We start from the raw sequence: 57,671 nt of genomic DNA on the forward strand, positions 1-57,671 counted from the left end.
GATGTTGGTCTGCCAGTTAAAAATGGACAAGCAACAGACACCTTGCTTTTCAAACCTTTATATGATGTGGATGAGACAATGGCACAGGCTTTTGCAAAACGCGGCATCGCTGTCGACGGCCTAAATCATATTTATGATGCCGATGGTACGCCGAAGCCTGCTGCCAGAAGTTGGTATCATACCATGACGAAACATTTGGATCCTTCCAGAAAGGTACCCAAAGAAGAAGCATCCCATAAAGACGTGATTATGCTACGCTTGGGTGAGATTTATTTAAATGCTGCCGAAGCGGCTTTCAACCTCAATGATAAAACCGCCGCTGCAGATTATATCGATAGACTTCGCGTACGAGCGCGCAAAACTCCTGGAGCCCTAGCCGTAAAATCGGCCGATATCAGTCTTGACTTTCTACTGGATGAGCGCGCGCGTGAACTAGGAGGGGAGCTATACCGATGGTTTGATTTAAAGCGAACACATAAATTAGTAGAACGCAGCAAAGCGTATAATCCTGACGCCAAGGGCGTACTCGCTATACATGAATTGCGACCAGTGCCGCAATCCGAACTCGATAAAGTAACCAATAGAAACGACTTTGTACAAAACCCTGGATATCCTACAAAATAGGGTAAACAGCAGCAATAATTTTTAAGCACAAAACTTTTAATTATGGAAAACATGCATCAAAATTCTCGTAGAGAATTTATTAAAAAGGCCTCCTTGGGTGTCGTAGGACTCTCTACAATGGGCTTCAGCGCGAAGAGCTATGCTCGGATTATAGGCTCGAACGATCGCGTTCGTGTTGGTATTGTAGGCTTCTCCAATCGCTTTAAAGGATCGCTCTTTCCTTGTTTTATGGAACATGCCAAAGCCCAGAACTTTGAACTCGTCGCCGTATCCGATTTATGGAACCGACGTCGCGATGAAGCGTACGCCTTTGTGAAGCAGAAAGCTGGAATAGAGATCGGTAAGTATAGGAATAACGATGAGTTATTCCCGCGCAATGATGTCGATGCAGTAATTATTAGTACTGCGGACTTTCAACATGCACTGATTGCAGCTGATGCTGTACGTCATGGAATGGACGTATATGTCGAGAAGCCATTAGCGGAAACGCTAGAAGATGCCAAAATTGTACGCAAGGCAGTCGAAGAAACCGGTAAAATTCTACAGGTGGGATCGCAGCGGCGTAGTGCCCCGAACTATATTGCCGCCAATGAATTTATCCGTTCCGGGAAATTTGGCGATATCAAAATGGTTGATATGACATGGAATGTAAATCAACCCGGCCGCTGGCGATTACCACAGTTAACCAAAGAAATCAGACAACAAGACACCGACTGGAACCGCTTTCTAATGAATCGTCCGAAGGTCGATTGGAATCCACGCTATTACCTCGAATATCGCTTGTTCTGGCCTTATTCTTCTGGGATATTCGGACAATGGATGGCGCATCAGATTGATACAGTACACTGGTTTACCGGATTAAATCACCCTCGTAGTGTTGTCGCTAGTGGCGGTATCTACCAATGGAATGACGGACGTACAAATCCGGATACACTAACCGCGGTCATGGATTATGGTCCTGCCAACGATATGAACAAGGGTTTCCAAGTACTCTATTCTTCCCGCTTTACCAACTCGGCGGGTGATGTTAAGGAATTATACTTCTCCAATTCCGGATCTCTAAATCTGGATACCAACGAGGTAAATTCACTTGGCGGATTAACACAGAAAGCAGCAGCAGAAATGGGATTAAAAGAAAACCTACTGCAGCCATTTACTTTGCCGAATGCGACGCGTTTGGAAACTTCCGCCAACACCGGTGGGGATCCGATGACCTCATTACACATGTTAAACTGGATGGAATGTGTTCGAAATCGCAAGACGCCAAATGCAGATGTCGTTGCAGGTTATAATCATTCGGTGGCCAATATCATGGGCAGAACAGCGTATGAAACCGGAAAACGTGTAACGTTTGATGATGTAAAACAAGTAGTGGTCACCTCCTAAAATTTGCTAAAAATGAAAAATAAAATAACAGGGATAATGTCAGCATGCCTTCTCGCAAGTATAGCGGTCGGATGTGCGCAGTCGGCAGATAAGAAAGCGATCACTGCGACCGGCGATCGATTTGCTTTTGTTGAAGATGCTGCAAACCATAAAATCGATATTCTACTAGACGGAAAACCATATACATCCTATTTATATGCAGACAGTTTAAAGAAAGCGGTTTTATATCCACTGCGGACAAAAGGTGATCACTTTATTACCCGTGGATGGCCAGTGGTGCCTCGCGCCAATGAGCGGACGGATCATCCTCATCATATCGGTCTATGGTTTAACTATGGCGATGTGAATGGGCTCGATTTCTGGAATAACTCCACCGCCATTTCTCCAGAGAAACGTATGCACTATGGCAGCATTCAGCACGCCAAGGTCAATGCCTTAGAAAGCCATGACAACGAAGGAACATTGGATGTCAGCAAGTATTGGCTCGGACCAGAAGGGGATAGCCTAATGCTAGAAGAAACCAAGTACATCTTTCAAGTACTGCCTGATAGTTCCACAAGCATCGTCTTAGACGTCAAATTAAAAGCCTTAAAGGATCTATCCTTTAAAGATAATAAGGAAGGTTTAATCGGAATTCGCCTAGCCCGAGAACTAGAGCATCCTTCCGATAAACCTGCTACCTTTACCGATGCAAATGGCGTTGCTACGACCGTGGAGAAAGCCGATAATACCGGCGTCACAGGACGATATATCAGTAGTGAAGGAAAAGAGGGAGACGATGTTTGGGGAACCCGCGGAAATTGGGTAAACCTGAATGGGACCATTGAAGGTGAAAAAGTATCGCTGCTAATTATTGATCATCCGAAGAACCCGGGATATCCAACCTATTGGCATGCTCGCGGATATGGACTATTTGCCGCAAATCCGCTCGGCCAAAAGGAATTTAGCAAGGGCAAGGAGGAGCTGAACTTTAAACTCGCAAAAGGGGAGTCAACGGAGTTTAGGTATGAAGTTGTTATCCATTCTGGAAGCAATTTAGATGCAATTGCCGCAGGTAAGCTCGCGGAGTCCTTTTCGAAATAAAAAAAATATAAAAAGGAATTTCTAAAAAGAGCGCTTCGGTATCCATCCGGAGCGCTCTTTATTTATCGTCTTAATCACCGAAAAAGTGATATTTCTACCTAGAAAACGCAATAGGTACAGCGATTAGGGTTAAAAATGCAGTGTAAAAGAACAATCATGTCTGCTGTTCAATCATTTTTCCGATCGAATTATCCATTAATTTTCTCTGATTATCATTTAATTATCGCTACCTTATAACATAGGATTGCCTACACGAAAAGACATTGGGCAATCTGATCGAAATAAATTACGAATGGCGTTCCGCTGGCGTCCGAATAGACGAGGGAAAGACAGGAATAAATAAGTTTTGGATTAAGGGCTTGAAGAATTTAGGGCAAAAGAATATTAATACATATGGGAACTAAAATTATTGCATCCGGTCGGTGCAAATCAACCCATCCGGTTGAAAACTTTGAATTTCGAAGCAGCACCTTTTTTGATGATGCGGGACAGGAGTTACATGGGAATGCGAAAATAATCGAAAAGCTTGCAGCCATTACGGGAATCCAAAGTCGTCATTATGCCCATCCGCAAGCTGTGGCAAGTAACCTTGCTGCCGAAGCGGCACAAGCAGCACTCAGCGAAGCCGGCTTACAGGTTGAACAGCTAGATTATATTATTGTCGCACATAACTATGGGGATATTCCCTACGGTTCAAGTCAATCGGATATGGTGCCGAGTTTGGCAGCGCGCGTTAAACATCAACTGGGCTCAAAATCATCACATGGCATTGCCTACGACATGATATTTGGTTGCGCAGGTTGGGTCGAAGCATTGATTCAGGCGGATGCCTTTATTCGTGCCGGGCTCGCCAAGCATTGTATGGTGATCGGGGCAGAGACCCTCTCACGTGTTGTCGATAAACATGATCGCGACTCCATGATTTTTGCCGATGGCGCTGGCGCCGTAATTCTATCCGCATCGGAACAATCCGCAGGATTCTTAGCCAGTCATACGGCGACTTTTTCAGATATCGAGTTAGATTATATCTATTTCGGAACTTCCAATGCTGACCGCGATAATACCCGAAAGCGATTTATAAAAATGAATGGTAGGAAGATTTATGAATTCGCACTCAATGAGGTACCAACGGCAATGAAAGTCTGCCTGGATAAGGCTGGAATACCGATTGAAAAACTAGGTGCTATCTTTATGCATCAGGCTAATGAAAAGATGAATATGGCAATCCTAGAGCGTTTTTATAAGCTATACGATCTGCCAGTGCCGGAGGGGATTATGCCGATGAATGTTAGTGAGTATGGAAATTCGAGCGTTGCGACGGTTCCAACTTTGTTTGATTTGGTACGCCGCGGAGAGTTGGAAAACGCCCAATTGCAAGCAGGTCAATTTATTCTCTTTGCTGCCGTCGGGGCGGGTATGAATATCAGTGCCGTAGCTTATCAATATGCATAAGGTCAGAAGCCTGTAGTTTTAAGGTTATTTAAAAATATAAATATGCAAGAACTGAAGCTCGCCGTCTTAATCGACGCGGATAACATTCCTCATACACATATTAAAGTGATGTTGGAGGAAGTCTCGAAAATCGGAACACCAACGATAAAACGGATCTACGGTGATTGGACAAAACCTCATTTAGGCGGATGGAAGGGCGTACTCCTCGATAATGCAATTATCCCCATACAGCAGTACAGCTATACCACGGGAAAGAACTCATCCGACAGTGCGCTGATTATCGATGCCATGGATATCCTATATTCCGATCGTGTTTCCGGATTTTGTATTGTCTCTAGTGACAGTGATTTTACGCGTTTGTCAACTCGGCTGCGCGAAGCGGGCATGATGGTCATTGGTATTGGCGAGAAGAAAACGCCGCAGCCTTTCATTGCCTCTTGTAATAAGTTTATCTACTTGGAAATCCTAAAACGCCAACAGGCTGATGAAACCCCAGAGGCGACCGAACCGTCTACTTCAAAGGAGATTCCGAAAACTGCGACTAAAGCATTGACAAGGTTGGACAAGGGCACAAAAAGGTTTTTAATAGAAAGTACGGAGGAGCTGTCTGATGAGTCGGGGTGGACCTTCTTAGGTTCGCTGGGCAATTATATCTCTAAAAATAGACCCGATTTTGACCCTCGAAATTACGGATTCAATAAATTCTTTGACTTGATTAAATCGACCAATCAATTTGAAATTGATGAACGTGATTCCGGAGCGCATAAGCATGTCAAGCATATTTATATACGCAGCAAATCTTAATATACGCTATTGTATAAATCAGCCATGACTTCTACAAATATGTTAATCTCGCCTTGTTTTCTATTGAAAAATAGCGCGGACAGGTTGCTAAAGTAGTTATAAACTATCGACCCACAAATACAGGTCTTGATCCGGTTCTATAGCAAAGGATTTGCGTAGACGGTGCTTCTTTGTCTGTACGCTGCGCACCGTGATGTTTGTACATCTTGCAATATCTTTTGTGGTAAAACCGAGCTTGATATAGGCAATCAATTTAAATTCATCTTGGGTGAAGTCAGGCTTCTGTTCACAAAGGCGGTCATATAAATGCGGAAATACCTGTTTAAATGTCGGGATAAACAGAAGATTATCATCCATGGCCTGTTTTACTAAATTCTCCAAATGCTGATGCGGCGAATCCTGATTGATTTTCTGATGCAGCTGATTAATCAGCAGACTTTTCCTTTCATTTTGATCTAGAAGCGTTAGAATCGCATTGTTCTTCCTATATAAGAAAGAGGCATTAAATCCCATAAAGAGCACCACCTGCACGAAGGTATACAACCGCATGTTTTTATCTATTTGCTCCCCATGTGCAATTTCAAAACTAAACAGATTAAATTCATGGCAATGACCAATCGTAAAAAAGAAAACAATAAAAAGAAATACGGCCAGCCCATAATGATAGTTCTTTCGCTCATTGAACAGGAAAACTGAGGACAGCAATACCGCGAAGTAATAAAAAGAGAGCCCATTCTCGAATCCCTTCGAAGAGGAGAAAATAAAAATTAGTAGGATACAGATGATGATCGAGATAAAAACTAAGAACGATGTAATCGGTATTTTAGTAAATATGAAAAGTGCTAAGATAGTAATAGCAATGAGAAACAGTACGGTACCAATGGCATAAAAACCTTCATAGAAGTCTCGGAAGCTATCAAACAGAAAAAACAGCGATAGAATAAAAGCATATTGATTTAATATTTTTGCTTTAATCCGATCCAGTCCACTCATATCATCCTTTAGGAGTCTATTGGATATGAAATCCCAAAAACCTTGCATAGTAATTATAATTTTTGTGTACGTCTTGCCACGCAACATACAACCTACGCCCAAAGCCATAATTCATAAGCAGGTATGCGGAAGGAGTCTGCACATACCGATGCATGAACCTTGAAAAAACTATACCTTTTAAAAACGGTGTTCTTTGGGCTGCAAAATTTCAATTTTAAAGGATGTGCCCTATAATCACTATGATCAGAAATACTAGATCTTATGATTAAAATCATAATTCTTTATCCATACATATCCGATGCGAAACAGAAATTCAAAGACAATAAAGCTGCCAAATCAGTAGCCTGAAGTGCTATATTTTATCCAGTATGAATCAATATTTAACGGGCCTTTTTTTGCTTAAATAACCAGGCGGGTATTTCATCCGTTAGCAGGAAAGGAATTGTAATAGTATCATGATCTAGGTTTGTATAGCTGTTAAACGTCAGATGCTTATTTCCCTGCAAGTGCTGGAACAAGGCTACACTACCTGCATAAGGATTATCGACATCCTGTTGACCATGAATCAGGAGGATGTTTTGCTTTTTCAAGGCTTCAATATGGCTAAGATCTGGAACAGCCGCGAGGGAAACCAATGCGGTAAATTTATCTGGCGCTATACTCATTAAATTCTGTGCAGTCGATGCGCCCATCGAGTAGCCCACTAAATAGATTCTAGAAGCATCAACTTGATGGCTATCCTCAAATTGCTTAATCAAGTCTAGTACCAACTGAATGTCTGTAAATGGCTTCGAAATATAGTTTCCCTCTACATCATAAACATAGTTAGAAGATCGCTCATTGAACTGCGGAACGATGACAAACGCTTCGTACTTGCTTCGGATCTCAGGCCTTTGCCAAACCTTAGCCATGTGTTCCAGCTGCTTCTCATTGTCATCTCCAATTCTAGACGAGTTATGAAGACTTATAACCAAAGGGTATTTTTTATGCGAACTATAATTTATTGGCAATAATTGGCGATAGTGCAGCTTCTTACCCTGTTTTTCAAAAACATGCTTTTCAAAAGCTCCATTTGGCAGTTCAACGATCTTTGCCCGCGTCTGGCTAAAAGTAATGCTGTCTATGATAATATCGTTGCTTGATTGTTTTTGCGCAGATAGGGGAAGGGTTCCTATCAGGCCGAAGAACATGATTGTCAATCTACTATATATTGGTTTCATTTTGGATGTAAAAATTGTAATGTGAAACGGTTTTCAAGGGAAATAAAAGGAGGGGAGTGGACCGAAATAGATTCTACCTCTCGACGTTCTTTCGACGCTGTTTTAGCATCCAACGGAAAATTTCAGGTTTGTTTTCGTAGAGGTATTGAATACCGTGTCCTTCATCCTTCAAGCGGGTAAACGTCATTTGGCCTCGACAGGCGTTTAATAGACGAGCAATTCTTTCAGTTTCGCTGATCGGAATTTGGTCATCCGCAGTGCCATGAAATGTCCAGATTGGCATATTTTTAAGCGTACAGATGCGTGTGGTATCGCTATCGTTGATACCTCCACAGAGCGGCACAATCGCTGCAAATTTATCCGGGAAATCCATTGCGGTAATATAAGTGCCATATCCACCCATGCTGATTCCCGTAAGGTAAATTCTATTGATATCGATTCGATGATCTTTTGTTAGGGATTCATACAGTGATTCAAACCAGTTTTCACTAGACCAATATTTGCCTTCAGGACATTGCGGGGATGCAATGATAAAATCAAAATCTTGGCCCTTATCAACGAGGTAAGGTAGACCATAAGCTTTCAATTTATTTAAATCATGGCCTTTATGCGATCCTCCATGAAGATAGATGACAAGCGGATATTTTTTGCTGCTCTTTGCATAGTCTTTCGGTAGATATAACAGATAATCGTATTTCACTTTCGTCTTTTGCTGGGCGTAGCTGCGGGACGAAATTAGAAAAGCAAGACTTAGAAAAAGAAGCTGTCTAAAGTTCATAGCATGTAATCGTTAGTGTTGTAGCGATCGATATTCAAATATATAATTTCTGAGAGATTGTTTTTTGAAAGTTCTGAGGTTTTCGTCGGAAATATTGAATTGTGATAATTTTCGAAATAATCATATAAATGATAGGCTTAAATAAAGTCTGCTTTTCTGGGTGGTGAATAGATTGTATATAATGATGCAGATCTCTGAAACTTTGCGAGAACCAACAAAGAGAGGAGTCTCTCTTAATAATTACTTAACATAATATAAATTATGATATCAAATACGATGTAAATAGGAGGCTTTAGGATTAAACTGACGGATAGATATTTATATATCTAAATTTAACCTAGTTATCTCATACTTCCAACATTAAATTTCTTTTTGTCGAGACTGATCCGTACGCATATTTGCAGCGATCATTTGTACATTAGAATCTTTGCTATTTGATAAAGTATCGATGATTTTATTTTTCTCTGTTTCAGATCTATTTTGGCTAAGCTTTTTCTTTGCTTGTAAATCCGTTATTAATATTTCGAATGCAACAATTCCTTTAGACATTCGCAATTTATAATCCGCAGGAAAACTGTCCCATTGCTGTTGATACGAGTTTCATAAAACTGAATCGTCTTTTCAAGGACATCGAATGTTTCGTCCTGGTCGGTAATTAAACGCGCTTTCCCATAAGCATGTACTGCAATGTAGTTCCAGGTTGGTACATTCAACTCCTTGTCATAGTTGTTCGTAGAAATATAAGCGTGAGGTTCTGAAAATATCACTAGAACCGGATTTTCTTCAATGTCTTTCCACTGATCATTAGCTTTGGCAAAATGCGAGGTTAACATAATATTTTCACCATTATGACTTACAACAAATGGTAAATGAGTTGCAGTTGGTAAATTGTCTTTCGACGTAATAATTGTTGCAAAACTAAATCGCTTCATAAAATCGACGATTTCTGCCTTATCAGTTGCTATGTTTGTTGTTGGAATATACATGAATGAAGATTGCTATTATTCTGCTATGTTAATAAAATCATCACTTAATTTCAGTAAAAAACCTTTAATTCCTAACTGTTTTAACAAGAATAAACTGGTTAAGCAACAAAACTAGTCTCAAAAATCCAATCTGGAATTAGTTATAAACACGTTAATTTTAGTGACTTACCTCCCCTATCTAAAATATCACTTGAATATTGGAGCATATCCTTTAAAAAGAAGTTGATCTTACTTCTAATATCTAAAATCTAATATCTAAATTCCGTACAAAGTTTACTGCTACCAAAAAGAGAAAAGGTCTAAGGGAAACTAATCCTTTAGACCTTTTCTAGTAAATTCACTATCGAATTCGGCACTTTAAGCCATTTATTCCTCTAGCATCTAAAATTTCTAAGCTAATATCTAGCCTCTCTTGCCAATTGCTTTAATAATGCCTTCTAGGTTTTCATTAAACTCCAGCAATTGAGCGAACATTTTGTCATCTTTCCCCAATCCGCCGTGCTTATTATTCTTGCGGAAAATAGCTTTAATATCCTCCCAGCGTGCCTTCTCAGTATCGCTAATTAGGCCAGCGAGTTCTTTAAGCTTAAGCAGATTACTTTCGGTATCAGCGGTTAATGTTTGTGATTCATTCTCATAGTGCAGGAGAATCAGCTGTTGAATTTCCTGCTCATTCATCATCGGTACGACTTGCGCCACCAACTTATTCATATTCCTGTAAGATCCTTGAAGTTTAAATGCAGGTTCTGTACGGTAACTATCTTGAATTGCAGCACTTTGAATGTAGTTTTCATTCACCTTAACGACAACATCACGAATCTTTAAAATATGCTTTAAGACGGCGATAAAATCATCGATTTCCTGCTTTTGGTAATTGCCTTCCAAGTTTGGTAGCTGCTCTGATTGCAAAACAACAAAGTCGATTAGCGCATAGAAATCGGCAAAGGACTTGCTGGCGATTTTCTCCAAATGCACATTTTCGATTGCTGAATTTTCAATTAAACTCAGGTTAAAAAGATGCTCGGTATCCCCTATTACATCACCTAAATTATAGACATCTGCCCTATTCGTTAACATGTCAGGAATCTTAAACTTCGAACCACTCTCTGTATAAGGGTTTCCGGCCATGATAACACAGAAACGCTTTCCACGGAGGTCGTATGTTTTGCTCTCCCCATCGAAGATACCGTCAATTTTACGTTGTCCGTCGGCGAGGGAGATAAATTTCTGTAGAAACTCGGCGTTTAAATGTTGGATATCATCCAGATAAAGCATGACGTTGTCAGCCATCTCGAAGGCTAGATTAATCTTTTTAAGCTCCTCACGCTCTCCGGAAGTCTTGGCTTCGGATGGATCAATGGAATTAATCTGATGTCCAATAGTAGGTCCATTGATCTTAACAAAGTGAAAACCAATAGTCTTCGCCAAGTATTCCATTAAAGTCGTCTTTCCGTATCCTGGAGGCGATATCAATAAGAGCATCCCCATCCGTGCAGTACGCTTATTGTCGCCAGCCTCCCCTATTTGTTTAGCTAAATTACTGCCAATCAAAGGAAAATAAACCTCGTTAATCAGCTTATTTCGAACAAATGAGGTTAGCACTTTAGGTTCTAACTCATTAATCTTTAGTGATTTGTTGTATTTTTGATTAAGCTCTTCTTTAAGATAGCTAAAGGCTTGATAGCGTGGGATTTTATTCTGCACAAAATCATGCATCTTTCGCATAAAAGCATGGTATTGATTCGTATAAGACCCATCTACAATATTGCTATGATTTCCTTTCAGATCCGAAACAATCAGTTCATCGTTCGCGGAAACAAGGTGGTAAGCTTCTTTAGGAAATAAGAAGAAACTCGCTGTCTCTTCTAGATGTCGACGATATAGATCGCTCTTCTCCTCGCCTGCAATAAATGCTTCTAGCCAATTGATAATCAATAAATACCGATCTTCAGTAGCAAAATTAGCTTGATTTATATCCTGCTCAAAATCCTTGTGTGCCTTTTTCTTCTCTAAAGCCCTGAGGAATTCGTGACTAAGATGATCAGCTGTCTCACTGCGAGTAAATTTTCCATGCTGAGCAAAAGTCTGATACAGATAATCAGCGACATCATTAGCAAAGATTCCTTGTATATGCAAAGCCGACGGCCATGTTTCAAAAGACTTTAAGAGGTCATTCAATAGCGCTTGATTTCTTTGAGATTCTGGAAATATACGCATTACTGAAGCGCTGGCTTGAATTAAACCAAGATACTTATCGCGGGCCGTTGGAATCAGCTCATGCCAAAACAATTGGGCAATTGCTCGTGTCTTAGAATCAAATCGCAGCAGATCCAGCTTATCATGGATCTCGCGCAGCGACTGATAGATCGCAAGGGCATCCAAGTTATGTACTCCTTTGATGTAGTTTTCTGTATAGTTTTGCTCTACACTTTGATTTATAAATGCTTGTGCATCAAATGATTTATCACCTATAGAGGCGATTAAGGTTTTGTAAGCTAAGTACTCCGCACGGTAAACCTCTTTATTCTCCGAAATCAGCTCTTGCTCCCAGATATCCTGATAGTCAAGAATCTCTGATTCTTTCACGCGTTGGTAAAAGCTCGTGCCTGTTAAATGATAAAACAACTCATTATTCCGGCGTAATAAGGTCAAACTTAAGGGTTGCTTGTTGACAGCGAACTTATGTTTACCGAGGGCAATAATATTCTCTCCATCGACATAGAGCTCGCTTTTATCACGAAGCACGCGCAAGGCATCCTCTTGCGACTTTTTTAGTAAATTCTCTAGATTTTCTGCTTTAGAAACATCCGACAAAGTCTTCAATTCGGCCACCAACTGGCGAATCTTGTCGATCATTAAGTCGGATGCATAGAAGCTTAGGATATCTTCGCGAGAAGAAAAGGTATTCGATTTATTCTCGATATTCTTTAAAACACGAAGGCCAATCTGCTCCAATGCCGAGCTGCGCTTGTTTAACTGCTCGACCAGCTGCTCTCGACGCGCATTAAAGGCTTTAATAATCTCATCGCGCTTATCGGCGATCTTCAGTCCGAATTCCTCGAACTCTGAGAACTTGCTCTCTAATTCCTCGAGTTGAACGATAATCTTTGTATAATACTCATCGACCTTAGCTTCATTGGTTGAAAGCTCTAGGTAATTGGCCACAGACTGCTCTAACAAAGTTAGTTGTGCAGAAAACTCAGCAACGGCCTCTGTGCTTTTTAAGGAGCCTACCTTTCGCGTTAGGGATGCGCGAATCTCATTTAAGGAAGCAAAGATTAAGGATATCTTCTCGACGATTTTCGTCGTCTGTGTGGCATCAGCGATCTTTAAACTATTCAGAATATCGATCAGTAATTCCAATTCAGCTGAGATCTCTGTATTGCGTTCCTCAATAGGTTTAGAATCAAAGACCTTCTCAATTTTCTCGACAGCGGCTTTCTGCTCGACAACCTTTTGCTCATAAACACGAAGGGCATCATCCTGCAACAGGTAATTTACAGTCTTCTCAGACAGTTCCTTATTGATGATATCAATTTGTTGCAGCAACTTATCTAGGTCCTCCAAATGTATATATCGGACGTTTTTGAGATCAATCAACTCTCCTTGAAGACGACGCGTATCGGATAATTGATGAACCAACTGATCGAGATGCTCAATAACAGTACTCTGAATCTGGAACGTAAGCTGCGTCAAATTTGCTTGGCTCTTTTCTAGAAGCTCCACCGCGTGTTTACGCTGTGCCTGCACTTTGACAAACTCATCGATCGCTGTATTAGCAATTTGCTCAATCTGAGAGAGCGGTGTACCAAGGTCTTTTAAATGACTATCCTTAATCCAGAAATAGCTGTCCTGTAATGATCTAGATTTGCGAAGAATATCTTCATATAAGCCTTCGTAGCTATCCTCTTTACCAATTAGTTGTATAATCTCTTGTGCCTCAGCCATAGCTTGCACAATTTGTTTATTTCCAACCTTGAACAAAGGGTCTTCTTGCTTACCAGCGTTCTCTTCCAGGACCGCCATATAAGGGGTGTCCCAAATCTGCACCTGATGGTGGCGGGTAGCCTCTGCCTCAGTTCGGAAGTAAATTAAATTCCCATTCTTAAAGATTGTAAATCCATGGCAAATAATAGGTGTTTCTACTGTTTGCTGAATAATATTGTAGGACATCAAGATATAGGTATTCGACTCCGTCTGGGTATAGATATACAAGAAATCTTCCCCGTTAGGCGACTGTACCTTCTTTAAGAAAGAAACGTTGGAGAGTGAATTGTCAAACAGCTTCCATGTACCGTTCTGCAAATAGTAACCATTGGAGAAAATAATCCCCTGATTATCGGGAAGCAACACAGCGGATTCATTCAACGATTTCAGGTTGACAACCTCCTTCGTACGTTGATTGAAAATATAGGCCCTAAAGTCCTCTTGGTAAGGTTTTATACGTATCGCGACCAGATTTCCGAGATCGGCATAGTAGTACTCTGCATCGTCCAGCTGCTGATCCGTATTGGAAACCTTCTCTGAATAGATTCCTTGTCCTGAATCTGTATTGTTCTCAATCTTAAAGGTAATATCACCATGTAAAGCCTCGATAAAAACCTTATCAAGAATGGAGATATGTGGAAATTTCCCTAATCGTCGGTCTTCTAATCCTGTTTTTGTCCATTCGAACTCAAATTGCGGCGCCGATTTAACCTCATGGATGCTACGATCGTTTTCATAATGTAGCTTCCCATCTTTAATCAGCCATTTAAAGGCCTTGAGATCCTCAGGATTCTTACTTGTTTGAAAAATCATGTACAAGTAAGTCTCGGTTCTACGGAACTTCGAGAAAATCGAGTCCCGATAGTATTTATACAGATTTTGATAATCTGTAATAAAGTTCTGATCGGCTATTAAGTCCAGCGATTGAGGAATAAACTGACCATCCTCATATTGGAAGATGCTGAAAACATCTTCCAGTTTAATCTCCGTTCGCAAGCCGAAATGAACATTGTATCCAAAGATACAAATATGATCCAGCGCAATAATCCCTCTGGCAACGCAATTATTCTCGGTTGTAATGCGCTGGTTTGCTTTCAACACGAAGCTTGTTGAATTGAACACCTCCTTTCGAGCATTATTCAACTCTTGCAATCGCTTCGTTAAATCATCTTTCTGTGCCTGTAGGCGTTTCTGAATTATATCGTACGCTGCGGCGTCTAAAGACTCCTTGTTTTCTGCCATGCTGATTCCTTTTCCTGCTTAATCAATCCTTAGCCCAATTTCTTGTTGGACAATCCTAAGTTCTTCGCCATTCCCAATAAGGAGTTGATGAATCCCTTGTCGTCCTCATCTTCGGAAGCGGTGGCCGCCTGCTGCAATTTGATTAATGCAGCTGATACGGTCAGGTTTTTAATGTCATTGGATGAAATTCCATATTTATCTGCCAAACTACGAACCTTCGCTGCTAAGTCACCATTTCCATCGGGACTCAATAAAGCGTCTTTTATTGCCGTAGCATGAGTAGAATTATTGATTAAGTGGTCAAAACCTTTACTATTCGACACTTGACGAACAATATTCTCGAAGAACATTGTTTCGCCACCCACGATGTCGATCTTCGCCGATTTCAAGGCTTCAGATAATACCGCCGACTGTGCCGTTGCAATATCTTTTTGGATATTGATATGTGCTAAGTCAATATCACGTTCTTTTTGTAATTGAAGCTTAAACTCTTCGTGCTCTTTACCAACACCATCCAATTGTTTCATCGCTGCAGCCTTCTCCTCAATGCCCTTCGCTTCAGCCATTGCTTTCTCACGAACAACTTCCGCCTGCGCTAATCCTTCTTTGCGCATCGCTTCCGCTTTCTTTTCAATCACAGCAGCTTCTTTCGTGCCTTGGATTTCCAACGCTTCCGCCTTGGCAACCATTACCTCAGCTTCCGATAATCCAAATGCCGCCTCTTCTTTCGCTTGCGCTTCCGCAATAATCTTACGCGATTCTGCTTCTTTCGACGATGCCTCTTTCTTCGCTTCCGCTTCAATTAACAACTCTTGCGCTTTCTTCTCCGCAATTTTACGCGAAGCCTCTGCATCGATTACTTTCTTCTCTGCTTCTTGCTCTGCGGCAATTTTAGAAGCTTCAGCCGCTTTCACAGTCGCTATCAAGCGCTCTTCCGCTTCTTGTGATGCAGCTATCACGCCCGCTTGCTTCTTACGCTCTACGTCACGGAACACTTCAATATCTTTAACTGCTTGTTGCTCCTCAATTACGCCCTTCTCTAACTGAACACGTTCCTTGATTACACCTTGAATACTTTTTTGTTCCGATTCTATCGAACGTTGCTTATCAATCTGTGCTAAAGCAACAATACGCTCGCGCTCTGTCGCCTCTAAAGCTCTATCCTTCTCTACACGCTCAGTTTCTACAGCATCGGTACGTTGCTTGCTCTTTTCGGCAATAATGATCTGACGCAGCTTATTTTCCTCTTGAATCGCAAGAGATTCCTCCGTTGATATACGAACTGTTTCTGATTTCAAACGCTCCTCTTCGCGAACCTTCATAATTTCAGCTTCCTCACGAGCTTTGATGTTATCGACTTCACGACGTTGCTTTTCTTCCTTCTCCGCCAATTGACGTTCTAATTCCAAAATCGCTTCGCGCGCTTCAACATTTTGCTTCTTAATAACCTTCTCCTCTTCACGACGAATTAAGTTGGCATTCATATTCTGTTTCGCTGTCAATTCCGTAATCTTCTTGATACCTTCGGAATCCAAAATGTTTTCTGTGCTCAAGAACTTCAGTTCCGTTTGTTCTAAATAGTCAATGGCACAGTCATCCAAGATATAGCCGTTTAAGTCAGGTCCGATAATATTCAAGATCTCATCTCTAAATTCACGACGAGCCTCATACAGCTCGGTAAAATCAAATTTCTTACCAACAGTTTTCAAAGCTTCCGAGAACTTAGCCTCAAAGATGCTCTTTAGCGTTTCAGGATCGGATGCACGATCACAACCCAAGTTCTGAGCAACATTGATGACATCGTCAACAGATTTATTGACACGCACAAAGAATGCTACTTTAATATCTGCGCGGATATTATCCTTACAGATCAAGCCATCCCCTTGCATCCGATTAATCTCTATTTTCTTAACCGATATATCCATAATTTCCATTTTATGGAAAACCGGTATCACATACATTCCTTTGTTAAATGCCACTTTAGTACCACCAACGCCCGAACGAACAATCGCTTTCCCCTGGGGGATTTTTTTGTAAAACATGCTTAGTACGACAAAAAACGCGAAAATAATAAAGACTATTGCGCCCACAGCGAATAAAACGACCCCTGTGATTCCATCTAAAAATAATAGTGTGTTGCTCATATATAAGTATTGAATTGGTTAAATATTATTTAAGTTGATATCTTTTTGAACGATGTAAAATTTCCTTTCGGGATCCTGATTGGTGATTACCACATCATCCCCATAACTTAGCTGCAGCCCATCTTGGCTTTTAACATTTAATCGAATAACATCCCGATTGATGATCAGCTCGATTGCACCTAATTGATCGGAATGGATCGATGATCGCATTTTTCCGACGCGTCCGATGAAATCGTAGGCCTCTTCGCCCGTGTAGCCAACATTTTTGTACAGCTTAACGAAGGGAATCGCTACGTAATGCAAGAGGAAGAAACTCAGTATAAATACTGGAATTAGGATCCAAACCGACTTCCAGCCATAAGCCGATAGGTTTAGTACCAGGGAAGAAACGATAGTGACTACCCATCCGATAAATTTAAAGAGTGTGACAAGGACCATCATTGGCGCTTTGCCGACATATATAAAATCCATAGCTTTTGAGAAAAATGAGGGTTCAACATGCTGTTCCGTGTCAGTATCCGCCTGTGCATCCGCATCGCCATCTATATCAACATCCTGTACATCAGCACCTTCAAATTGGATATCTGCATCCGTACCGAAGTCGAATCCATCTCCCAAGAGCATACTAAACAACCAATAGACGAGTGAAATACCAGTCAACAGCGTCATGATCGCATTGGGCAGGGGATTAAATAATATGTTCCAGATCTCTGTCATAATTTCATATTAATTAGCACGTTTAAACGTATAATGGAAAGTCCATGAGGTGCCTTGGGCTGAAAGATCCTGCATAGAAACTAATTCCCAGCCTTGTTGTCCATACTCATTCAGAATTTTGTCAATCTCTTCCGGATCGAGTTTAGTTCCCCAAAACCCTTTCGGTTCTATTTTTACCGTCTTGTATTCAAATCTTTTCATTGTTTATATTGCTAGTTTACGTTATTATGCTTCTTATTTATTCGTCGACCCATCCGTCTACGCTAGTGTGTATTTCAATCTTATATACCTAGCTTACGTTTTAATGCTTCTAATTCATTTTTCACGCCATCATTCGATGCCAGTGTATAATCGATATCCAAATTAATTTTTAACCGCGCCAACTCATGCACCGCCTGTTCATAGGCTTCATCCTGCTGATCACGCGACTTGATGCGCTTTAACATGTCGACCGTACTGTTATGGTCAATATTTGCCATCTGTCGGTTAGCAAACTCGGAAGCGCTATTGATCTGCTTCTTGGCAACTAAAGAATCCAATTCTTTCTTCCACTTCGTGATATTGAATTTCAGAACATCGATCTTTTCATTGATTTCTTTCACCCGCTCGTTATGCGTGCCCACTTGTTCCGCTAATGAGTCACAGTCTGCCAACATTTGCTTCTTCAAGCCCAAGGCTTCAATTGCCAATTGCTCGGCTTTTTCAGGTTTTAACTCCCCTTGTTGCGCCATTAACAGAATCTTTGTGGCCTTCTCTTCGTATACAGTCGCTTCACGCTTCTTGTCCTCGATTGAATTTTCCAAACGGATAACAATAGCTCGGGCAGAAATATAGCCTTCATTCATGGCCATGAGCTGTCCTTTCATATCGTCGATACCTTGCTCTGTTAATGCAATAGGGTCTTCCATTTTCTCCACTAATGCGTGAATGTCTGACTGCCCTATTTTTAATAATCTCTTAAATATATTCATTTTCACTAGGGTTTAGAAAAATCAATTAACTGTTCGTAATATTCACTCATCAATAAAGAAAGTGAATTAATAGCCGCGTCGAATTCATTCTGATCTAGATTATGCGATTGTATTGTATATCGAAAGATTACACGTCGCCCATCCTCAGTCAGCGCAAAGGCGCCGTGAATGATATCCCTATTCTTTTTTAAGAGCGCTTTGAAAACCTCCAGCTTATCGTGCTGCAAAGAAAATAGGTATTGCTCGAAGATAATAAGCGGTGCGGTCACACCGATAATCAGATTCTTGATCCCTTCCATTTCGCTCTCGACGACAAAGAATCCCTCCTCTCTGTTTTTTGAGCTAATCGTAAATCCTAGGTCCAATAAGTATTTTTCAACTTTGTTAAATGGCATTGGCTAATATTTTTATATATTTGCTAATAATGTTTGCATAAAGATAATTAATGCAAAATTATTTTGCAATAAAAATTTAATATTTTTGACAATGACGCAAATCGGAACGAATATTAAAAAGCTACGAAGTGTAAAAGGTTTAAGCCAACAGGCATTTGCCGAGCTATTTAGTCTCACTAGAGGAAATATTTCTTCGTATGAGGAATTTCGTGCTGAACCTAAAATTTCGGTAATTCTACAAATTGCCAAATATTTTGGCATTCCCGTTGCGCATTTGCTGGAAAAGAAACTTACGGTCAATGAAATTCTCAATTTTGAGGATCATTTTGCCGAGGATAGCAATTCCGCAAACGTTAAAAATATGGACCCCATTCCCTTACTAAACCGTGCTGTCCTTCAGAAATCGGGGGAAAATACTATTGAGTTAGATCGACTTCCAATTTTTTACTTTCCCTTGGCAATTAAGAATGAAGTGCTCGCCGTTGAACATAATGGACTAATTCATCATCCCGCAGCTTTCCCTTTTGAAGAACATAGCATACTTTTTTTCGAAAAACTACAAATCGATATCCTCCATACCCTGGATAAGCACTACGGATTCTATATCAAGGAGAATGATTTCTTCTTTGGGAAATTTGAAGTGCATGGCAAAGACATCGATCTATGGTTAAACGACTGGAAAAAGGCGACCGTAACCGCCGAAGAAATGGGCTGTTTCTGGAAATTGCATGCCAAGTACGAGCGCGTGATCTAGGGAAAGTATCCCGAATCCCTCACATTGTTACTTAAAACTAAGTCTTACTTCTTTTTTGTTTTCTTACTATGCTGCGAAGAGATTACTATGCTTGTCTGCATAGGTCTAGACTTATGTAGCACTTCTTTCGAAATAAAGGGCTGAGGTACGACTCAGGTATATCGAGAGATGGTAGATTGTATTTAGATGTAAGACATTAGATTTTGGATATAAGAAATATACGTAGGTCGATAAAATAAGCGAGGAGAAAATATGTCTATTTTCTCCTCGCATTTTTTTTGCTTAATTGATTTGCTTATTTAGCTACAAACTCAGCTACTAATGGTAAATGGTCAGATGCATACTTCTCATCTACTGTATAATAGCGCTTAAATGTAAAGGCATCGTTAAACTGATTATTGAATAATATATAATCAAGAATCAGCTTCGGTTTTACCGATGGGAAAGTCAATAGTTGATTTGTCGATGGGTTTAAAACACCGTCGAAGCTTTTGAATACTGGACTATTTGGTTGCATATTCAAATCGCCAGAGAAGATAATCGGATATCCTTTATACTTGGCTAGAATAGTCAATATTTGATTAACTTGGAATTGACGCGTTTCATCAGACATATGGTCGATATGCGTACTACAGAACAACACGTCTTTTCCTGCAATCTCTACAATCACCAATGCGATCGATCGGGTCTCTCCTTTCGATCCTTGAGGAACAGGCAGCTTATATTGATCCGCTTTCTTAATCGGATATTTCGACAAGATGGCAACTCCTTGAACGCCTTCAGACCGATCTACAGCATCTGCAAAATGTGCATACATACCTGTTTTAGCACCCAAGTCATTGGCTTGATGTGATTGCTTGCCCGAACGTGCCGTATATTTATCGACCTCTTGTAGAGATACCAAATCTGGTTTTTCACGATTGATGACATCAGCGACTGCATCTAGATCTGTAAATGAAAAATCAGGTTTGATGCTCGGTGGACTCGCAATATGTATATTATATGCCATTACTTTAATGGGCTTCTCGGTTTTTGCTTCTCGCTTTGTCGCACATCCAAGAATGACAAGAATGGCCAATAAGGGTAACAGTAGTTTAGCTTGATTTTTTTTCATCATGTTTTGTTTAGTTCATTTCCCAGCCGGCATTTTGTCCCAAATTTGGGTTCTGAAGCCGATCGGGTTCTGGAATTGGATAAATATATTTAAAATCTTCCCATTCACGCTTGATATGGTTAGACCAGATGATCTTTCCTGAGGTGCCCCCCTTCAATTGAAAAGGATTGACTTGTCCGGAACTTAATGTTGCAGAAACATCCATATACGATACACCAGCGATTCTAGAAACGCTTAAAGTGCCCTGATAAAAATAAACATCAGGCACATTGTCTTCATTGAGGTCGATATAGGTGTTCAACGCAGGAACATACATTCCATCCCATTCCATCTCTAATAAATCACCTTTCTTCCAGCGGATTAAGTCGCGGAAACGGAAGCCTTCTAATACAAGTTCAATTCCTCGTTCTCGACGGATTTCCAGCAATAGCGGGTCTGTTATTCCAGGGAAATACTTCGTCTGCAAATAGGGATCAGCGGTCGTTGGCAAAGCGGTATTCGTAATACCCGCTCGGCTGCGTAAGGCGCCAATGCTCATATTCCAATCGGCAAGGCTTAGATTCTTTAATTCCGCTTTTGCCTCCGCGTAGTTCAAAAGAATCTCCGCATAGCGAAAGATTGGAGTCACATTATCATTATAACTGTTGGTGTCATAATAACGGTCGTCAAGCACCCATTTTATAGGCTGATATCCTGTATAGGTATAAGAGAATAATGGAGGCGAAAGACTGAAGACATTCGCATTAATCCGGCCGTAATCTTTCGTACGAATTGTTTGTGATAAACGTTGATCTCTATTTTTTGTTTCTTCTTGAAAGATGAGCTTATCGTAATTCGGATTATTGGTAAATGGCGTTCCATCGATATTCAGATATGTATTGATAAAAGTCTTCGTAAAACTAGCGCGTATACCATAGGTGGCGCTGGTCCAATACCAGTTGGCGTCATGTAAAACCGCCAATTGCGTACTGTATACATTCGCAAGCATTACCTCGTTTGCTACGGGACTTTTGCTAATAAACAAGTTTCTATATCCTTTATCGCCTGTATTCAAGGAAAATTGCTTGGATGCTATAATGGCTTCAGACGCTTTTACAGCCTCCTCTAAATACTTATTAGCTGTGCTAACCTGCCCATATTGGGTTTGATATTTCCTGAAAGTTCCTTCAAATAAGCAGATTCTCGATTTGAGGGCTTGCGCAATATTCTTAGTGATCAGTGTTCGGGAGTTGTCTTGCGTTAAGGCAATAGCCTCTACAGCATAGTCTAGATCGGCAAGCACCGAATCCATCACAACAAATCGGCTGTCGCGACCCTTATACAAGTCCTCATCATCCACAGTCATTGCTTTATTAATCCAAGGCACATCGCCAAATCGAACCACTTTATCGAAATAGAACATGGCCCTAAAGAAACGAGCAATTCCTGTATAGTTTCTCTTAATATCTGCGGAAAGTGATGAATTGTCGAGATTCTGCAGGAAGGAATTGATATTTCGGAGATCATTCCAAGACCATCCGGAGCTTTGCTGCGGACCAAATCCTCTTGGGATCAAGTAACTCGGAACAGTATTCCTTGCAATCATATCCGACATTTCATCATTCCCTGATCGCATAACGCCATTGGCATTGGGAAGTAAATTGTAAAAGGAATTGGCATATAAGGCAACCCCTGCTTCATTCTCAAATACAGCATTCTTTGACATCACTGCCTTGGGCTCCTGATCCAACTTAGAACACTGAATAAAGGTGAATGAAATTATGATTAAGGCTAATAATTTTCTCATTTTACTAAAATTAAATTAAACATCTTGTTGTTATTTAATTAATTAAAAGGACACGCGAACGCCCAAACTATAGTTCTTCAAGATGGGATAGGCATGCCCTCCACCTCCACCAGATCCTAGCTCTGGATCAGCATTACGGATATTCTCCACATCGATTTGTCCTTTAGTGAGTTTGTAAAAAGGCGAATAAGTCCATAAGTTTTCCCCCGATAGATACAGTTGTGCCTCACGTAGCTTAATCTTAGAGATTAATGATTGAGGAAGTTTATAGCCGAATTGTATATTTTTCAAACGGATATATGCTGCATTCTGCAAGTATTTCGTCTGTTCCTGTCCCAATGTGCGGTCTGCACTCAATGCTAAATAAGCACGGTAGCGCGGGAAATAGGCATCTGTATTTTCTTCTGTCCAAATATTCCCCAATTGGAAGCTCGGGATATTGGCATATTGGGCCACATATTGCCCCCAGAAAGGCGCAGAATTGCGATCCGGATACCAATCCTGTTTACCAATGCCTTGGAAGAAGGCACTCAAGGTGAAATTATTCCATTCGGTATTGAGGTTTAGCCCAAAGCGATAGCGTGGTTCGCTATTTCCGATAATATAACGATCTCCTGGAGAGTCTACCGTATTATCGCCCATATTGATTACACCATCATTGTTTCGGTCGATAAACTTGATATCCCCTGGTAAGCTGGTTCCTGATACGGAAGATTTATATAAACGTTGATCAGCCCAACCATTAATCTCAGCTTGTGATTGAAAGAATCCCCCAGTTTCAAATCCCCATATACTGCCTATTCGCTGACCTTCGTAATAATCTGTTAAGCGTTTAAACGGATTGTTGTATTTCAATATGGTTGCCACATAGTCTGAGAGTCCTAGGTTGATACTGTACTTAAAGTTCTTCGACTGTAGCTGGAACTGATCTTGCCATCCGATGGATACTTCCCAGCCCTTGGTCTCCAGGTCGGCGTAGTTTCCTCGTGGGGAACCTGCACCAAACACGGCAGGCAGAGTTACGCCAATAGTAAACATGTCCGTTGTTTTACGGATATAGGCATCAGCATTTAAAGTCAGCTTGTTGTTCAAGAAGTTTGCATCCAATCCAATATTTGCAGTGGTTGACTTCTCCCAAGTTAGTCCATCGGGCAGTACAGCCGCCTGATTGGTGTATTGTGGGCGGATTCCATTGAGGATGCGTCCGAGTTGTGCGATATTATAGGTTTCATTAAAAGCATATGGATTGATACTTCCGTTACCTAATGCACCATAAGAACCTCTAATCTTCAATAATCCTACAGCAGCCTTCGATACCTGCCAAAAGGGTTCATCGGATAGGTTCCAACCAGCAGAGAATGATGGGAAAAAGGCGAAGCGCTCATCGTTTGGAAACTTCGAAGAACCATCATAGCGGCCGTTCATCTCAAATAGGTATCGATTCTTGTAAGCATAGTTTAAGCGATAAAAACCTCCGGCAACATTCCATTGCTGATATCTTCCTCCCGTTGTAATACCTTGACCAAATGCTAAATTGATGTTTTCGACGCCGTCAAAGATAAGTCCGTTACGTAAAACAGAGAGCCCATTTCCTGTGGAGAGTTCGTAATTCCCACCCAATAACACCTTAAAGTAATGATCCTCTAGCTGCTCCTCGTATTCACCGTACACGTTGGAGGTGATGAATTTGGTTTGATCTGTCGTTTCCTGGATATCGTTGGTACTCATGCCAATAAACTCGCTTGCGCCAGCAATATTGCTATATGCAATTGGAATACGGATGCGGGTACTTCCTAAGTTGGTCTGATTATACGTGAAATCGCCCTTTATGCGGAGTTTGTTATTAAAAAACTTCGTCGATAAGCTTGTAGTATTCCCGAAGAAGCTTTTCTTGCTTGTCGTTCCATTTTTACCCTCATACAAGGTGCCTACGGAATAAGCTGCGGCAAGGGTTAACGAGCCATCAGGATTAAACATAGGTGCCATCGGGGGCGCATCATATTGAACCGCACGCCAAATATTAGCCTCATTAATACCGATTGGACTCATGTAGGAATTACTGGAGAAAGTAGTGTTGTTTGTCAGGCTTAACCAATCGGTCAGTTGAATTGTTCCTTTACCTCGGAGGTTGTAAGAATCGTAATCATCAGAATTATAGTTAAAAATCCCTGGACGGCTGATGTAACGTCCAGATACCATATAGTTAACCTTTTCAGAGCTTCCAGACAAAGATATATTCTGATCATGGGAGAAGCTACTCGGTTTATATAATTCATTCCACCAATTGGTATTCCCATAATAAGTATACTCACCTGTTGTTGGATCGACCTCCACTTTTGGTAGACTTGGATCTTTCGAGCGACGCTCCAACTCCTTGAGGTAATCTAAGGAGAATTTCATGCTCTTGTTAACGTTCTGAGGTACTGCATTATAATCATTCCATGCGGAGAATGCTTCATTAAACATACTCGCCCATAAATAGCCATCCGAAACATAATCGTTCTTTGCTGTGAATTTATTGATGGAGTAGTTGGAGGAGTATGAAAACTGCGTTACGCCTTGCTTTGGTACTTTTGTGGTGATTAAAACAACCCCAAATGCGCCACGGGCTCCATAGATTGCTGCCGAAGAAGCATCCTTGAGCACAGAAACCGATTCGATATCATTGGGATTCAGTAAGGTAGGGTCGCCCTCTACCCCATCAATTAGAATTAATGCGCTACCACCTTGACCAATGGATGTTGTACCACGGACATTATACGCAGGTGCACGTGTCGGTTTACCATCTGAAAAGGCAATGTTTAAGTTCGGAATTGCCCCCTGAAGCCCTTGCGAGACATTGACAATGGCTCGGTTTTCAAATACTTCACCACCAACTTGGCTTACCGCACCAGTTAAGGTCGATTTCTTTTGTGTTCCATAACCTACAACGACAACCTCATCCAAGTCACTAATGAGGGCTTTCAGTTTGACATTCAATGTGATATTGGATCCTACGCTTAATTCGACGGGTTGATAGCCAAGTATTCGGAAGGATAGCACAGACTGATTATCCTTAACGGTAATTCTGTAAGTTCCATTTTCATTACTACCTGTGACGCTACTGCTGCCTTTTAATGCGACAGTAACCCCTGGTAATGGTTTTCCAGCTTCATCGGTAACTTGTCCTGAGACAACGCGTTCTTGTACCAATTCAGGCACATAAGCAGGTAACTCATGTCCTGGAACAATCACCACGGTGCCCTGCTCCTCATACCAATTTAAAGCCGTGCCATTCAGTAGTTTGTTCATGGCAATGGATAGTTCCTCTTGATGTATATTTGCGGTAACTCTTGTGCCCGCAATCTCTTTTCCTCGAATTAAAAAAGATACCTGATGTTTCCGTTGTATATCTTTCATAATCTCGCCGAGCGGACGATTCTTCACAGTTAGAGAAATCTTCTGTGCTTTGATGCCTGCAAAGGTTTGAAAAGTAAACAATATGGTCATTAAAAAAACCAGCTTCATAATCATTAATAATCGATTAATCATATATTTGTTAGGTTTGGTTAAGTATAAAATATGTTCATTCGTATGGTATATTTCTTATCCAAAAGCATTACGGGTGATGTTTGCCGCATCATCCGTTCTTTTTGAATAAGCTTGGCTAGCTTAATTCATCATAGGCATCCTCCTTTTCTCCATTGTATTAGGTCTTTATAATTTTTAATGTCTTTCTACCTGCCTGCTGATACAGTTTAAACTTTACGCCGCTGCGCTCCAATATTTTGAGAATAGCACCCAAAGATTTATGGCGATCTATAACCCCATAAAAAGAGATATCAGATAAATTACCCTCGTAAAGGATATTAAGGTCGTACCAATCTGCGAGTTGCGAGAATGCTTCATGTGCGGATATAGAATCGAAATAGAATAGTCCATCTTTCCATGCAATCGTTGCTTGGGCGTCAACCTGTTGTTTACGAATGCTCTCGTTGCTCATGAGGGCTTGTTCATTCGGTTTTAAAACTAACGTCTCTGGCTGATTCTTGCCATCCTGAGCGACGCGTACAGCTCCCTCGATCACTGTAGTTTTCTTTATTTTCTTATCGGTGTAAGCTGATATGTTGAACGCGGTACCTAAGACCTGAATCATTCCGCTCTCAATCTTTACTTGAAATGGTTGCTTGGCATTCTTATGTACTTCGAAATAGGCTTCGCCTGTCAGACTAACCTGTCGATAGTTTCCAGCGAAGTTTAATGGGTAGCTGATCGAGCTATTAGCATTTAACCAGACCTTGGTGCCGTCGGATAAGGTTAAGGAGAAGCGAGATCCAGCAGGTGTGTTGAGTGTTACTACACCAGGCGTTATCGCTTTAGCTGATTCTAGAGCCTGTGTGCCATCTGCATATAGTAATTGACCATCTCTTAAGATTAGTGCTGATTGTGCTTTCTCGAGCGGAATTTGACGCCCATCGGATAAAGTAAGATAGGCAGCCCCTGTAACCGGATAGACGGTATCGGCTTGCATGGTTAATTCGGGTTCCAAGACTTCCTGTCGTACAGCCGGTTTTTCAGTTATTGGCGTTGTATTGAAATACATAACCATCAGTAAGGAGGCAGCAAGTGCAGCTATAAACCATAAATAATTTTTCCAGGGCTTCTGTTTTGTAGGTTTGCTGTCTATGCGAGTACGAATGTTATGGAGCATCTTTAGCTTTACATGATCGGATTGATGTAAATCATCAACCTGTTCGGCATGTGGCGCCTTTGTGAGTCGATCATTAATCCATTGATTCAATTGATTTAACTCTTGGGCACTGATGTCGCCTTGCAATAGTTTTGCAGCTAATGATTCAATCTTTTCTCGGTTTAATGACATTATTGGCGCTTGGTTTTAATAATAGTCAATGAGAAATGAGATATGGGTGTATCCCTAGGAAATTATTTTTGCTGTAGCAATAAGGATATTAAGACGGGGATAGCGATGAGTAGGTCTTTTCGAAGCTTTTTATTTGCATTTTTCAAGTGCATCTTCACGGTATTATCACTAATTCCAAGCTGTTCCGAGATGGAACGTACGGTCAAACCCTCCTCCGCACGCATCTTATAAACGACTCTGCATTGGGTTGGAAGATTATTTATACTCTGAGAAAGCTTTTGAAATAGTTCTTTAGCAATAAACTCTTGTTCGGGATTCAAAGTGTTGATATAGTCAGCTGAGATATCTGCGCTGCTTAATGCCTTACGACGATTAATTCTAGCAAGGCAATTGATGCTTTGGTATTTGACCGCGACAGAAAGGTATGTGAGTAGTGAATGGTTTAAATCAAGTGTCGCCCTACGTTTCCATAAGCTTACAAAGACATTCTGAACGCATTCTTCTGCTTCTTCCGTATTCTCTAATAAATTATAGGATGCAAAGTAGAGACGATCCCAATATTGATTGTAGATCATTATTAGGGCCTCTTCCTGATTGTCTTTTAACTTGGTTAATAAATCAGCTTCAGAAAACTGGCGAGCGGTCGGTTGCATGTTTCTCTTTTTAGCAGAGAAATAAATATAGGGATTTATTGAGAGATAACGCTTTCGGTAGTATAATTTAATAATTATTTAAAATTGAGGATATATGCTAGAAAATAGATATTAGATAATAGATATGAGATTTTAGATATATATCAGGAAGAAGGTCGAGGAAATCGTTGCTACGTTGAGTTTGGTGGTTTGGAGAATCGTCTGTTGCTGCAAAGATAGCCGTCGAAGGTTTCGGTAGAAAAAGGGCTTTCGCGGCATAAATGCTCACTGCGTTCCGCTTTATTCCACGTCCCTTTTTCTGCCGACCTTCGCTGGCTCTTAGTGGCCTAACAAAAGATTCACCATGAAACGCGACGATGTCTTGGTAGCTATTAGATGTGAGATTTTAAATTTTTGTGTGAAGATGATTGGGATTACATGGGTGTTAAGGGATAGTTTAACTCCTTCTTAGGAAATTAAACATATTTGAGTCTTTCTTCTTCCAAATCAATTTGATAGATCTGTTGTCGGATAATCTCTTCGTCAAATTCTGCTTCCTTGTTTAAGTTGGTTAGGTACATGCGCTGTTCGGCGAAGATATCGAGCATAATTCTACGGGCTTTATCATCCATCCAAGAACTGTCCTGTACTTTGGATTGATCTTCCCAATGCCTTAAAATACGTTCTATGCCGATATGGCCAATGTACTCTTCCTCATAACGAGCTTTGACGAAATTGTATACATGTTGCTTTAGCCCTATTTTCATTCGTAGGCGCGTAGATTGCTCGCGTTCTTCATCGCTTTCTAAGCCGACAAACAACTTCGTCTTATCAATCAGGTAAGGCAATGTTAAGCCTTGAACAACAAGCGTTAATAGAATAACAACAAAAGTTATAAAGAGAATTAAGTTGCGATAAGGAAAGGCTTCCCCATTAGGAAGTGTGAGCGGGATTGCCAATGCAGCAGCTAGGGAAACCACGCCCCGCATGCCTGTCCATCCCATCAGCAGTGGTGTCGTCCAACGCCTCTTCGAGAATTGTTGACTATGAGCGACTTGCGGACGAAATATAATTGTTGCCAGCATCGCGGCATAGGCGGACAACATTCTCGCAACAATGAGAATAATAGTCACTGCGACACCATATCCTATTGCTGTTGAAAGGGGCATGCCATGGGAACGAATTCCTGCAACGATCTCTGGTAGCTCTAATCCAATGAGTAAGAATACCATCCCATTGAGCAGAAATACAAAACTCTCCCATACACTATAGCCTTTCAGACGGCTGCTGCTAGATAGAAAATTTAATCGTTTATAGGATAATAAGAGTCCTCCTGCAACTACGGCCAGTACACCTGAGCAATGGAATTGCTCTGCCAGCCAATACATAAAATACGGTTCGATTAAGGTGAGCGCAATATCAGATGGAGCATCAGTTGATAAATGCTTGTGTATATATATAAAAATCAATGCAATAAGCAAACCAATTCCTACACCACCGACGAGCATCCATAGAAAGTCAATACTGGCTTCCTGCCATATAAAACTACCGGTTCCGACTGCTACAAGTGCGAAGCGAAAGATAATAAGCGAAGATGCGTCGTTTAGTAAACTCTCGCCTTCCAGTATTGCCTGTGTAGACTTTGGGATCTTTACGAATTTAGTAATTGCCCCAGTACTAACAGCATCCGGCGGAGAAACGATGCCCCCTAATACGAATCCGAGCGCGATACTAAAGCCAGGTATAATCTGATTTGTGATCATTGCTACCATGAAAGCTGTAAAGAATACGACCAGGAAAGCAAAACTTCCGATAATACGCCACCATTTCTTCATTTCCTTGAGTGATACAGACCATGCAGCTTCAAACAGCAAGGGCGGGAGAAAGATAAAGAAGATTAAATCAGGATCGATTTTGATAAGTGGTAGTCCTGGAATAAAACTAATCCCCAGTCCTGCTAGTACCAGTAAAATGGGATATGCAATTCGCAGTTTATTCGCCCAGATTGTCAGAAAGACAATCAATAGGATCAAGCATAAGATGAATGGTAGTAATGTATTCATCATATAGGTTTGCCGCTAGTTTTTCAAGAATCGGGATACTAATTACGATATAATCGATTAAATTTTTCTTAGCCTTTTATTAAATATGGAATTACGGTCGCATATTTGTAGGGAATCATCTACAGAAGGTATGTGGTAGAAACGCTAGTGCACTATCCTACTTGAACGAAATAACATAGAAATAGAACATTTATTGCATTTTTTACTACATCATTACCTCACTTAGCATTTAGTGTAATTTAAACACTATCGGTATAAAGATGAGAGGTGTGTTTATGTGATAAATATCAGGTTATAAATATGTTAAGTAAGTGCAAACTTCCATTTGAGCAGTATGCTTTATATTGATGTAGAGATGTGTTAATGGATAATTTGCAATCAAACGAATACATCACAACCTTTGTTTATAAAGAAACAATACTCGTTCACCTATTTATAAATCTATAAATCCAAATCATATGAAGCATCTATTTATGTTCTTCTGCATTGTATTTGGCATACAACACGCTTATGCCCAGAGCACAATTTCAGGAACAGTAAAAGACGGACAAAGCTCGACAGTCATTCCCGGTGTTACGGTTGCCCTCAAGGGAAAACCGGTGACTACGCAAACCGACGAGACAGGGAAATTCACACTAGAAGCCTCCCCTACCGATTCCATCACTTTTACCTTTATCGGCTATGTTACCAGAACAATGCCGGTTGGGGATCAAACTTTTTTCAACATCAGTCTACAGAGTGCAGACGAGACTTTGGAAGAAGTGGTCGTTGTTGGTTACGGTACGCAAAGAAAAGTTGATTTAACAGGTTCTATTGCGCAAGTGAAAGGAGAAGCGATTGCGAACATGCCAAATGCAAACCCTATTAGCTCTTTACAAGGTAAGGTTGCGGGTTTAACGATTTCTAACTCTGGTACTCCCGGCGGATCACCTACGGTACGTATCCGTGGTGTAAATAGTACCAATAACGCCAACCCTTTATATGTAGTTGACGGTGTTCTACATGATAATATTGACTTCTTATCACCACAAGACATTGAGTCTTTAGATGTCTTACGTGACCCTTCATCCATTGCTATCTACGGTTTACGTGGTGCCAATGGTGTTATTGCGGTAACCCTAAAAAAAGCTGCCCAAGGAAGAACAAGTATTAACTTCTCAGGTTCTGTAGGCTTTGATCAAGTCAATGATCGCATTGATTTAGTGGATGCTGAAGGCTTTAAAAGGCTATATGATATGCAACTTGTGAATCTAGGTAAAGCACCATTCGATTATAGCAAATATACAGCGAACACCGATTGGCAGGACTTAGTATTGAGAACTGCTATGAATACCAATAACAACCTGAGTATTTCTAACTCAACAGAAAAGTCCTCTACACACTTTAGCTTAGGTTATAACAAGCAAGAAGGTGTTGTACGTAATGGGGATTATGAACGCTTTACAGCGCGATTGAATTCCGAGTTAAAGATCTCAGAGCGTGTTAAAATTGGTGGTGATATCTCTGGATCATATTGGAATATGAATTCGACCAATGTGACCCTGACCAATGCTTTATGGTCAGCACCTATTGTTGGTGTTAAATATGATGAGAATACCTACTATGGTATGCCTTCCTTCCAACGTGCACAGGTTGGAAACGTGATGGCTACCTTAGATCGTTTAGATGGCACCTCATTACCACGCGGTTACCGTTTTGTAGGTAGCTTATTTGCTGAAGTAAAAATTATGGAAGGCTTGAAATGGAAATCAACCGTGTATACAGACCTTGGATTCAATAACACTAGAGGTTATTCTCCATTAGCTGCACGTTACATGTATTTAGGCGAAAACGGTGGTGCTGACAGTTTCTTTCAAGACGATCGTGTCTTTACTTCCGTAAATCAAAGGAATGAGGAATTTAGAAGATTCCAACAAGATCATACCTTAACCTGGGACAAGAGTTTCAATGAGGATCATCGATTAACTGCGGTAGGTGGTTTTACGACCGTATTTAATGATTACACCCAACTATCGGGCTCTCGACGCGATACATCAACGAATGTACCTCCAAACTCAGACTACTGGTATTTGGATATTATTAACCAAGATTCGAACCCGAAAGGTAGTTATTCGGGTCAAGGCTCCCAAAACACGTTAGCGGGTGTATTTGCGCGTGCAAGTTATGCTTATAAGAATCGCTACTTATTGAATGCAACAGTACGTCGCGATGGTTCATCAAAGTTTGCTCCTAAAAACCGTTGGGGAACATTTGGCTCCGTAGGTTTAGGATGGGTTGTATCCGAAGAGTCCTTCTTCGAAAATGTTGAGAAGATTAACTTTATGAAATTACGCTTTGCCTGGGGTAAATTAGGAAACTCCAACGGTGTCGCAGACAATGTTTACTTACCAGGACTCGTAAATGCAAATACTGCAGTCTTTGGCGACAATATCTACACCTCGGTAAAAGCAGATTATGTTCCAGATCCTAACTTACACTGGGAGGTTGTTAAGGGTATTGATCTAGGACTTGATCTTAAAGCATTCAACAATAAGTTTAATGCCGAAATTAATCTATATGACCGTACGACAAGCGACATCTTGACGATGTTGACTCTGCCCGCGACAGATGATCGTTATTTCACTAACTTAGGCAAAATCACCAATCGCGGTATAGAGGTTTCGATGGGCTGGAATAACCAACTAGATGAACTACGTTACGGTATTAATGCGAACTACTCTTACAATAAGAATATTGTTAACTCCATTGGAGATAACACCAACTTTAGAGTATTAGGAAATGAGGGTGCGAACGTGACGGAGACAGGACAGCCAATTGGTTATTTCTATGGCTACAAGCAAATTGGAATCTACCAAACTGTAGATGATATCGAGAATATGGCTGTACAACCTGGTTCTGCTCCTGGGGATATTGCGTTTGAAGATATTGACGGCGATGGAGCAATCACTGAAAAGGAAAGAACATACTTAGGAACACCATTCCCTCCACATAATTTCGGTATTAACTTCTCTTTAGGGTACAAAGGATTTGACTTCCAAATTGAAGGTAGTGGAGTTGCTGGCAATAAGATCTACGCACAACGTAGAACACGTAATTTTGCGGATTTAAACTATGAGAGCAATCGTTTGGATGCATGGACAGGTCCGGGCACGAGCAATGTTGAACCTATTTTAGATAACAGTCGCGGAAACAACTACAAGTTCAGTTCTTACTTCTTAGAGCCGGGCGATTTCTTCCGTATTCGTACCATTCAATTAGGTTATAGTTTTAACGATGCCTTGCTTGCACGTACTTTTATTCGCAAAGCGCGATTCTTTGTCAATGTACAGAATTTGAAGACTTGGAGTAAGGTTACAGGTTATACACCAGAAGCAGCTATTGGAAGTATCATTGCTGGCGGTACAGATAATGCGACTTATCCATTGCCAACCAGTTATTCCTTAGGTGTTAATCTTTCATTTTAATTAGTTAAAGAGAATTTACGATGTCAAAATATATAAAAATAGCACTGAGTATAGGATGTTCAATTGTTCTATTCAGTAGTTGTGAGAAGTTTTTAGACACTCCTCCACAAGGAAAATATACAGAAGATACTTATCCTTTTCCAGAAGGCGGATCGCCTTATGATCGTTTTGTATTTTCGGCCTACAATGACCTACGTAGCTATAACGTACATGTCGACGGCTTTGTCAATGCGACAAGTATTCGAAGCGATGACGCTGATAAGGGTAGTACGGCGTCGGATGGTGGTGCTGACGTTATCTCAATGGATAATTTCCCGGTACTGGCAACCAGTGGTCGCGCAAATGCCTTATGGTTAGGTTATTTAGGATTAGTTAACCAAAGCAATCGTGCCATCTATCAAATCGATAGTATATCTAAACAGAATCAGGACGAGCAAATGATGCAACAATCGATTGCCGAAGCTCGCTTCCTTCGCGGATACGCTTATTTCACCTTAGTACGTTTATTTGGACGCGTTCCTAAATTCGATAAATGGGCTTCAGATCCTGCAACCCAAAACAATATTCCACAAAGTACAGCAGCAGAATTATATGCTTTCATTGAGGAAGACTTGAAATTCGCTGCGCAGAACTTACCAGATTCTTGGGACAGTAAATTTGCAGGACGCGCAACCAAAGGTGCTGCCAATGGTATATTAGCAAAAGCGTATATCACACAGAAAAAATGGCAACAAGCCTATGATGCCGCGAATACCGTGAAGAATTCCGGATTGTATGACCTATCGCAGAATTATAGCGATATCTTCTCAGAGAAGGGTGAAAACGGTAGAGAATCGGTTTTCGAAATTCAAGGCACAGCCTCTGCTGATGAAACCACTAAGAATGGTATTCAGTATGCCAATTTGCAAGGTGTACGTGGTTCAGGGAATTGGAATTTAGGCTGGGGCTGGAACACGCCGAGCACTGCATTAGAAGCTGCCTACGAACCTGGTGATCCACGCAAAGCTAGAACCATCTTATATTCCAGTGTGACCGGAAAACCTGGTTTGTCGATATACAATGAAACAATGCCAACGTATCCGTCGGAAGTACCAAATCCGATGTACAACCACAAAACCTTAAGTGATCCTGCGCTGAGAAACAGCGTGAGTCGCGGCTCTTGGTGGATGAATGTCCGTATTCTACGTTATGCGGATGTAGTCTTGATGCTTGCCGAATCGGCGAATGAATTAGGTAAATCAGAAGAAGCACGAAGCTTACTAAATTCTGTTCGCGAGCGTGCTCGTCGTGGCGGAGCTTCAGGTGTTCTGCCTGATGTTACAGATACAGATCAATCGACATTGCGTAATAAGATTCGTCATGAACGACGTATTGAACTAGCGATGGAGCATGATCGATTCTTTGACTTAGTACGCTGGGGAACTGCGCAAAGCGCGCTGCATGCCGCCGGAAAGACGAACTTCCAGAACTCTCGCGATGTCTTATTGCCAATTCCGCAAACGCAGATCGATTTAACTAAAGGTGTATTGACTCAAAACCCAGGTTATTAAGATCCGTCCCAATTATATAAAAATTATGAACATGAATAAGTTATTCACTAAAATATCCCAAGGCCTACTGCTCATCTTGATGATGAGCTTGGCTTTCTCCTGTAAAAAGGATGGAAACCCGAATAAACTACCTGATGCCGATATCTCCCCTTCTTTAGTGGCACCTACCGATGGATACATTCGTATCCTCGCAATCGGTAATAGCTTTTCGGAGGATGCGATCGAATCGCATTTATATGAATTAGCAAAAGAGAGCGGAAAGACAATAATCATAGGTAATCTATATATTGGTGGAGCATCATTAGATTTACATAAAAGGAATATTGAAAACTCCGGTGCGGCTTATGACTACCGTAAAATTGGCGCCGATGGCGTTAAAAAATCTTTTCCGAAGGTATCTATTGAAACTGCCATTCTGGATGAGCATTGGGATTATATTTCCTTCCAACAAGTGAGTCAAAACTCTGGACAACTCCAAACGGTCAAAGATGCATTACCAGCAATCTATAACATCGTAAAGGAGAAAGCCTTAAACCCGAACGTGCAATACGTTTACCATCAAACATGGGCTTATCAGCAAAACTCAAATCATGAAGGTTTTGCTAACTATGATAAAGATCAAATGAAGATGTATCAGGCGATTGTGGACGTCTCTAAACAAGTGAAAGACATTGCCCCTATTAACATTGTTGTACCGGCAGGAACCGCTATTCAGAATGCGCGTACTTCTTTAATTGAAGATAATTTTACACGCGATGGATATCATTTAACGATTCCTTTCGGGCGCTATATCGCGGCTTGTACATGGTTTGAAACCATATTTAAGAAGTCTGCAGTCGGAATGACTTATAAACCGGAAGGCTTATCGACATTCGAAGCATCTATTGCACAAAATGCCGCACACCTAGCCGTATTGAAGCCTTATGAAGTAACGCCAATGACGGATTTTCAAGGTGGTAACGGTGGTCCATTGACAAGTGCCGTGCTTATTGACTTCGGTAATAATGCTGCATCTGAACGTTGGAATCAATTATCTAATTTCTTAGCGGGCACCTCAGCTAGCTTAAAAGATAGCCTTGGTTCTTATACGGGTATCAAAGCAAGCATTACAGAGCGTTTTAACGGAATTAATGCCGATGGCCCGACAAGTACAAGTACGCCTTTAAACATGCCTTCAAATGTCTCTAAATACGCTTATTTCGGGAACTCAAAAGGCGACTTTGCAGGAATGAAGATTGTGCAATCGAAGGTCGAGCTGAGCGGATTGGATAAAGATCAAAGCTATAGCCTATCCTTTTTCGGCGCCAGAGGTGGTGTTTCCGATAACCGAGAAACAAAATATATCTGTACAGGCAGCAATGAGGTTGCTGTCACATTGAATACATCTAGCAACTCGACAAATATCGCTGTGGCCAAAGCTGTAAAACCAGATGTTAATGGTAAAATTACAATTACGATCACCGCAGGTGAGAATAACAATAACGGAACTGGATTTTTCTATATTTCTGCCTTAAGACTAATGTCTGGCAGTTAGATCGGATCATCGTAATGTGAACGTGAAAGGGAGCCTGAAAGGGCTCCCTTTTTATTTAATAAGACTGATAAAATTCTTCCCTTTCTATTAGTTAAACTGAAGACTGTGATATTATTCAGAGGAAACTAGCATGTTCGCAGAACATAAAGCTATTCTTTACTATTGCATTCGTTATAAAGGACTGTTTACAGATAAGGAACTAAACTTCTAGATCAGCGCAAATGATGTTCTAGGTTTTAGTGGAATAAATACATCTTTCTTTCAGCGCTAGACATCATACTCATCATATCATTCAGCGCCGTAATTCGCTTCAAGCAGGTTGTCAGTTGCCGATAGACAAATAAAACACGCAGCACCAATATATAAGCATTTTATGATGTTGAAATTAGCATATTAAAGAATGGATTAGTTGAACAAACGTTCCAATCAGCAGCAGCCACCCTTCCCTATCCTGCTTAACAAATTAACCCTCACTATATGTCTAAACATGGGCTCCAAGAAAAACATTGATAATCAGTTCAGGAAGGTGTAAAAAAAATAAAGCTTGAGACAATCGGGCGATCGCTCAAGCTTTAAATAAAACCTCTTATCGAGGTAATCAACCTAAACCTAAGACAAAGGTAGAAAAATATTCTTGAAAATCGCAAATTATTTATGTAATTAAAGGCTGTCCTTTAACTTAAAAAGATTAATTAGTTGGGAATCAGGGGAATAATTTTAAAAGATAAAGGTTTTCAAACGGGGAGAATGAAAACCTTTAATAACCAATTATAAACCTAAATTATGATGACGCAAAGATAGTGTACATTTTACACAATTGCAAATCTTTTTTAAATTATTTTAATAAGTAGCCCAAACTCGCCTATTCAAGCGCAATAACGTATATTTGTATTCATCAAAAAGGATAGATATGTTCACAGGAATTATAGAAACCATAGGTACTGTTCAGAAGATTGAATCAGAGTTAGCGAACTTACATTTCTACATCAGTTCGGCGATCAGTGATGAGCTTAAAGTTGATCAAAGTGTATCCCATAACGGTGTTTGTTTAACTGTTGTTGAACTCGAACCTGGTGTACATAAGGTAACGGCTATCCGAGAGACCTTGGAGAAAAGTAACCTCGGTTTATTAAAAGAAGGTGATATCGTCAATATCGAACGCTGTACACAAATCGGCGGACGCTTGGATGGGCATATCGTACAAGGCCATGTGGATCAAACCGCTATCTGTATTGCGGCAGAACCACAGGATGGTTCGGTGTTATTTACTTTTGAATACGAACCAGGCCCAAAAAATATAACCGTTGAAAAAGGATCGGTGACTGTGAACGGTATTAGTCTTACTGTGGTTAATTCAGAACGCAATAGCTTCTCTGTAGCGATTATTCCATTTACACTAGAACATACGAATCTGAAAGATCTTACCGTTGGTCAAACGGTGAATCTAGAATTTGATATTATTGGGAAATACGTGAGTCGTATTATGGAGTTGCGGGGGTAAAAGCGAGGGTAAAAGCCCCCCTCATCTATCCTTACAGCGAAAAGCCCATTACCTCTTTCTTTTTTCTCGACTTAAAACGTTCCGGCACGATATTCAATATCTCGTTCTTCAGCGTATTGATAGCGTTCTTCTTCACATAATTCTGTGGCGTCACCAAACTGATTTCTCGAACCGGCTCAGGCGACTTGAAGTAGCGGATATGCTGCATCTGTTCATCATTATAATTGATGATGCTCATCTCGGGCAGAATGGTAATCCCGCCGTTGAGGTCTACCATACGTTTTAAAGTTTCCACGCTACCTGTATTATAGTCGAAAGTACCTTCTATGGAATGGTTATGCTTATAGTTGCAGATGCTCAACACCTGACCACGCATACAATGTCCTTCATTTAGCAACCAGAGCTTGTCGTCGGAAAGCTCATCGGGACCTACAGCCTTCTTGCCGTACAATCCACTTCGCTCAGAAACATACGCAACAAAAGTCTCATAAAATAAAGGAGTCTCTTGAATAGAGGGTTCATGCAGGGGCGTCGACAGAATCCCACAATCGAGGGTTCCAACTTTTAGCTCCTGAATAATCTGCTCGGTAGTATATTCCCAAATATGCAGTTTGAGTTTGCTGTACTTCTTTAGAAAATTGGTGATGACATTTGGCAAGAGATAGGGCGCAACAGTTGGTATCACGCCGATTCGTAGATCGCCGGTCAGCTCTCCCCTTTCTGTTTGCAGCAAATCGCCAATCTTCTTGCTTTCCGTTAAAACGGTACGTGCTTGTTCGATAATTTTCTCGCCGATTTCTGTTGGCACTACCGGCTGGCGGCTACGGTCAAAAATCTTAACCCCTAGGGATTCTTCTAATTTCTGAACTTGCATACTCAAGGTAGGCTGCGTCACAAAACACTTTTCGGCCGCCGCAACAAAACTGCGGTAGGTATCTACGGCGATGATATATTCTAATTGAACTAGCGTCATGCTATAAGTTTTAACTATACAAATGTACAAAGGTTATCAGCATTAAGCGAATACAGGCGTAAATAAGACATTTAGCCAACAAAGAATAGGCAAATCCCGACCTTGATTGAATTCTCCTCACTCATTAATCCAGCCTCAACCGTTTGAGACGAACGAAAAGCGAAGAAGGTACGACTCATCTAGGCCTAAGCTAGGCTTCAACTGCAATGGATATGTATCGGACCGCAGAAAAAAAAGAACCTTTTTTGCCAGAGATCTGATGAAAAGGCGATACTAGGGTACGCCTTCCCTATCTTTGGCAAAAGAGCCGGTTCTTTGGATTGATCAGCATGTAAAAATGCTTCTCCGCTTATCGGCTATTATTCCGGTACCGAAGCTCGAGATCAAGAATAATATCTCTTTTTTTACCTTCAATTAAAGACAAGTCGCCGGCAACAAAAACGCCTTTCTTTTGATTATGGATATTGCGGATTCCATAAACCGTAGACTCATCTGCCGGATCGGTCATTCCTTCATAACGATATAAGTAATCGATTTCATAATCTGCGGCATCTACACTCAGTTCTTCAAATTCAATATTGAAATCGATATTGTATCCTTGTTCTGCTAAATGTGCCAATGCTTTTGAGGCTGATTCGTATTTATACGTTGATTTCTCCATAATGTTGCTTCTTATTTTTATTTAAAAACAGCTAACTTCGCTTATTGTTTTATCAAAAAAAGCAGAAAATCCATGGCTATTATCCCTCCTGCAGCGAAAAACACCCCCGCTGAAGCATTTGAACGATTACTTGAAGTCCTTTATACCCTGCGTGTTGAATGTCCTTGGGACAAGAAGCAGACCATGGAAAGCCTACGTCATTTAACCATTGAAGAAATGTATGAATTGGCCGATGCAATCTTGGAGAATGATATGCCAGAAATTAAGAAAGAGCTTGGGGATATCTTAATGCATTTGGTGTTCTATGCGCGTATTGCAGAGGAGGAAGAACAATTTAATATCGTTGATGTACTCAATGCAATTTGCGATAAATTAATTACGCGACACCCGCACATCTATAGCGATACGGTGGTTGAAAACGACGAGCAGGTCAAACAGAATTGGGAGACCATTAAGCTTAAAGAAGGTAATGCTTCAGTTTTATCGGGCGTTCCTAAAGGTCTTCCAGCCTTGGTTAAGGCCTATCGAATTCAAGATAAGGTTCGCGGAGTTGGCTTTGATTGGGAAGACAAACAGGAGGTTTGGGCGAAAGTTGAAGAGGAACTCGCTGAATTTAAAGCGGAGTTTGATCTTCAAAATGAGGTGATCAATCAAGAGCGGGCTGAAGCGGAGTTTGGGGATCTCCTGTTTTCGCTAATCAATTACGCACGACATATCGGCATCAATCCAGAGAATGCTTTGGAGCGTACCAATAAGAAGTTTATCTTCCGTTTCAACTATTTAGAGGAGAAAGCAAAGGCAGATGGCAAGGAATTAAAGGATATGAGCTTGGCGGAGATGGATGTTTATTGGAATGAAGCGAAAAGCATAAAATAATAGCGAATATCGATAGATTTTCCTAAATTTAAGGGTATCAAGGCGTAACCCTCTATGAATCATTTCTTCAAGTTCCTTAAATGGCTAGCGATATCGCTTGTTAGCTTAATCTTGGTATTGCTAATTGCGATGTACGCTTTTGGCGTCGACTATATTCTAAAAGGTGTTTACGTTATTTATATGCAAGGCCATAAAACAGCCTACCTTGACGATTACCATTACTTTGACAACCATCAGATAGAGGCTGGGAGCCCGCAACCTTGGGCGAAATCTGCTGACTACAATACGGTTCCTATCACCGATTCTTTAAAACGAATTCATGATCGACTAGGTTCAGTGGCCTATGTGATTATACATCAGGATAGCGTTTGGTTTGAAGCCTATTATGGAGGCTATAGCGACAGCTCGAAGTCCAATTCTTTCTCTATGGCGAAGAGCATCACTGCGGCTATTTTAGGGAAAGCAGTCGAGCAGGGCCAAGTAAAAGGTTTGCAACAAAAGGTGAAGGACTTTGTGCCCGAACTGCAAGGTGCTTATGCGGATCAACTCAGCATGGAAGACTTGGTATCGATGAGCTCGGGAATTACCTGGGATGAAAGCTATTATAACCCTTTCTCCATTACAACAAGATTATATTTTGATAAAGATATTCAGGGTGCTATTCCGGCATTGCCTGTGGATAAGCAGCCCGGTGCTCGCTTTATCTACCAAAGTGGTGATACGCAGATGTTAGGCATTGCTTTGCAGCGCGCTACAAATAGAAGTTTGAGCGATTTAATGTCGACCTACTTCTGGAAACCGATGGGTGCTGAACATAGTGCTCTTTGGCAGGTAGATAGTGAGAAAAACGGCATCGAGAAGGCTTATTGCTGTATTGCCAGCAATGCGAAAGATTTTGCTCGCTTCGGCAAGCTTTATCTGCAACATGGAAAATGGAACGGGCAGCAATTGTTGGATTCTGCTTATATCGCGCATTCTATACGTCCTCGATTTGCTGATTCACCACAATATGGTTATGGCTGGTGGATGGGTACCTATAAAGAAAAACCTTATTTCTATATGGATGGGCACTTGGGACAGTATGTGATTGTTGTACCCGAGGATGAATTAATTATCGTGCGTCTAGGTCATAGCATCGATGGCGGTAGCCGCTCGGATCCAAATTCAGCATTTTATAATTTTATTGATCAGGCCTACGTGATGCTAGGTGATCGGCTGAAGTAGATTGGGCAACGGCAACTAATTTTCAAGACGACCTATTTAAAAAGGGTTAGCGTTAAACTTTAGCGCAATTCTCCTATCTTTGTTTTGGTCCTTGTTATCCATAGGATGCGATAATTGAATGCGCTTTGAAAGATTCCAATTGGTAATTTCAGTACGGATGCTACCCTACTTTTTAGAATTTTGCTTATCGTATTTCAAGACTCATGACAAGGCGCTGCGTAACTAATTTTGTTTGAAATATTGTCCTACATGCACCAAAATATCAATTCCTCTACTTCCCATTCTGTTGCTGCCATCTTCGATATGGATGGCGTTATTGCACATACGAATCCTTATCATGCGAAAGCTTTTGAAGCCTTTTTTGAGCGGCATCAAATCTCTTATAATGAAAAGCAGTTTGAACAGCATATGTACGGTAAACATAACAGTTATATTTTCACCCATTTCTTTGGGCGTAAAATTTATGGTGAGGAATTATTGACTTTGGAGGATGAGAAGGAAGGCTTATTTCGGGAGATCTATAAGAGTGAAGCCAAGTCGTTGCCGTTCCTCTCGGAGTTCCTCGCGGATTTGAAAGCGCATGAGTTTAAGCTAGGCGTAGCAACTTCAGCACCGCGAGCCAATATGGATCTAATATTGGATGCTTTAAGTATTCGTTCGTTTTTTGATTCGACCTTAGGTAGTGAGAATGTTTCTTTACATAAGCCGCATCCGGAAGTATATTTGAAATCGGCAGAGAATCTGCAGGTCGATCCCCAAAACTGTATCGTCTTTGAGGATTCATTCTCTGGTGTGACGGCGGGCTTAAATGCCGGTATGCAGGTCGTTGGGGTTTTAAGTTCGCACACGGAGGATGAGCTGCCTGTTTGTGCTAGCTATATCCATCATTACAAACATATCGATGCCAAGAATGTCTTACAGATGATTCATCATTATGTGGGATAATGCACTCGCATTAATCCCATCACCAATGGGATGGGTGCTCTACTTTCTTTGTGCGGTGTTAATTGGCACCTCTAAAACAGGAATCCAGAATGTGGGGACACTTGCCGTCCCGCTCTTTGCACTCCTATTTGGCGCAAAGTACTCCACTGGGATTGTACTGATCTTACTATGTATCGCCGATTTAATAGCCGTTATTTATTATCGTAAGCAGTTTAACTGGAGCGAAGTCAAGAAGCTGCTCCCCTATGCGATGATTGGTTTATTGATTGGCCTCTTTACCGGCGATCATATCGATGATGGTATCTTTCGGATACTAATGGGTGCTTGTATTGTTATCGGGGTTGGTATTATGCTCTGGGGTAATCGTCAGGATAAACTAAACAAAGGCGCCGACTTGACCAAAAAGTGCTGGTATTCACCCGTATTTGGACTGATTACGGGATTCTCAACGATGATTGGTAACGCAGCGGGTCCTACGTTAACGGTTTACCTTTTCTCAAAGAAGCTGGATAAGTTCACCTTGGTGGCTACAGGCGCATGGTTTATTATGATCCTCAACTTTTCGAAAATCCCTTTGCAGCTGTTCGTATGGAAGAACCTGTCTTGGGAAGGTTTTATCCTCAATTTATTAGCAGTACCTTTTATCTTATTGGGAGGCTGGATTGGCATTAAATTAGTGAAGATTATTCCCGAAAAGGAATTTAGAGTGGTTATCCTGAGCTTAGTGGTTATTGCCGCATTGATGCTCATCTTCGTCTAGGGATTTCACAAAATAAAGATGATTAATGGGATTTAAGCATTTCTTGCTCTAGCAACATAAACAAAAAGGCCGCTCGATGGAGCGGCCTTTGTTTATGAAGTCTATTATTATTCTGTTGTATCAGGCACTTCTGCTGATTCAGGAGCCTTGTCAATCAATTCCATAAACTGATCTAACTTCGGCGTAATAATAATTTGTGTTCTACGGTTTCTAGCTTTCCCTTCTGGCGAACTGTTGTTTGCAATTGGGTTGTACTGGCCACGACCACCTGCTGTTAAGCGTTTAGGATCTACACCGTAATTGTTTTGTAATGCTTGGACTACCGACGATGCACGTAGGGTACTTAAATCCCAGTTGTTACGGATATTTGCCTTAGCAATCGGATCGGAGTCCGTATTACCCTCGATCAACACATCGTAATCCTTGTAATCTTGGATAATCTTCGCAATTTTCGATAGGGTCTCTCCTGCTTGATCAGAAATCTCATAGCTTCCAGATTTGTAAAGCATATTATCCGATAAAGAGATATAAACCACACCTTTTAATACTTGTACATCTACATCTTTTAACTCCTCGCGGCTTAATGAGCGCGTTAAGTTATTGGTCAATACCATATTCAAGGAATCGCTCTTCGCTTTGGTATTCACTAAGTGCTGAATGTATTTATTGGAAGCATTGATTTCATCTACAAGCTTCGAGATATTGGCATTCCCTTGGGAAGTATTGCTAATACTGTTGTCTAATGTTGCTTGTAATCTTGCTAATGCGTCTTTTAAAGAAGCATTATTCTTACGCTCTTGCTCCAATTGATCCTCCAAGCTCTTCACTCTAGAGCGGCTCTCCGCTAGATCAACTTGACTCTTTTGATATAATTCAGCAAGGTCTTGATGCTGCTGCACTAAAGCCTGGTGAGTCTTCTTATTTACCCCACATGAGGAAATAAAGAGTACACTCAACAAGACTAACGGGATACTTATACGTTTTATCATAACTTGATATATTATGTTATTGTAATGCCTAAGATAAGCAAAAGCGGTGCCTTTTCTAGCAGGAAGTTGCAATAATTGCATTAACAAGCAGCATTTCAAGGCTATAAGGATTTGTATTCGTATATCATTCCTATAGATATTAGGTAATATTTCATGATCGGTTTTCGCGCGGTCTTCTATACTTATTTTTTATTTTCAATTATTTTTTGAGTGAATTATAGGGTTTGGGGTATAAATTTTAAAAGAAAAAAGGCTTAAAAAGTGCCTTTAAAAATTAATTAGGCTCATTTTCAGTGTAGTATCAAATAAGTTTTGGAGAGAGAATAAAAATTTCTACTTTTGTCGCGGAGAGTTGGCAGAGTGGTCGAATGCGGCAGTCTTGAAAACTGTTGACTGTCACAGGTCCGGGGGTTCGAATCCCTCACTCTCCGCTTAAAAAAAAGTCTTTCACTCCGTGAAAGGCTTTTTTTTTGCGCGAGAGTGAGGGCTCGAACCTTGCGCGCGGCGAGGTTCGACCCGAAGGGTGTTCAGGGTTGTGTCTGGGGATCGCGGGGCTGAACAAATCTCGCACTCTTGTGTGGGGCATATGATGGCTTTGCTCCTATCGATATCATGGCTTTTTGGATATTTACACTAAGATTTGAACTAAATAATATCAATTTCCCTCTGGATCTTTAAATCTGGCCATTTTAATGTCCCATATGAAGAAAGATTTTGGTTCTCCATCAAAATCCACCTCTCATTCAACCATTTCACTGTCGATTTCATCAACACCTTTGCAATTGAAAGAAATATGATCTAAGCCTGCGGAATCATTACAAAGCAGTGAAAGTAAATCGATACTTTCTAACGACTGCTATTCATAATTCTTAATTGTATCCAATAGCGCTTTCTTATATTGATAGATATCATCAACAGACGTAATAAGCTTTCTTTCACCATTATCCTTGCCTTGATCAAAGAGTTCTATATATTTTGTGCTAGTAGCATTGAAATGCAGGCGTGCTATGGGCTTTCTATTATTATCATCGAGCAATATACCAAAGTAAGATTTAGTATCTCGTTGTGCAATTCTAGAAGCTGGGATAACTTCCCTTAGGATTGCTTTAATAATTTGGAATCCTTCAATTTCTTCTTCGGTAGTAATTATAGACTCCTGTTTTTCATTTACAATCGCATTATCATCGATTGATACGACATTGTCTGCATCTTTAGAAGGAATAGTATCGTTTATACTTAAAGCATTTTTTAGTCTCGAACTAATAGTCTCATTAATATAATTGGCTATTGCGCGATTGGTATAGTCTTTAAATACCGCAAGTCTTGACGCGATAATTGGTTTATCAAAAAATCGTGACACGAGCAATTTCACAAATTCATCGGAAGGATTCTGCAATTCTTTTTCAAATTCGGTCTTGATTGCCTTAATATATTTTAGCCCTTCAGCGGAATCGAGTATACTTTCTAGACTATATCCATTCTTCGTAAATTTTTCTAATATCTTTAAGTTGGAGTCTTTCAGGTTATTCAGGTCAAGCGTGAAGAACGGTTTTTCGTCCATAATATTGGGCTTTTCCAAGTCGGCGTAAAAATTATAGGTATGACCATTTGTTAGAACGCCAAATCTTGCCTTTGAGACATGGTAATATCTATGAAGTTGTGAATTATGAGCATCGGCTTTTTCCTTCCAATGCTTACACTCTATAATCATAATGGGCTCATTATCCTTCTTGATTACGTAGTCAACTTTCTCACCTTTCTTTGTTCCTATATCACAGATAAATTCAGGTATGACTTCAGTTGGGTTAAAGATATCGTAGCCTAAGATTTGAATAAAAGGCATTACGAATGCATTTTTGGTAGCCTCTTCTGTGCCTATTTGATCTTTTAGAGCATCAACACGCTGATGAAGTTGCTCGAGCTTCATTTTTAAATCTTGTTCCATCAAAATCTAATTTAATAATTGGTTAAAAAATTGGTTTTCACTAATTTAAACTAAAGTATTAAATATTTCCTATATATAATCTTTATCGACCAAGTGTTTTAGTTTTTTTTATATATACTCCACTTGCCTTATGCTCTTTGATAATAACACCTTATCCCTCTCCCCATTAACAATTTAACAACCCTACTCTCAGTTAAATAACTCTTTCTTAACTATAAATCTGCTATATTGCATATGTAATTAATCCAATTGTTTAGTTTTAGCCTATTGCCGTTATGAAGGGGTTCGTAGTACTATTTATTTTGATTAGCAATTTCTGTTATGCACAGAACTTTCGTTTTGACAAGAAAATCTATGAAGCGGTTGATCACTGGGTTGTTTTTGACAAGCAGGATGGCGACTCGACCTATATGTATGGTTTCATCTATATCGATCAGTCGGCGGGATTTACGTTTCATTTTGGCTCACGCTTTAGCGTTCGTGACGGCGTGCTTGTTGGGCAGCAAGAGGATCTCACGCGTATTATAAAATCGCGCCTATCGGCGAATACTTATCCAGTACATTTATTAACGGATGTTGAGCGGCAGCAGTTGAAATTACCAGTACAGCCGGATTGGTTGAAGCTATATAAAGCAAATGAAAATACGCTATTATACAAAAAGAGCATTGGCTTGTTTTACAATAGCGTTGGTGCTAGTGATCGGGCGATTCCTATCCTGATGTCAGCTTATGATGAGGATCCTAACTTTGCGGGCTTAGTATTTGAATTAGCTTATGCTTATAATGCGACACAGCAATATAACTATGCGATTGAGGTATTGGATAAAGCAATTCAGGCGGAGCCAACGAACTTTTGGTTCTATCGGGAGCTTGGCTATGCCTATAAGCTATCGGGCGATTTGTCGCGTGCCGATTCGATATATCGAAAGGGAATTTCATTGTCGAATGATAAGGCTCAGCAAGCGGAAATGGGGATCAATATGGTTCAAGCCTATTATGAAAAGTTGGATCGTAAAAACTTCGACGAGTGGCTAAAGATAATGCGTAAATATGCGGAGAAGGGTACGCCAATAGAAGAATATCTTAGCCAATTCGAGGGAAACTGGCCTATAATTGGGAGTCAGAAGGAAGATTAATGACATATGTAGCCCTTGATGATCGTTAGTCTTCTTCCGTGTTTTTTGCTTCCAATTTAGGTCTTCTAAACTTCGTTAGATAAGCTTCTCCTATGTGGGCAATCGAACCCCTCAACTATCCCTTTTTTCCTTCCATCAATACATAGCAATGCTTCCAATTAAAGTTTCAAATTGGTGAAAATCATCTCTCTTTTTTTTGTCAATAAATTGAGTACCGACTCCTACGCAGCAGCGCTTGAAAATCTCAACGTTATGCATGCCTCGATTTGATTTATTCTCCTTTATATGCATCACATAAACAGGTTCGCTAGACGTTGGACTTGCATCCCCTATTCCGGTAAATTTCCTTTAACTGTTACCTTTTGTACATATCCAACCTTCATTAAAGTCACCTTTTTGTACACTGATCTTCTCTGATTTTCGAGTGATTGAAACTCACAAGAAATCTATAAGTTTTCATTTCGAATTGCATTACATCTTAAATCTGTAAAAAGGTAATTATTGCGAGTTACAGCCAAATTTTCATCAATTAACGCTTGTTAAGAACTGTGATGGCAAGCATAAACAAACCTCATATAAGGCTGATACACTACATGTTATGTCAAATTAACGCTTAGACAAACAAGCCTTGCATGAGATATGATATTAGCAAAGGAAAATGAATAAATATATGCTTTGTATATAGATTGTATACACTGAAAAATGCCGCTGTACATAAATTGAAATGGCAATTTTGAGGTTTTTCGTTTTCGTCAGCATTACCTTTGCTGAAGATAAATCACACAATTTATTCGCATTAATAAAAACCATTGAATTATCCAGGATAGAATAAAGAAGGGTTGGGAAAGAGAAAGTATAGGGAGTGTTTTTAAATCAATTTAACTTCTAACTATACAGAACAATTTTCTGAAGATTCAAAGTTTAGAGCCTATCATTTTAAATAATGATAGGCTTACTAACAGCCGATAAATTGGGTAAATCGATCAGCTTTTTAAAACATTAGACGTTAACAATTTTCTATCAAATCACCAGACCAACATTCATTATTAGGAATATGAGAAAAATCTACTTTGCTCTATTATTTATTAGCATCCCCTTCTTGCTACAGGCTCAAAAGACCACGATTAAAAGTGATACTGTACAGGATAAATATAGTGTTGCGACCAATCCTTTTTGGGACAATTGGTTTGTAAGTCTTCAAGGAGGAAGTTCGATGTTTTTTGGTAATCATGATAAGCAGATGAAATTTATGGATCGTCAGAGTTTAGTTTATGAGCTGAATTTTGGTAAGCGATTTACGCCTGTTGTTGGAGTACGTGTAGGAGCAAATGCAGGTCAATGGAATGGCTTAACGCAGATAGGGAATTTATCACATTCTACGGGTGAGCGCTATTCAAAAATTCCTTGGGATGGCTATTGGTTAGAAATCCAAAAGCTGAAGTATGTACACCTACATGGAGATGTGCTTTTTAATCTAAGCAATCTATTTTATGGCTATAAAGAGGATCGATTTTATGAAATCTCTCCTTATGTCGGTTTAGGATGGATGGTTTCTTATGAGCAGCCTAAAACACGTGAGGTAAGCGCATATAAAGCATTGTTAAATCTAGACGAACCTAGATTATAACGTATAGATGCGTTCAACGTAAAGTTCTTAAGTCTTAGGTTATTCGATAGGACTCCTTCGACCATTGGTCGTGCATTACCCACCACTCTGTAGTTTGCTTCGAAGTAGTCATAAGTATAGGAATCGGCAGCCGTCAAGAACACCTCTTTACCGTTCGAAGGGTCAATTCCTAACGACTTGTAAGCCCATAGATCGTCTGGACTCCGACCTTCTTCGTAACGTTGAATAGAACTACTGGAGATCTGTTCGTCGTTTAGTGAATTGATGATTGAGCCGAATTCACCATACTTGCCTTTTAATAAGGAACCCGTCAGGCCAACGTTCCATACAATTCTGCGGGCTTTATTGACGATTGGCGAAAAGCCAAGTTCTACTTCCATACCATTGATCGCTAAGGATCCTAAATTCATTGGGTAGGAAGCTGTTCCATTAGAGGAAGGCAAATCAACTGCAACGATTAAAGGATCTGTTACCTTTCTATACAAGTTAATACGTGACGAGAGTCTGTTTTCAAACATAACAAGCTCCAATCCTAAACTGGATTGAAAGGTTTTCTGCCATTCTAGCATTGGATTCCCTATCTGATTCTGTATAAACCCTATTCCAAAATAGTTACTATAGGGAGACAGATTGTATACATTTGCCGACAAGAAACTGCCAAAACTTTGATTCCCCGAAGTCCCAATATTGGCGCGTAAGATAAGGCTGTTGATCTTATCCGTATTATTCTTGATAAAACCTTCATTATGTAATGACCATCCTGCACCTACAGCCCAAAATGGGGAATATTTATTTTCTGTACCGAAGGCGGTCGATCCGTCTAGGCGATATGTTCCATCGATAAAATACCGGTTATCGTATACGTACGAGAAGCTGGCTAATGCCGATAAGCGACGAATCAGTGGTGGCTCAAAAATGTAGGGCTTCGCGTTGGGCTCGTAAGTGTAAGAAAAAGCAGGATTCCCTTCTACACCTTCTGGAAATCCAACCGCCGTGAATGTCCTGCTAGACTGCTTATCTTGACTGATATCAGCACGAAGGTTTCCTGTGACGACATGGCGCTCTTGAATGCGCTTGCTATATGTTGCTGCCAAGTTTCCAGCATATCTAAAGAATTCACCACTTGAATTTGTATATGACCCTTTCAAGAGTTGTTCTGTCTTCTCGAAATAGGTATTCAATGGAGAAAGAAAAGAAACATTACTGTTGGAACCCTTAGATAACTGCAATCCACCAGATAACCTTAAACTAGGGTTCAAATCATAATTGAATCCTAGATTATTACTGATGGTCAGCCCGTTGCCGTAGTCGTAAGAATTCAACATGGCATTATACATTGGATTAGGGACATTACGATACTGATCGAAACCGGTCACTGCCCTTTCCAGAAAAGGTTGGTTTAATCGATCTTTGCGGTAATAAGGATTTGCGCGAGTAAACTGCGAGAAGCTACCATAGGGACTTTCATCAGAGCGATATCCACTGGCGAAAACTCTATTGGTGATATTTAGGCGATTCTTTCTGTAGCTTAAGTCCACATTCGCTCCCCAGTTATTACGACCCGAACCTTTCATGACGCCATTGATATCCTGGTAATTTCCACCAATACTGTATTGAATTTCTGGAGTTCCTCCAGAAACTTGTATGGAATGTCTGTTTTCAACGGCTACCTTTTCAATCGGTTCATTTAGCCAATAGGTATTCACGCCTTTTCTGACCTCGGTTAATCGTTCATTATAAAATTGCGTTAAAGCATGAGCATGCCAAGTCCAAGGCGATTCAAAGCGACCGGCGAGTCTTTCGAATTCCAGTTTTTCTTCCGAATTCATCATATTGAAATCGCTGAGATCCGCAATGTTAAAATTTACATCGGCGTTATAGCTCACCATAACTTGCCCTTGCTTTGGCTTAACAGTCTCAACAACAATAACCCCATTGGCAGATTTAGCTCCATACAATGCTGTTGAAGAGGCGTCCTTCAAAATAGTTACACTGGCAATCCGATTGATATCTAAGTCTGTAATTTGTCTAAGTGAAGATTCAAAACCATCCAATATGATTAGAGGCATATTGGGATCGACGCCTAACTGATCACGAAAGGTGCCCAAATTGGTATTGTTCGAAATACTAGTCTTTCCGCGTAGCTCAATCCGCGCTAAGCTGTTTGGGTTCGATCCAAATTGGTTATTGTCGACAAAGGTTAAAGAAGGATCTAAAGTCTTTAGCGCCTGAAGGACGTTTTTGTTACCGATTTCCTTTATCTGTTCCGCATTAATGGTTTTGGTAGCACCGGAGAAGGCTTCTTTTTTACGTTCGAAGATCCCCGTCACGACGACATCCTCCATGGTGTTGTCATTTAGCTCCATTTTGATGAGCAGATCCTTCGAGTTTTCGGAGACTCTTATTTCACGCTGCTTATAACCCAAATAAGAAACGATAATCGTCACTTCACCTTTAAGTTCCTTTAAAATGAATTCGCCATCAGCCCCCGTGTTGATGGCACCTTTTCTACCTTTAATTGATACCGTTGCGCCAGACAGAGGGCGCCCATCTTCTCCGACTATGCGTCCTCGAACGTCGGCTAAATGCTTTTGAAATGTTTGTTTGGAATGATTGTTAGCGTGAGCAGGAACTGCAAAACTGATGATTAACAGTGCAATTACACAAATACGCCAAATGCAATAGAATAAACTATTAATTTTCATGGGATAAAATTTAGTTACTTTGAATTGCAGTATTGGTGTGATGTTTTTATCCAACGAAGTTGGATGCAAGAAGTCAGTACACTAAAAATAAAAGGCTAGTGTTCAGACTCGAGTTCTGTCGATCAAGGTTCTTTCATAGATTAAATAATTTAGCTTGTAATTGATAGATTGTCGGGGTTAACTTAAATTGGTTGCATACCTAACAGATGAGCAATCGATTGTACATTTACCGAAATCCCTATAGAACTAGTAGAATAGGCATATATTTCTCCCACAAAAACATATAACTACTGCATTCAGACTAATAGTGGCTACTATCAAAATTTCATTTTCAATGTTAAGAGTAATTATTAAGAAAATTCGAAGAATAATAGTTGCACTTAAATTTTTGTCGCTAAAAATTTACAATATAGTTCAGCATCGCGTTTTTTGAGATTTCGCAATCCAGTAGAGCTAAACAGCTGATATATGAAATTCTCGTATATCACGGATTTATTGTACCTTTTTATATATAGTTAAGCGAAGTAAAATAGGAAAAAATAAGTCGCCTCGCTTTGTATAAACAGCGGCTAGATTGTATCAGGCAAAATTACAAGCTAAAGGCTAATGTGACGCTTTCTATTTCAGTTCCTTATCAATCATATCCTTGAGTTGGATGATTCCCGGAAAGCTAGTGAATTTATTAGTTAGAACGCTATTTTTATTGTACAAAAGATATGAGGGTATCGCTTCAAATCCAAATTGATTCATAACATACATCCACTGCTCTTCTGTCAAATAATATTGCTCACCACCAATAGTTTTTATCTTTTCATTCCACAGCTTTTTTGGAGAAGAGCCATTCGTTAGGTAGACAAAAACGACATCTTTATTGTGATAATCAGCTTTTGTACTTTCGAATTGTTTAATACCTACCAAGCATGGCGAGCACCAGGTTGCCCAAAAGTCTACCAATACAACTTTATCCCTATATTTTGCTAAAATGGTATCCATAACCTGCTCTTTGTTAACTGAACTGATATCATTAATTATCGTCGGCGACTTAACTTTTATTTTTTCTTCAACAGCTTTGTTTTTACGCAATAGTATCTTAGCAATCTCTCCTTCTTTCCAATACTGTTCAATATTTCGTTTTTGTGTCTCACTTAATGGCTTATGTTCTTCATTAAGTTGCCGGCCATAAGCATTAGCGGCAAGCACATCATAGTAGGGCCCCTTATCAAAGCCAAGAGGATCGGCTAAAATAGCTTTTACAGCTGTCATCCATGTCGGGATATCTTGCTCTTCAATCTTTGGGATCGCAAGCACCTCGTTATTAAGGATGGCACCCTGAAACTCTGGGAAGCTGAAGGCTTGCAAGTATTGCGGATCATTAAGGTCAAAGTCTTTTAGAAATCGATAGTAGCTACGGTCAATCTTATTGAAAACGACGCTTTCCACATCATCCTTTCTTGTCGCATTTCTGTAATTTAGTTTCATCGCCTGCTCATAATCAAACACATGGGCGCTATAAATAAAAAGAGATAGCTCTTTTCGAAGTAATTGTCGAAATTCCTCGGAAAGTGCAGTTTCCTTTTCCAAAAATAGTTCGGTACGTTCCGACACAACAAGCTTTCCTAACTTTAAAAATTCATCCGGACTTTGATTATAATATGATTTATGCGATCTATCAGCCCTGTATTCCGCCATCGTAACTAACAAGCGATGACTTAAGTTCATATCTGCTTTATTCATCTCTGGCTGTATAGATATCCTTTTAATTTCCGAATCTATATAGCTAAACTCTATATGGCTAGTCGTTCCATTAATTGCTTTAACCTTAAGAACTTTATCAGGAACAACATTAGAACTCAAGGATACTATTGCTGTATCTGTTTCCACATCGAAATCAAAAGAGAAATATCCTGTACTGTCGGCTAAGGTTTCAAAATGCATAATCTCGCCAGTTATTGGATATAGAACCTTAAGATTGATTATGATACTATCCTTATTCAGTTGGTCTGCATTAATGATTTTGCCTGTTAGTTTGGAGGTGCCAGCAACGATTTTAGGACTCTCACTCCAATTATTTGATCCTGAAGAACATGCGCACAAAAGAAATATGGAAAATAAACATAAAAGGAAAACGGTTTTAATTCGAATCATAGTTTTGCTGTATTGGGAATACGCTTGAATAATAAATATATCGACATTAAGATATGAAATTATGTTGACACATTTTTAACCTCAAAGATAAATTACAATACCTTAAGAAGAGGGTAACTAGATAAGTAGGGGTTTACTCTTTGGATGAGTCGTCGGCTTTGGGGTGTATGAAATCGTATCCTTACAAAAGTTAAACTCTATCAAAACATTAAATGATTGTATTATTGTTAAAATTACTGCTGTCAAAAATCAGACAGCAATAATTTTAAATGATCTTTCGCTCAAGCATCTAAAGGCTTACACTAAAACCGTAATACAATCAAAATCAGCGGATTTGGTTACCGATAATCTTCAATATTGTGAACAGCCCATCTCCTACCTTTCAGATGAACTTCAGGTTTGTAAGGCGCACATCGATACCGCCGGCATCCAACAGAATACCAATGCGGTCTCTGTATATTTATGCAGATTGTATAATCGCTGCAGCTACTGTAATATTGGTCCTAGGATCAATAATAATTGCTCTTGCGTTTTCTGGGAAATCTTCTTGCCTGTCAAATACTATTTCTTCAGCAGATCGTATCTGAACACGTCCAATATCATTTAAACGAATTGGTTCATTGTATATTGGATCCTGCGTATGTACATCATATTTGTAAAGAATCTCAGGGATTTTAATCTTCGTTACTTTTGAATGCGTTTGTAATAAATAAACTTGATTGGTATCCAGTTCTTTATTTTCAAACCAAGAAATGTTAGCTTCGATATTCCGATCTGTTAATGCTGGGTGCGAAGCGCTTACAATAATATCTCCACGCGATATATCAACGTCATCTGATAAATGGATAATGACTGATGCGCCAGCTTGTGCGCTTTCTAAGTTTTGTTCGTTGAACTCAATTGACGAAACTCTAGAACGACTTCCACTAGGTAAAACAATCACCTCTTCACCTGTTCTCAAGCCCTCTCCTAATACTCGACCCGCATAGCCTCTATAGTCATGCAAATCTGCGCTTTGTGGTCTTACGACCCATTGTACTGGGAAGCGCCATCCTTTGTTGGTATGCGTTTCAATATTGACTTCTTCTAAGTATTCTAACAAGGAAGGCCCTGTATACCAGTCCATACGCGTTGAACGATTTACTATATTATCACCTTTCAGTGCGGATACGGGAAGAAAGTCAACGCCTTCGAGCTTCAGCTTATCGGCTAACTTTAGGTACTCACTCTTAATATTTTCATATACAGCAAGTTCATAATCCATCATGTCCATCTTATTGACACATACAAGCACCTTCTTCAAGCCCAGTAATTTAGCTAAGAATGAGTGTCTTTTCGTTTGTTCAATAACGCCTTTACGAGCGTCGATTAAGATTATAATGAGATCCGAATTGCTGGCTCCAGTAACCATATTACGGGTATACTGAATATGTCCAGGGGCATCAGCAATAATAAACTTACGTTTCTCGGTTTGGAAATATTTATAGGCAACGTCAATGGTAATTCCTTGTTCGCGTTCTGCTTTCAATCCATCGGTTAGAATAGCTAAATCAACTGTACCATCGTCATTCTTACGATTCGCTTTCTGTATAGCCTCAAGCTGATCATCCAAGATAGAATTCGTATCATATAATAAACGACCGATTAATGTACTCTTACCGTCGTCTACAGATCCTGCTGTGATAAATTTTATAATATTCATGTGAATTTCGTGAATTAATAGATTAAAAATAGCCTTGTTTCTTGCGCTCTTCCATTGCTGCTTCGGATACCTTGTCATCAAGACGAGCACCACGTTCGCTAACTGTCGATGCTTTAATCTCAGCAATAATATCATCTAATTCAACTGCGACTGAATCTACTGCAGCCGTACACGTCATGTCACCTACTGTTCTAAATCTCACTGATTTATGTTCAACGATATCTTGGTCGTCAATCAGTAATACAGGGTCTGCTGCCATCCACTGTCCATTTCTAAATACGACATCCCGTTCATGGCTGAAATAGATAGATGGCAAGGCAATATTCTCACGCTTAATATAATTCCATACATCTAATTCTGTCCAGTTGGAGATTGGGAACACACGAACATTCTCTCCTCGTTGAATCTTACCATTGAAGATATTCCATAACTCAGGACGCTGACGTTTCGGATCCCATTGACCAAACTCATCACGCACGGAGAAGATACGTTCTTTCGCTCTCGCTTTTTCTTCATCACGACGGGCGCCCCCAATACAAGCATCAAATCCATTCTTTTCGATCGTATCCAATAAAGTCACTGTCTGAAGCGCATTTCTACTTGCATTTTTACCACGTTGTTCGACTACTTTACCGGCATCAATACTATCTTGCACATAGCCTACAATAAGCTTCTCTCCAGTCTGTTCTACCAGCCAATCTCTATATTCAATAGTTTCCGGAAAGTTATGTCCGGTATCAATATGTACCAATGGGAATGGAAATTTCCCCGGTCTAAATGCTTTCTTTGCTAAGTGAACTAGGGTAATTGAATCTTTACCCCCTGAGAATAATAAAGCTGGTTTTTCAAACTGCCCAGCAACTTCTCTTAATATATAAATGGCCTCCGCCTCTAAATGATCTAAGTAATCCATTCTTTAATCTATTATTTACTTGTAACATGTAACCCACACTCTTTCTTGCTCTTATCTTCCCACCACCAGCGGCCAGCGCGGAAGTCCTCTCCTGCTGCAATCGCTCGGGTGCAGGGTTGACAGCCAATGCTCGGGAACCCTTTATCATGTAAAGGATTATAAGGCACAAAATGCTGCTTTAAATAAGCCTCTAATTCTTCCAGACTCCAATGAAATAGCGGGTGAATCTTAATAATCTGATTTGCATCATCCCATTCAACAAACTCCATATGATCGCGGTTTTCAGATTGCTCCGCACGAATACCGGTGATCCAGATCTTGTATCCCTTGATCGCGCGCTTCAATGGCTCTATCTTACGGATAAAACAACATTCTTTGCGATTTTCTACTGACTCATAGAAGCTAGACGGTCCTTTGGCACTAATCATCTGCTCTACAGCAACAGTTTGCGGGTAATAAGCCTTTATCGGTAGCTTATAGATATCTAATGTTCGATTCCACACATAATAGGTTTCTGGAAATAAGCGCCCCGTATCAAGTGTAAAAATATTTGCTGTCGACTTGATCTCCGCCAAGATATGCGTGATGGCCTGATCTTCGATTCCAAAGGATGTAGAAAAGACCGCTTCCGATCCAAAATGTGCTTCTACGTAAGTTAAGATCGATTTGGCGTCTAAGCCTGCTAAATCTCTTTTAATTTGCTCGATCATGTATTCCCCCTTTCACTAATAATTCGGTATGTGCGTTTAATGTGCTAATCTTCTGTTGGAAATCTCCTTTCAAGTCATTTCGATAATCTGCCATCAGGTTTAATGTTTCATCAATCTCTTCTGGCAATAAATCATTTAAAAACTCTTTTAGGCGCTTCGCAATAGTCGGCGACTTTCCGTTGGTAGAAATGCCAATCTTTAGATTCCCTTTCTGTACCACGGATCCTAAGTAGAAATCACATAAAGCCGGCTTATCGGCAACATTCATCAAGATATGACGTTCCTTCGCCAATTGTTGGACTTCTTCATTAAACTCCGG

At 40.3% G+C, this 57,671-nt stretch carries 43 protein-coding genes and 1 tRNA gene (2 of these 44 only partly in view); 17 read left to right on the forward strand and 27 right to left on the reverse strand.

Translation table 11 applies throughout. The features are described from left to right. The 5 genes from GFH32_RS09620 to GFH32_RS09640 all read left to right on the forward strand — a co-directional run. Positions 1–624, forward strand: partial view of a RagB/SusD family nutrient uptake outer membrane protein gene (locus GFH32_RS09620; RefSeq protein ID WP_153511409.1) — the 3' end only. The gene continues 1,116 nt to the left of window position 1, outside the view; 624 of the gene's 1,740 nt are visible here — the last part of the coding sequence; the start codon falls outside the window, past its left edge; it ends in the stop codon at positions 622–624. 42 nt (positions 625–666) lie between these two features. After that, positions 667–2,010: a Gfo/Idh/MocA family protein gene (locus GFH32_RS09625; protein WP_153511410.1), complete on the forward strand. Its 1,344-nt coding sequence runs from the start codon at positions 667–669 to the stop codon at positions 2,008–2,010. 12 nt (positions 2,011–2,022) lie between these two features. Next, entirely contained in the window at positions 2,023–3,093 is a 1,071-nt protein-coding gene (locus tag GFH32_RS09630) for a DUF6807 domain-containing protein (protein WP_228384102.1), read from the forward strand. A gap of 393 nt (positions 3,094–3,486) precedes the next feature. Then, positions 3,487–4,545, forward strand: a complete 1,059-nt coding sequence (locus GFH32_RS09635; RefSeq protein ID WP_153511411.1) for a 3-oxoacyl-ACP synthase III family protein — start codon at positions 3,487–3,489, stop codon at positions 4,543–4,545. Between the two features lie 42 nt (positions 4,546–4,587). Beyond that, complete coding sequence (locus GFH32_RS09640; RefSeq protein ID WP_153511412.1) at positions 4,588–5,349, forward strand: NYN domain-containing protein; 762 nt, start codon at positions 4,588–4,590, stop codon at positions 5,347–5,349. Positions 5,350–5,445: 96 nt separating this feature from the next. Here GFH32_RS09640 and GFH32_RS09645 read toward each other — a convergent pair whose 3' ends face one another. From GFH32_RS09645 to GFH32_RS09690, 11 genes are all read right to left on the reverse strand, one after another. Then, positions 5,446–6,390, reverse strand: a complete 945-nt coding sequence (locus GFH32_RS09645) for a helix-turn-helix transcriptional regulator (protein ID WP_153511413.1) — start codon at positions 6,388–6,390, stop codon at positions 5,446–5,448. Positions 6,391–6,722: 332 nt separating this feature from the next. Next, entirely contained in the window at positions 6,723–7,562 is an 840-nt protein-coding gene (locus tag GFH32_RS09650; RefSeq protein WP_153511414.1) for a carboxylesterase family protein, read from the reverse strand. Positions 7,563–7,635: 73 nt separating this feature from the next. Then, positions 7,636–8,340, reverse strand: a complete 705-nt coding sequence (locus GFH32_RS09655) for a carboxylesterase family protein (RefSeq protein ID WP_153511415.1) — start codon at positions 8,338–8,340, stop codon at positions 7,636–7,638. Positions 8,341–8,700: 360 nt separating this feature from the next. Continuing rightward, positions 8,701–8,889 (reverse strand): hypothetical protein, encoded by a 189-nt coding sequence (locus GFH32_RS18390; protein WP_202111253.1) that lies wholly within the window; start codon positions 8,887–8,889, stop codon positions 8,701–8,703. Beyond that, positions 8,856–9,326 carry an FMN-binding negative transcriptional regulator gene (locus tag GFH32_RS09660; RefSeq protein WP_202111254.1) on the reverse strand — a complete coding sequence of 157 codons (471 nt, stop codon included), beginning with the start codon at positions 9,324–9,326 and terminating at the stop codon, positions 8,856–8,858. The genes GFH32_RS18390 and GFH32_RS09660 overlap by 34 nt, the downstream gene beginning before the upstream one ends. Before the next feature lie 402 nt (positions 9,327–9,728). Beyond that, positions 9,729–14,555 carry a DNA repair ATPase gene (locus GFH32_RS09665; RefSeq protein ID WP_153511416.1) on the reverse strand — a complete coding sequence of 1,609 codons (4,827 nt, stop codon included), beginning with the start codon at positions 14,553–14,555 and terminating at the stop codon, positions 9,729–9,731. A gap of 29 nt (positions 14,556–14,584) precedes the next feature. Beyond that, positions 14,585–16,699: a flotillin family protein gene (locus tag GFH32_RS09670; protein WP_153511417.1), complete on the reverse strand. Its 2,115-nt coding sequence runs from the start codon at positions 16,697–16,699 to the stop codon at positions 14,585–14,587. Between the two features lie 18 nt (positions 16,700–16,717). Then, positions 16,718–17,416 (reverse strand): OB-fold-containig protein, encoded by a 699-nt coding sequence (locus tag GFH32_RS09675; RefSeq protein WP_153511418.1) that lies wholly within the window; start codon positions 17,414–17,416, stop codon positions 16,718–16,720. 9 nt (positions 17,417–17,425) lie between these two features. Continuing rightward, complete coding sequence (locus GFH32_RS09680) at positions 17,426–17,617, reverse strand: DUF4177 domain-containing protein (protein WP_153511419.1); 192 nt, start codon at positions 17,615–17,617, stop codon at positions 17,426–17,428. Positions 17,618–17,697: 80 nt separating this feature from the next. Next, positions 17,698–18,387 carry a PspA/IM30 family protein gene (locus GFH32_RS09685; RefSeq protein WP_153511420.1) on the reverse strand — a complete coding sequence of 230 codons (690 nt, stop codon included), beginning with the start codon at positions 18,385–18,387 and terminating at the stop codon, positions 17,698–17,700. A gap of 5 nt (positions 18,388–18,392) precedes the next feature. Further along, the gene (locus GFH32_RS09690; RefSeq protein WP_153511421.1) at positions 18,393–18,782 is read right to left on the reverse strand and encodes a YbjN domain-containing protein; all 390 of its coding nucleotides are present in this window, start codon (positions 18,780–18,782) and stop codon (positions 18,393–18,395) included. Between the two features lie 91 nt (positions 18,783–18,873). Between GFH32_RS09690 and GFH32_RS09695 the strand changes: the two genes are divergently transcribed. Beyond that, on the forward strand, positions 18,874–19,536 hold the full coding sequence (locus GFH32_RS09695; protein ID WP_153511422.1) for a helix-turn-helix domain-containing protein: 663 nt from the start codon (positions 18,874–18,876) through the stop codon (positions 19,534–19,536). Between the two features lie 295 nt (positions 19,537–19,831). Here the strand turns inward: GFH32_RS09695 and GFH32_RS09700 are convergent, their stop codons facing one another. From GFH32_RS09700 to GFH32_RS09725, 6 genes are all read right to left on the reverse strand, one after another. Continuing rightward, positions 19,832–20,653, reverse strand: a complete 822-nt coding sequence (locus GFH32_RS09700; protein ID WP_153511423.1) for an endonuclease/exonuclease/phosphatase family protein — start codon at positions 20,651–20,653, stop codon at positions 19,832–19,834. A gap of 7 nt (positions 20,654–20,660) precedes the next feature. Then, the gene (locus tag GFH32_RS09705; RefSeq protein ID WP_153511424.1) at positions 20,661–22,436 is read right to left on the reverse strand and encodes a RagB/SusD family nutrient uptake outer membrane protein; all 1,776 of its coding nucleotides are present in this window, start codon (positions 22,434–22,436) and stop codon (positions 20,661–20,663) included. 42 nt (positions 22,437–22,478) lie between these two features. Beyond that, positions 22,479–25,967, reverse strand: coding sequence for a SusC/RagA family TonB-linked outer membrane protein (locus tag GFH32_RS09710; RefSeq protein WP_153511425.1), 3,489 nt, complete (start codon positions 25,965–25,967; stop codon positions 22,479–22,481). 157 nt (positions 25,968–26,124) lie between these two features. Beyond that, positions 26,125–27,297, reverse strand: a complete 1,173-nt coding sequence (locus GFH32_RS09715) for a FecR family protein (protein WP_153511426.1) — start codon at positions 27,295–27,297, stop codon at positions 26,125–26,127. Positions 27,298–27,359: 62 nt separating this feature from the next. After that, positions 27,360–27,950 (reverse strand): RNA polymerase sigma factor, encoded by a 591-nt coding sequence (locus GFH32_RS09720; RefSeq protein ID WP_153511427.1) that lies wholly within the window; start codon positions 27,948–27,950, stop codon positions 27,360–27,362. A gap of 455 nt (positions 27,951–28,405) precedes the next feature. Then, complete coding sequence (locus GFH32_RS09725; RefSeq protein WP_317162858.1) at positions 28,406–29,995, reverse strand: Na+/H+ antiporter; 1,590 nt, start codon at positions 29,993–29,995, stop codon at positions 28,406–28,408. 455 nt (positions 29,996–30,450) lie between these two features. Between GFH32_RS09725 and GFH32_RS09730 the strand changes: the two genes are divergently transcribed. The 4 genes from GFH32_RS09730 (at position 30,451) to GFH32_RS09745 (ending at position 38,041) form a co-directional block, all read left to right on the forward strand. Next, positions 30,451–33,456, forward strand: coding sequence for a SusC/RagA family TonB-linked outer membrane protein (locus GFH32_RS09730; protein WP_153511428.1), 3,006 nt, complete (start codon positions 30,451–30,453; stop codon positions 33,454–33,456). Between the two features lie 20 nt (positions 33,457–33,476). After that, positions 33,477–35,006 carry a RagB/SusD family nutrient uptake outer membrane protein gene (locus GFH32_RS09735; RefSeq protein ID WP_153511429.1) on the forward strand — a complete coding sequence of 510 codons (1,530 nt, stop codon included), beginning with the start codon at positions 33,477–33,479 and terminating at the stop codon, positions 35,004–35,006. Between the two features lie 31 nt (positions 35,007–35,037). Then, a complete protein-coding gene (locus GFH32_RS09740; protein WP_228384103.1) occupies positions 35,038–36,540 on the forward strand; it encodes a DUF4886 domain-containing protein in 1,503 nt (500 codons plus the stop codon). A gap of 910 nt (positions 36,541–37,450) precedes the next feature. Continuing rightward, positions 37,451–38,041, forward strand: coding sequence for a riboflavin synthase (locus GFH32_RS09745; protein ID WP_153511430.1), 591 nt, complete (start codon positions 37,451–37,453; stop codon positions 38,039–38,041). Between the two features lie 31 nt (positions 38,042–38,072). Here GFH32_RS09745 and GFH32_RS09750 read toward each other — a convergent pair whose 3' ends face one another. After that, on the reverse strand, positions 38,073–39,014 hold the full coding sequence (locus GFH32_RS09750; protein ID WP_153511431.1) for a hydrogen peroxide-inducible genes activator: 942 nt from the start codon (positions 39,012–39,014) through the stop codon (positions 38,073–38,075). Between the two features lie 349 nt (positions 39,015–39,363). Next, positions 39,364–39,675 carry a hypothetical protein gene (locus tag GFH32_RS09755; RefSeq protein ID WP_153511432.1) on the reverse strand — a complete coding sequence of 104 codons (312 nt, stop codon included), beginning with the start codon at positions 39,673–39,675 and terminating at the stop codon, positions 39,364–39,366. A 72-nt stretch (positions 39,676–39,747) separates the two neighbouring features. On the opposite strand from GFH32_RS09755, the gene mazG reads away from it, so the two are divergent. From mazG to GFH32_RS09775, 4 genes are all read left to right on the forward strand, one after another. Beyond that, the gene (gene mazG / locus GFH32_RS09760; RefSeq protein WP_153511433.1) at positions 39,748–40,551 is read left to right on the forward strand and encodes a nucleoside triphosphate pyrophosphohydrolase; all 804 of its coding nucleotides are present in this window, start codon (positions 39,748–39,750) and stop codon (positions 40,549–40,551) included. A 54-nt stretch (positions 40,552–40,605) separates the two neighbouring features. After that, the gene (locus GFH32_RS09765; RefSeq protein ID WP_153511434.1) at positions 40,606–41,775 is read left to right on the forward strand and encodes a serine hydrolase domain-containing protein; all 1,170 of its coding nucleotides are present in this window, start codon (positions 40,606–40,608) and stop codon (positions 41,773–41,775) included. 249 nt (positions 41,776–42,024) lie between these two features. Continuing rightward, the gene (locus GFH32_RS09770; RefSeq protein ID WP_153511435.1) at positions 42,025–42,720 is read left to right on the forward strand and encodes an HAD family hydrolase; all 696 of its coding nucleotides are present in this window, start codon (positions 42,025–42,027) and stop codon (positions 42,718–42,720) included. After that, positions 42,710–43,480: a sulfite exporter TauE/SafE family protein gene (locus GFH32_RS09775; protein WP_153511436.1), complete on the forward strand. Its 771-nt coding sequence runs from the start codon at positions 42,710–42,712 to the stop codon at positions 43,478–43,480. The genes GFH32_RS09770 and GFH32_RS09775 overlap by 11 nt, the downstream gene beginning before the upstream one ends. Positions 43,481–43,587: 107 nt before the next feature. Here GFH32_RS09775 and GFH32_RS09780 read toward each other — a convergent pair whose 3' ends face one another. Next, a complete protein-coding gene (locus tag GFH32_RS09780) occupies positions 43,588–44,469 on the reverse strand; it encodes an OmpA/MotB family protein (RefSeq protein WP_153511437.1) in 882 nt (293 codons plus the stop codon). 346 nt (positions 44,470–44,815) lie between these two features. On the opposite strand from GFH32_RS09780, the gene GFH32_RS09785 reads away from it, so the two are divergent. Continuing rightward, a tRNA-Ser gene (locus GFH32_RS09785) sits at positions 44,816–44,900 on the forward strand. A gap of 425 nt (positions 44,901–45,325) precedes the next feature. Here GFH32_RS09785 and GFH32_RS09790 read toward each other — a convergent pair. After that, positions 45,326–46,414 carry a type I restriction endonuclease gene (locus tag GFH32_RS09790; RefSeq protein ID WP_153511438.1) on the reverse strand — a complete coding sequence of 363 codons (1,089 nt, stop codon included), beginning with the start codon at positions 46,412–46,414 and terminating at the stop codon, positions 45,326–45,328. A gap of 275 nt (positions 46,415–46,689) precedes the next feature. On the opposite strand from GFH32_RS09790, the gene GFH32_RS09795 reads away from it, so the two are divergent. Both GFH32_RS09795 and GFH32_RS09800 read left to right on the forward strand, forming a co-directional pair. Next, entirely contained in the window at positions 46,690–47,550 is an 861-nt protein-coding gene (locus tag GFH32_RS09795; RefSeq protein WP_153511439.1) for a tetratricopeptide repeat protein, read from the forward strand. Positions 47,551–48,604: 1,054 nt separating this feature from the next. Then, positions 48,605–49,177: a hypothetical protein gene (locus tag GFH32_RS09800; RefSeq protein ID WP_153511440.1), complete on the forward strand. Its 573-nt coding sequence runs from the start codon at positions 48,605–48,607 to the stop codon at positions 49,175–49,177. Here GFH32_RS09800 and GFH32_RS09805 read toward each other — a convergent pair. From GFH32_RS09805 to GFH32_RS09830, 6 genes are all read right to left on the reverse strand, one after another. Then, complete coding sequence (locus GFH32_RS09805; protein WP_153511441.1) at positions 49,105–51,882, reverse strand: SusC/RagA family TonB-linked outer membrane protein; 2,778 nt, start codon at positions 51,880–51,882, stop codon at positions 49,105–49,107. The two genes, GFH32_RS09800 and GFH32_RS09805, sit on opposite strands and share 73 nt — an antisense overlap. A gap of 618 nt (positions 51,883–52,500) precedes the next feature. After that, a complete protein-coding gene (locus GFH32_RS09810) occupies positions 52,501–54,027 on the reverse strand; it encodes a TlpA family protein disulfide reductase (RefSeq protein ID WP_153511442.1) in 1,527 nt (508 codons plus the stop codon). A gap of 460 nt (positions 54,028–54,487) precedes the next feature. Further along, positions 54,488–55,729 (reverse strand): sulfate adenylyltransferase subunit 1, encoded by a 1,242-nt coding sequence (locus GFH32_RS09815; RefSeq protein ID WP_194285635.1) that lies wholly within the window; start codon positions 55,727–55,729, stop codon positions 54,488–54,490. A gap of 22 nt (positions 55,730–55,751) precedes the next feature. After that, entirely contained in the window at positions 55,752–56,642 is an 891-nt protein-coding gene (gene cysD, locus GFH32_RS09820) for a sulfate adenylyltransferase subunit CysD (RefSeq protein WP_153511444.1), read from the reverse strand. Between the two features lie 11 nt (positions 56,643–56,653). Continuing rightward, positions 56,654–57,352 carry a phosphoadenylyl-sulfate reductase gene (locus tag GFH32_RS09825; RefSeq protein WP_153511445.1) on the reverse strand — a complete coding sequence of 233 codons (699 nt, stop codon included), beginning with the start codon at positions 57,350–57,352 and terminating at the stop codon, positions 56,654–56,656. Further along, a protein-coding gene (locus GFH32_RS09830; RefSeq protein ID WP_153511446.1) for a precorrin-2 dehydrogenase/sirohydrochlorin ferrochelatase family protein crosses the window boundary here: on the reverse strand, positions 57,336–57,671 show its 3' portion. 258 nt of this gene lie beyond the right edge of the window; 336 of the gene's 594 nt are visible here — the last part of the coding sequence; its start codon lies off the right edge, out of view; it ends in the stop codon at positions 57,336–57,338. Before GFH32_RS09830 ends, GFH32_RS09825 begins: the two co-directional genes overlap by 17 nt.

This window comes from Sphingobacteruim zhuxiongii (assembly GCF_009557615.1).
Lineage (GTDB): Bacteria > Bacteroidota > Bacteroidia > Sphingobacteriales > Sphingobacteriaceae > Sphingobacterium > Sphingobacterium zhuxiongii.

Bases quoted from the DNA above. Each gene is read 5' to 3' on its own strand.
- GFH32_RS09710 (WP_153511425.1), bottom strand. From the start codon at position 25,967: ATGATTAATCGATTATTAATGATTATGAAGCTGGTTTTTTTAATGACC.
- GFH32_RS09690 (WP_153511421.1), bottom strand. From the start codon at position 18,782: ATGCCATTTAACAAAGTTGAAAAATACTTATTGGACCTAGGATTTACG.
- GFH32_RS09625 (WP_153511410.1), top strand. From the start codon at position 667: ATGGAAAACATGCATCAAAATTCTCGTAGAGAATTTATTAAAAAGGCC.
- GFH32_RS09650 (WP_153511414.1), bottom strand. From the start codon at position 7,562: ATGAAACCAATATATAGTAGATTGACAATCATGTTCTTCGGCCTGATA.
- GFH32_RS09700 (WP_153511423.1), bottom strand. From the start codon at position 20,653: ATGATGAAAAAAAATCAAGCTAAACTACTGTTACCCTTATTGGCCATT.
- GFH32_RS09740 (WP_228384103.1), top strand. From the start codon at position 35,038: ATGAATAAGTTATTCACTAAAATATCCCAAGGCCTACTGCTCATCTTG.
- GFH32_RS09640 (WP_153511412.1), top strand. From the start codon at position 4,588: ATGCAAGAACTGAAGCTCGCCGTCTTAATCGACGCGGATAACATTCCT.
- GFH32_RS09675 (WP_153511418.1), bottom strand. From the start codon at position 17,416: ATGACAGAGATCTGGAACATATTATTTAATCCCCTGCCCAATGCGATC.
- GFH32_RS09745 (WP_153511430.1), top strand. From the start codon at position 37,451: ATGTTCACAGGAATTATAGAAACCATAGGTACTGTTCAGAAGATTGAA.
- GFH32_RS09780 (WP_153511437.1), bottom strand. From the start codon at position 44,469: ATGATAAAACGTATAAGTATCCCGTTAGTCTTGTTGAGTGTACTCTTT.
- GFH32_RS09800 (WP_153511440.1), top strand. From the start codon at position 48,605: ATGAGAAAAATCTACTTTGCTCTATTATTTATTAGCATCCCCTTCTTG.
- GFH32_RS09770 (WP_153511435.1), top strand. From the start codon at position 42,025: ATGCACCAAAATATCAATTCCTCTACTTCCCATTCTGTTGCTGCCATC.
- GFH32_RS09665 (WP_153511416.1), bottom strand. From the start codon at position 14,555: ATGGCAGAAAACAAGGAGTCTTTAGACGCCGCAGCGTACGATATAATT.
- GFH32_RS09695 (WP_153511422.1), top strand. From the start codon at position 18,874: ATGACGCAAATCGGAACGAATATTAAAAAGCTACGAAGTGTAAAAGGT.
- mazG (WP_153511433.1), top strand. From the start codon at position 39,748: ATGGCTATTATCCCTCCTGCAGCGAAAAACACCCCCGCTGAAGCATTT.
- GFH32_RS09790 (WP_153511438.1), bottom strand. From the start codon at position 46,414: ATGGAACAAGATTTAAAAATGAAGCTCGAGCAACTTCATCAGCGTGTT.
- GFH32_RS09635 (WP_153511411.1), top strand. From the start codon at position 3,487: ATGGGAACTAAAATTATTGCATCCGGTCGGTGCAAATCAACCCATCCG.
- GFH32_RS09655 (WP_153511415.1), bottom strand. From the start codon at position 8,340: ATGAACTTTAGACAGCTTCTTTTTCTAAGTCTTGCTTTTCTAATTTCG.
- GFH32_RS09735 (WP_153511429.1), top strand. From the start codon at position 33,477: ATGTCAAAATATATAAAAATAGCACTGAGTATAGGATGTTCAATTGTT.
- GFH32_RS09775 (WP_153511436.1), top strand. From the start codon at position 42,710: ATGTGGGATAATGCACTCGCATTAATCCCATCACCAATGGGATGGGTG.
- GFH32_RS09715 (WP_153511426.1), bottom strand. From the start codon at position 27,297: ATGTCATTAAACCGAGAAAAGATTGAATCATTAGCTGCAAAACTATTG.
- GFH32_RS09725 (WP_317162858.1), bottom strand. From the start codon at position 29,995: ATGATGAATACATTACTACCATTCATCTTATGCTTGATCCTATTGATT.
- GFH32_RS09765 (WP_153511434.1), top strand. From the start codon at position 40,606: ATGAATCATTTCTTCAAGTTCCTTAAATGGCTAGCGATATCGCTTGTT.
- GFH32_RS09670 (WP_153511417.1), bottom strand. From the start codon at position 16,699: ATGAGCAACACACTATTATTTTTAGATGGAATCACAGGGGTCGTTTTA.
- GFH32_RS09805 (WP_153511441.1), bottom strand. From the start codon at position 51,882: ATGAAAATTAATAGTTTATTCTATTGCATTTGGCGTATTTGTGTAATT.
- GFH32_RS09645 (WP_153511413.1), bottom strand. From the start codon at position 6,390: ATGCAAGGTTTTTGGGATTTCATATCCAATAGACTCCTAAAGGATGAT.
- GFH32_RS09815 (WP_194285635.1), bottom strand. From the start codon at position 55,729: ATGAATATTATAAAATTTATCACAGCAGGATCTGTAGACGACGGTAAG.
- GFH32_RS18390 (WP_202111253.1), bottom strand. From the start codon at position 8,889: ATGTCTAAAGGAATTGTTGCATTCGAAATATTAATAACGGATTTACAA.
- GFH32_RS09680 (WP_153511419.1), bottom strand. From the start codon at position 17,617: ATGAAAAGATTTGAATACAAGACGGTAAAAATAGAACCGAAAGGGTTT.
- GFH32_RS09660 (WP_202111254.1), bottom strand. From the start codon at position 9,326: ATGTATATTCCAACAACAAACATAGCAACTGATAAGGCAGAAATCGTC.
- GFH32_RS09755 (WP_153511432.1), bottom strand. From the start codon at position 39,675: ATGGAGAAATCAACGTATAAATACGAATCAGCCTCAAAAGCATTGGCA.
- GFH32_RS09705 (WP_153511424.1), bottom strand. From the start codon at position 22,436: ATGAGAAAATTATTAGCCTTAATCATAATTTCATTCACCTTTATTCAG.
- GFH32_RS09730 (WP_153511428.1), top strand. From the start codon at position 30,451: ATGAAGCATCTATTTATGTTCTTCTGCATTGTATTTGGCATACAACAC.
- GFH32_RS09750 (WP_153511431.1), bottom strand. From the start codon at position 39,014: ATGACGCTAGTTCAATTAGAATATATCATCGCCGTAGATACCTACCGC.
- GFH32_RS09810 (WP_153511442.1), bottom strand. From the start codon at position 54,027: ATGATTCGAATTAAAACCGTTTTCCTTTTATGTTTATTTTCCATATTT.
- GFH32_RS09685 (WP_153511420.1), bottom strand. From the start codon at position 18,387: ATGAATATATTTAAGAGATTATTAAAAATAGGGCAGTCAGACATTCAC.
- GFH32_RS09825 (WP_153511445.1), bottom strand. From the start codon at position 57,352: ATGATCGAGCAAATTAAAAGAGATTTAGCAGGCTTAGACGCCAAATCG.
- GFH32_RS09630 (WP_228384102.1), top strand. From the start codon at position 2,023: ATGAAAAATAAAATAACAGGGATAATGTCAGCATGCCTTCTCGCAAGT.
- GFH32_RS09720 (WP_153511427.1), bottom strand. From the start codon at position 27,950: ATGCAACCGACCGCTCGCCAGTTTTCTGAAGCTGATTTATTAACCAAG.
- GFH32_RS09795 (WP_153511439.1), top strand. From the start codon at position 46,690: ATGAAGGGGTTCGTAGTACTATTTATTTTGATTAGCAATTTCTGTTAT.
- cysD (WP_153511444.1), bottom strand. From the start codon at position 56,642: ATGGATTACTTAGATCATTTAGAGGCGGAGGCCATTTATATATTAAGA.